We start from the raw sequence: 55,117 nt of genomic DNA, 5'->3' as shown, positions 1-55,117 counted from the left end.
CCTTCTCGCGCTACCGTTTTCTCGGCGACAAGCACCTGTTCTTCTGGCTGCTGACCAACCGCATGGCGCCGCCGGCGGTGTTCCTGCTGCCGTTCTTCCAGCTGTATTCGTCCATCGGCCTGTTCGACACCCATATCGCCGTGGCGCTGGCGCACTGCCTGTTCAACGTGCCGCTGGCGGTGTGGATTCTTGAGGGCTTCATGTCCAGCGTGCCGAAGGAAATCGACGAGACGGCCTATATCGACGGCTACAGCTTTCCGAAATTCTTCGTGAAGATCTTCATCCCGCTGATCCGCTCCGGCATCGGCGTCACCGCCTTCTTCTGCTTCATGTTCTCCTGGGTCGAGCTGCTGCTGGCGCGCACCCTGACCTCGGTGGACGCCAAGCCCATCGCCGCGGTGATGACCCGTACCGTGTCCGCCTCGGGCATCGACTGGGGCGTGCTGGCCGCCGCCGGCGTGCTGACCATCATCCCGGGGATGCTGGTGATCTGGTTCGTTCGCAACCATGTGGCCAAGGGCTTCGCCCTCGGTCGCGTGTAAGGGAGGTTCGTCATGAGCTGGATGGCCTGGACTCTACCGACCGCGCTGTTCTTCGCCGGCATCGCCGTGCTGCTGGCCGGCATGACGCTGGTCGAGCTGCGCTGGCCGTGCGTCGAGCGCAAGGGTTTTCTGCCGATCACCACCACCCGGGGTGATCGGTTGTTCATCGGTCTGCTCGGCAGCGCCTATCTGCACCTGCTGGTGATAGGCGTGACCGACTGGAGCGTGTGGATAGCCTCGCTGCTATCGCTGTTGTGGTTGTGCGCAGTCATGCGCTGGGGCTGAGCCGGGCTGCCGCCGGTATGCCTCTCCCCAAATCCTGAGATGGAGGTCTCTATGTTCGACAATAACAACAAGACCCGACATAGCATGGCGTTGGCCGCCTTGCTGGCGTTGTCCGGTTTGAGCGGTGCGGCCTGGGCGGATGCCTATGAAGAGGCCGCGAAGAAATGGATCGCCGAGGAGTTCAACCCCTCGACCCTGACGCCCGAACAGCAGCTCGAAGAGCTGAAATGGTTCATCAAGGCCGCCGAGCCGTTTCGCGGCATGAACATCAGCGTAGTGTCGGAAACCATCACCACCCACGAGTACGAGTCCAAGGTGCTGGCCAAGGCGTTCAGCGAGATCACCGGGATCAAGCTCAAGCACGACCTGCTGCAGGAAGGCGACGTGGTCGAGAAGCTGCAGACGCAGATGCAGTCGGACAAGAACATCTACGACGGCTGGGTCAACGACTCCGACCTGATCGGCACCCACGCGCGTTACGGCAAGGCGGTGGCGATCAGCGACATGATCGAAGGCGAGGCCAAGGACTTCACTTCACCGACCCTGGATCTCGACGATTTCATCGGCATTTCCTTCACCACCGGCCCGGACAAGAAGATCTACCAGTTGCCTGACCAGCAGTTCGCCAACCTCTACTGGTTCCGTGCCGACTGGTTCGAGCGTCCGGAACTGAAGGCCAAGTTCAAGGAAATCTACGGCTACGAGCTGGGCGTGCCGGTCAACTGGTCGGCCTATGAGGACATCGCCGAGTTCTTCTCCAAGCACGTCAAGGAGATCGACGGTCAGCGCGTCTACGGCCACATGGACTACGGCAAGAAGGATCCGTCGCTGGGCTGGCGCTTCACCGACGCCTGGTTCTCCATGGCTGGCGGCGGCGACAAGGGCCTGCCCAACGGTCTGCCGGTGGACGAATGGGGCATTCGCGTCGACGGCTGCCGTCCGGTGGGCTCCAGCGTCGCTCGTGGCGGCGACACCAATGGCCCGGCGGCGGTGTTCGCCACGCAGAAGTACGTCGACTGGATGCGCCAGTACGCGCCGCCGGAAGCGCAGGGCATGACCTTCTCCGAGGCAGGTCCGGTGCCGGCGCAGGGCGCCATCGCCCAGCAGATCTTCTGGTACACCGCCTTTACCGCCGACATGACCAAACCGGGCCTGCCGGTGGTCAACGAGGACGGCACGCCGAAGTGGCGCATGGCGCCGTCGCCCAAGGGGCCTTACTGGGAGGAGGGCATGAAGCTCGGCTATCAGGACACCGGCTCCTGGACCTTCCTCAAGTCCACCCCGGAGAAGCAGCGCCTGGCCGCCTGGCTCTACGCCCAGTTCGTCACCTCCAAGACCGTGTCGTTGAAGAAGACCCTGGTCGGCCTGACGCCGATCCGCGAGTCGGACATCAACTCGCAGGCCATGACAGATGTCGCGCCCAAGCTTGGTGGTCTGGTGGAGTTCTACCGCAGCCCGGCGCGCGTGCAGTGGACGCCGACCGGCACCAACGTGCCGGATTATCCGCGTCTGGCGCAGCTGTGGTGGCAGTTCATCGCCGAAGCAGCCAGTGGCGACAAGACACCGCAACAGGCGCTCGATGGCCTGGCCGCGGCGCAGGACACCATGCTCGGTCGTCTGGAGCGTTCCGGTGTGCTGGGCGAGTGCGGACCGAAGCTGAACGAACCGCGTGATCCGCAGTACTGGTTCGATCAGCCGGGTGCGCCCAAGCCCAAGCTGGCCAACGAGAAACCCAAGGGCGAAACCATCGCTTACGATGAGCTGCTCAAATCCTGGGAGCAGGCGCGCAACTGATCGCTACGGCAGAAACGACAACGGCACCCGAGGGTGCCGTTGTTCGTTGCGCAGCGCTGCTTATTTATGCAGATGCTCGGCTGCGTGCAGGGTATTTTCCAGCAGGCCTGCGCGAGTCATCGGGCCGACGCCGCCCGGCACCGGGGTGATCCAGCTGGCGCGGGGCAGGGCGGTCTCGTAGACCACGTCGCCGACCAGCTTGCCGTCGTCCTGACGGCTGATGCCGACATCGATGACGATGGCGCCTGGCTTGATCCACTCACCCCTGACCAGGCCCGGCTTGCCGACGGCTACCACGACGATGTCGGCCTGGCCGACGTGGCTCTCCAGATCCTTGGTGAAACGATGGGTGACGGTCACGGTGCAACCGGCCAGCAACAGCTCCAGGGCCATCGGCCGGCCGACGATGTTCGAGGCGCCCACTACCACGGCGTGCAGACCGTAGAGATCGACACCGGTGCTCTGCAGCAGGGTCATGATGCCTTTCGGCGTGCAGGGGCGTAGCAGCGGCATGCGCTGGGCCAGGCGGCCGATGTTGTAAGGGTGGAAGCCGTCGACGTCCTTGTCCGGGCGGATGCGCTCGAGCAGCGGGGCGCTGTCCAGGTGCTCCGGCAGTGGCAGCTGTACCAGGATGCCGTCGATGGTCGGGTCTTCGTTGAGCTCGTCGATCAGAGCGAGCAGATCGGCCTGGCTGGTCTCGGCCGGCAGATCATAGGCGCGGGAAAGAAAGCCGACTTCTTCGCAATCCTTGCGTTTATGTGACACATAGACCTGGGAGGCGGGATCGGTACCAACCAGGATCACGGCCAGGCCTGGCGCGCGAAGGCCTTGCTGGCGGCGTTCGGCGACACGTTGGGCAATCTGCTGGCGGAGGCTGGCGGCGATCGCCTTGCCGTCGATCAGTTGTGCGGTCATTGCGCTGGTTAACCATTAATAAGGATGAAAAAAGGACGCGCATTCTCGCATGGGCGCTCAGCGGGGCAAAGGCGCCTGCGGTCGATTTCGCGTAACTCCTTTATATCGCTGAACTTTTTTGAAAATTTATGTTGACGGGGTTCGGGGGCGTCTATAACATTCGCCCCGCTTCTCAGGAACAGCCACTCGCTGGGTGAGACGGCAAAAGCCAAGCCCTGGTGGCGTGGTCGGAGCCGAAAGCTTCTAAGTCTGCTTTTGCGGATGGATAAGCGCCCGTAGCTCAGCTGGATAGAGCATCCGCCTTCTAAGCGGATGGTCGCAGGTTCGAGTCCTGCCGGGTGCGCCATTTGGCGGTCAGGCAATTTGAGTAAGCAACGTAATATGGTGGGCGTAGCTCAGTTGGTAGAGCACAGGATTGTGGCTCCTGGTGTCGTGGGTTCGATTCCCATCGTCCACCCCATATTCCAAAGCGCCAGGCCCAAAGCCTGGCGTTTTTGTTTTAAGCTTCAAACCACGCGGACGTGGTGAAATTGGTAGACACACCAGATTTAGGTTCTGGCGCCGCAAGGTGTGAGAGTTCGAGTCTCTCCGTCCGCACCATCTTACAAATCCCCCCGCATTGCCGCCTGCTTCTAGGGTGACTTCTTAATATTGACCCTCTAGAATGCTTGGCCTTGAATTCGGGGCCGGTTCGAGCCGGCTTTTGTCTGTGCAACGAGGAATATCCATGCAAGTTTCTGTTGAAAGCACTTCTGCTCTTGAGCGCCGCATGACCGTCGGCGTCCCCGTCGAGCGCATCGAGACCGAAGTCAACAAGCGTCTGCAGCAGACTGCCCGTCGTGCCAAGGTTCCTGGCTTCCGTCCTGGCAAGGTGCCGATGAGCGTCATTCGTCAGCGTTACGAAGACGCCGCTCGTCAGGAAGCGCTGGGCGACCTGATCCAGGCGACCTTCTACGAAGCCGTGGTCGAGCAGAAGCTGAACCCGGCTGGCGCTCCGGCTGTCGAGCCGAAGTCCTTCGAGAAGGGCAAGGACCTGGAATACGTCGCCACTTTCGAAGTGTTTCCCGAGTTCGAGGTTTCCGGTTTCGACTCCATCGCCATCGAGCGTCTGCAGGCTGACGTGGCTGACAGCGATGTCGACAACATGCTGGATATCCTGCGCAAGCAGAACACCCGTTTCGAAGCTGTCGAGCGTGCTGCCGAGAATGGCGATCAGCTGAACATCGACTTCGTCGGCAAGATCGACGACGAGGCCTTCGCTGGCGGCAGTGCCAAGGGCACTCAGCTGGTGCTGGGCTCCGGCCGCATGATTCCGGGCTTCGAAGATGCCCTGGTCGGTGCCAAGGCCGGTGAAGAGCGCGTGGTCAACCCGACCTTCCCCGAGGATTATCAGAACCTCGACCTGGCTGGCAAAACCGCCGAGTTCACCGTGACCGTGAACAGCGTTTCCGCGCCGCAGCTGCCTGAGCTGAACGACGAGTTCTTCGCCCTGTTCGGTATCAAGGAAGGCGGCCTGGAAGGCTTCCGTGCCGAAGTTCGCAAGAATATGGAGCGCGAGCTGCGTCAGGCCATCAAGTCCAAGGTCAAGAATCAGGTAATGGACGGCCTGCTGGCCGCCAACCCGGTCGAAGTGCCGAAGGCGCTGATCGGCAACGAAGTCAACCGTCTGCGCGTGCAGGCCGTTCAGCAGTTCGGCGGCAACATCAAGCCTGACCAGCTGCCGGCCGAGCTGTTCGAAGAGCAGGCCAAGCGCCGCGTCGTACTGGGTCTGATCGTCGCCGAGGTGGTCAAGCAGTTCGACCTGAAGCCTGACGAAGCCCGCGTTCGCGAGCTGATCGAGGAGATGGCTTCGGCTTACCAGGAGCCTGAGCAGGTCGTGGCCTGGTACTACAAGAACGATCAGCAGATGAACGAAGTACGTTCGGTTGTACTGGAAGAGCAAGTTGTAGATACTGTCTTGCAGAAGGCCAACGTGACCGATAAAGCGGTTTCCTACGAAGACGCAGTCAAGCCGGCGGAAGCTCCTAAAGCCGACTGATCTGGTAACCTCGTTCGAGTACACCACCATAAGCCAGCCTCCGTGCTGGCTTATGCGTATTTGAGACATGACTATTAGGGAGTGAGCGCAAGACATGTCCCGCAATCCTTTTATGCAAAACATGCCTGAAATCCAGGCCGCTGGCGGCCTGGTGCCGATGGTCATCGAGCAGTCCGCTCGTGGCGAGCGTGCCTATGACATTTACTCGCGCCTGCTCAAGGAGCGTGTGATCTTCGTGGTCGGCCAGGTCGAGGACTACATGGCCAACCTGATCTGCGCCCAGTTGCTGTTCCTGGAAGCAGAGAACCCGGACAAGGATATTCACCTTTATATCAATTCGCCGGGTGGCTCGGTCACCGCTGGCATGGCGATCTACGACACCATGCAGTTCATCAAGGCGGACGTGTCCACCACCTGCATCGGTCAAGCCTGCAGCATGGGCGCTTTCCTGCTGGCCGGCGGCGCCAAGGGCAAGCGTTTCTGCCTGCCTAACTCGCGTGTGATGATTCACCAGCCGCTGGGCGGCTTCCAGGGTCAGGCTTCGGATATCGAAATCCATGCCAAGGAAATTCTGTTCATTCGTGAGCGTCTGAACGAACTGCTGGCTCATCACACTGGTCAGAGCCTGGAAACCATCGAGCGCGACACCAACCGCGACAATTTCATGAGCGCTTCGCGCGCGGTGGAATACGGTCTGGTCGATGCCGTGCACGAAAAGCGTCACATGCCGGTCTAGATGAGGCATCGGCAGCGGGCTTCCTTCACTGACGCGAGCTGCGCCCTTGAAAATGCCCGCATTTGCCTTCATCTTGTGTTTCAAGCCTACCGTATTGGATTGATCGAATGACTGACACCCGTAACGGTGAGGACAACGGCAAACTGCTTTATTGCTCCTTCTGCGGCAAAAGCCAGCATGAAGTGCGCAAGTTGATCGCCGGTCCTTCCGTCTTCATCTGCGACGAATGCGTCGACCTGTGCAACGACATCATCCGCGAGGAGGTGCAGGAAGCCCAGGCCGAGAGCAACGCGCACAAACTCCCGGCACCCAAGGAAATCAGTGCCATCCTCGATCAGTACGTGATCGGGCAGGAGCGCGCCAAGAAGGTGCTGTCGGTAGCGGTGTACAACCACTACAAGCGTCTGAACCAGCGCGACAAGAAAGACGATGTCGAACTGGGCAAGAGCAACATCCTGCTGATCGGTCCGACCGGTTCGGGCAAGACGCTGCTGGCCGAAACGCTGGCGCGCCTGCTCAACGTGCCGTTCACCATTGCCGATGCCACCACCCTGACCGAGGCTGGTTACGTGGGTGAGGACGTCGAAAACATCATTCAGAAGCTGCTGCAGAAGTGCGATTACGATGTCGAGAAGGCCCAGATGGGTATCGTCTACATCGACGAAATCGACAAGATCTCGCGCAAATCCGACAACCCTTCGATCACCCGTGACGTCTCTGGCGAAGGCGTGCAGCAGGCGCTGCTGAAGCTGATCGAGGGCACTGTTGCCTCGGTTCCGCCGCAAGGTGGGCGCAAGCATCCGCAGCAGGAGTTCCTGCAGGTCGACACGCGCAACATCCTGTTCATCTGCGGCGGTGCCTTTGCAGGCCTGGAAAAAGTCATCCAGGCGCGTTCGACCAAGGGCGGCATCGGTTTTGGTGCTGAAGTACGTAGCAAGCAGGAAGGCAAGAAGATCGGCGAGTCTCTGCGTGAGGTCGAGCCGGACGATCTGGTCAAATTCGGTCTGATTCCCGAGTTCGTCGGTCGCCTGCCGGTGATCGCGACGCTGGAGGAACTGGACGAGGCGGCTCTGGTACAGATTCTCACAGAGCCTAAGAACGCGCTGACCAAGCAATACGCCAAGCTGTTCGAGATGGAAGGCGTGGATCTGGAGTTCCGCTCCGATGCGCTGAAGTCCGTGGCGCAGAAGGCGCTGGAGCGTAAGACCGGTGCACGTGGTTTGCGTTCGATTCTCGAGGGCATTCTGCTCGATACCATGTACGAGATCCCGTCCCAGCAGGACGTGAGCAAGGTGGTGATCGACGAGAGCGTCATCGAGGGTTCGTCCAAGCCGCTGCTGATCTATGAGAACAGCGAGCCGCCAGCGAAGGCCGCGCCAGACGCCTGAAGGCTGTTACACGATGCAAAGAAGGGGCCCTTTGGGCCCCTTCGCTTTTCGGGACTTTACGCTTGTTTTTTGCAGGAGCTACCCCCATCTTAAAAGCCAAGGGTAATCCCGCCTGTTTACGGCCTTATGGCCGCCGCTGCTGAGCCGAAATCATGAAAACAACCATCGAATTGCCTCTCCTGCCATTGCGCGATGTAGTGGTCTATCCGCATATGGTCATCCCGCTTTTCGTCGGGCGTGAGAAATCCATCGAGGCCCTCGAGGCAGCGATGACGGGCGACAAGCAGATTCTGCTGGTGGCCCAGAAGAACCCGGCCGTCGATGACCCGGATGATCAGGATCTGTATCGCGTGGGCACCGTTGCCACTGTCCTGCAGCTGCTCAAGCTGCCCGACGGTACCGTCAAGGTATTGGTCGAGGGTGAGCAGCGCGGCTCCATCGAGCGTTTCATCGAGCTCGACGATCATTGCCGTGCCGAGGTGCAGCTGATCGAGGAGGGCGAGACTGCCGAGCGCGAGTCGGAAGTCTTTACGCGCAGCCTGCTCAGCCAGTTCGAGCAGTACGTGCAACTGGGCAAGAAGGTACCGGCCGAAGTGCTGTCTTCGCTCAACAGCATCGATGAGCCCAGTCGTCTGGTCGACACCATGGCCGCGCACATGGCGCTGAAGATTGAGCAAAAGCAGGAAATTCTCGAAATCACCTCGCTGTCTGCTCGCGTCGAGCACGTACTGGCGTTGCTGGATGCCGAGATCGACCTGTTGCAGGTGGAGAAGCGTATCCGCGGCCGGGTGAAGAAACAGATGGAGCGCAGTCAGCGCGAGTACTACCTGAATGAGCAGATGAAGGCCATTCAGAAGGAACTGGGCGACATCGACGAAGGCCACAACGAGATCGACGAGCTGAAGAAGCGCATCGACAATGCCGGCCTGACCAAGGAGGCGCTGACCAAGGCCAATGCCGAGCTGAACAAGCTCAAGCAGATGTCGCCAATGTCCGCCGAAGCCACCGTGGTGCGTTCCTACATCGATTGGCTGGTCAACGTGCCGTGGAAGGCGGAGAGCAAGGTGCGCCTGGATCTGGCGCGCGCCGAGAGCATCCTCGATGCCGACCATTACGGTCTGGAAGAGGTCAAGGAGCGCATTCTCGAGTATCTCGCCGTGCAGAAGCGGGTGAAGAAGCTCAAGGGGCCTGTGCTGTGCCTGGTCGGCCCGCCCGGTGTGGGCAAGACCTCGCTGGCCGAATCCATCGCCACTGCCACCAACCGCAAGTTCGTGCGTATGGCGCTGGGGGGCGTGCGTGACGAGGCCGAGATTCGTGGCCACCGTCGCACCTATATCGGCTCGATGCCGGGCCGTCTGATCCAGAAGATGACCAAGGTCGGCGTGCGCAACCCGCTGTTCTTGCTCGACGAGATCGACAAGATGGGCCAGGACATGCGCGGCGATCCTGCGTCCGCGCTGCTGGAAGTCCTCGATCCGGAGCAGAACCACAACTTCAACGATCACTACCTGGAGGTCGATTACGACCTGTCGGACGTGATGTTCCTCTGCACCGCCAACTCGATGAACATTCCCGGCCCGCTGCTGGACCGCATGGAGGTCATCCGTCTGCCTGGCTACACCGAGGACGAGAAGGTCAACATCGCCATCAAGTACCTGGCGCCGAAGCAGACGCAGGCCAACGGTCTGAAGAAGGGTGAGCTGGAGTTCGATGAAGCGGCCATCCGCGACATCATCCGTTACTACACGCGCGAGGCGGGTGTGCGCAGCCTGGAGCGGCAGATCGCCAAGGTTTGCCGCAAGGCGGTTAAGGAGCATGTGCGCGAGAAGCGTTTCCAGGTCACGGTCACTGCCGATTCGCTGGAGCACTTCCTGGGTGTGCGCAAACATCGCTACGGGCTCGCCGAACAGCAGGACCAGATCGGTCAGGTGACCGGCTTGGCCTGGACTCAGGTAGGCGGCGAACTGCTGACTATCGAGACGGCCGTGGTGCCCGGTAAGGGCGTGCTGATCAAGACCGGCTCGCTGGGTGATGTAATGGCGGAGTCGATGACCGCCGCCATGACGGTGGTGCGCAGTCGTGCCAAGAGTTTGGGAATTCCCGCCGATTTCAACGAGAAACGCGACGTTCACATCCATATGCCTGAAGGTGCCACGCCGAAGGATGGCCCGAGTGCGGGTATCGGTCTGTGCACGGCGCTGGTCTCGGCGCTGACGCAGATTCCAGTGCGTGCCGACGTAGCCATGACCGGTGAAATCACTCTGCGGGGTCAGGTGTTGGCCATCGGCGGTCTCAAGGAAAAACTTCTGGCGGCTCATCGGGGGGGTATCAAGACAGTGATCATTCCCGAAGAAAATGTCCGCGACCTGAAAGAAATTCCTGAAAATATTAAGCAGGACTTGCAGATTAAACCGGTTAAATGGATTGACGAGGTCCTGCAAATTGCGCTGCAATACGCCCCGGAGCCCTTGCCCGATGCGGCTCCCGAGATGGTTGCAACGGATGACAAGCGCGAGTCTGATTCCAAGGAGCGAATCAGCACGCATTAGCCGGGGGGCTTCCTTGACACAATTTTTGAGCCCTTGTTATAAAGCGGCTTTTATTGTGTCGGCAGGCCATCCAGCACCCGCTTTGCTTACACTAAAAATCAAGAAACAAACTAAACAGAAATAAGGGGACTTAGAGTGAACAAGTCGGAACTGATCGATGCCATCGCTGCATCTGCTGATATCCCGAAAGCTGTTGCTGGCCGCGCGCTGGATGCAGTGATCGAATCCGTCACTGGCGCCCTGAAGGCTGGTGATTCCGTCGTACTGGTTGGCTTCGGCACCTTCGCTGTCAAAGAGCGTGCTGCTCGCACTGGCCGCAACCCGCAGACCGGCAAGCCGATCAGCATCGCTGCTGCCAAGATCCCGGGCTTCAAAGCTGGCAAGGCCCTGAAAGACGCCGTCAACTAAGCGTCTTCCGGGTTTGCCTCGCCGTCAGGCTCAGTCTGGCGGCTGTTAGGAGGCAGGGCAGGAAGTCGGAGATTTTCTGCGCTGACCGCTTAACGCGTTACGAGAAGGCGCATCCAAGGATGCGCCTTTCTTCTATCTGGACATATTTACCCACACTGCGCGGCTGGTGACTCTGTACAGTCGTTCTGGGGGAAGCATGCTGCAAAACATCAGGGACAATTCACGCGGTTGGATTGCCAAAATCATTATCGGCCTCATCGTCATGCTGATGGCCTTTACCGGTTTCGAAGCCATCGTCACGGGGACCAGCAACCGCAACAATGCGGCTGACGTCAACGGTGACACCATTACCCTCAACGAGCTCAATCAGGCCGTTGAAATGCAGCGTCGTCAGCTTCTGCAGCAACTGGGCCGCGATTTCGACGCCTCGCTGCTCGATGAGAAGCTGCTGCGTGAGGCTTCGCTCAAGGGTTTGATCGAGCGCAAGCTGCTGCTGCAGGCAGCTGATGACGCCGGCTTTGCCTTCTCGCAAGGCTCGCTGGATCAGGTGATCCTGCAGACTCCCGAATTTCAGGTTGATGGCCGCTTCGATGCCGCGCGCTTCGATCAGGTCATCCGCCAGATGGGCTACACGCGCCTGCAGTTCCGCCAGATGCTGGAAGAGGAGATGCTGATCGGCCAGCTGCGTGCCGGTATCGGAGCCAGCAGCTTCGTCACCGAGCAGCAAGCGCGTGCCTTCGCCAACCTCGAGCGTCAGACCCGCGATTTCGCCAGCCTCACCCTCAAGGCCGACCCAGCCGCGATCGAGCTGAGTGACAGCGATGTTCAGGCCTATTACGACGAGCACGCCAGCGAGTTCATGAGCCCCGAGCAGGTGGTGCTGGAGTATGTCCAACTGGAAAAGGACAGCTTCTTCGATCAGGTCGAGGTCAGCGATGAAGACCTGAAGCCTCTGTACGAGAGCGAAATCGCCAATCTGGCCGAGCAGCGTCAGGCTGCCCACATCCTTATCGAAGGCGATGACGAAGCCGCACGCAGCAAGATCGAGGAGATCAAGAAGCGTGTCGATGCGGGCGAAGATTTCGCCGCGCTGGCCAAGGAGTTCTCGCAGGATCCGGGCTCTGCCGCCGATGGTGGTGATCTTGGCTACGCCGGTCCTGGCGTTTACGACCCGGCCTTCGAGGAGGCGCTGTATGCGCTGCAGCAGGGCCAGGTTTCCGAGCCGGTGAAAAGCGAGTTCGGTTGGCACCTGATCAAGCTGCTGGGTGTCCAGGCGCCGGAAGTACCAAGCTTTGACAGCCTCAAGGACAAGCTGGCGCGTGACTTCAAGGCGCAACAGGTCGAACAGCGTTTCGTCGAGGCGACCAAGCAGCTGGAAGACGCCGCGTTCGAAGCATCTGACCTGGCTCAGCCGGCTCAGGAACTGGGACTTGAGATCAAGATCAGCGAGGCTTTCGGTCGTGAAGGCGGAGCTACCGGCATCACCGCCAATCGTCAGGTGCTGCAGGCTGCCTTCAGCCCCGAGGTGCTGGAAGACGGCACCAACAGCTCGACCATCGAACTGGACCCGAGCAACGTGGTAGTCGTGCGCGTGAAAGAGCACAACAAGCCGGAGCAGTTGCCACTGGAGCAGGTTGCCGAGAGCATTCGCGGTCATCTGCAGCAGGAGCGCGCCGCTGCTGCCGCCAAGGCTGAAGGTGAGAAGCAACTGGCCGCTGCCCAGGCAGGTGAAAGTGCAGGAGCCGACTGGCAGGTGCACGAAGCCGCTACTCGCAGCCAGGACGGCCTCGAGCCGAAGGTGCTGCAGGCACTGTTCCGCATGCCCAAGCCAGCCAAGGCCGGTGAGCCGACCTTCGCCGGTGTGACGCTGAACAATGGCGACTACGTCGTGCTGCGTCTCGATGGCGTGAACGTGCCGGAAGAAGCGCTGGCTGAAGAGGAACTCGCCATGTACCGCAACTTCCTGGCTTCGCGCGCCGGCCAGCAGGACTTTGCGGCGCTGCGTAAGCAGCTTGAAGCCAAGGCCGACATCGAGCGTTTCTGATCGCTGATCGCTAGCCGAGAGCCCCGCCAAGTGCGGGGCTTTCTCGTTCCGGGGTCATAATAGCCATTCGATGGGCAGCCACGAGAGCAGGTGAATGCCCAGGCGTTTGAGTAGGCCCGTGCCGGGCTCGCTATCGAATCGCCGTTGCTCGCCATCAACGCGCTGCAGCCAGTAGATTCGGTCGTGTTCGTCCAGGCCCAGTTCATAGGCATTGGCCGGGATATCGGTTTCGAATGCCTGGCCAATGGCAGCAGCCAGTTTTGGGCTTTCGATTAGAAAGCCCAGCTCCGTATTTAGGCGAGCGGAGCGTGGATCGAAATTGAATGAGCCGATGAATACGCGCTGGCCATCGAGGGCGAAGGTCTTCGCATGCAGGCTGGAGCCGGAGCTGCCGAACGGCCCTGCGGTTTCTCGGTGTCCTTCGTCGTCCGCACCCAGGCGCATTTCATAGAGTCTGACGCCACCTTCGAGCAGCGCGCGGCGGCGTTTGGCGTAGCCGGCATGTACAGGCGTCACGTCAGTCGCTTCCAGGGCATTGGTCAGGATGCGCACTTCAACACCGCGCTTCACCAGTGCGGTGAAGATATCGACACCGGTTTGCGTTGGGACGAAGTAGGGTGAGACAAGATCGACCCGTGCTTCAGGGATATCGAGCATCTCGCCCAGGTGGCCGATCAGCAGCTCGCCGTCACTGGCATGACCCAGACCCTTGGCCGGATCATCGCTGACCAGCGTTGTCTCGCTCCATTCGAAGCTCAATTGATTGTTCAGCAAACCCTGGATGAATTCGCTTTCCTGCAGGGTCTTTACATAACCGCTGGCTGCGGGCGAACTGGAAAGGTCGGCAGCGAGGTCGTGGAGCGGCTGTGGGGCGTTGCGGCTGCGGGGCACGATCAGCTCCAGCGGGTAGCTGGAATCGCTGGCCCAGTAGCGATCGAAGTCTGCCGAGGTATCGGCCACCACCGGGCCGATGGCCAATACATCCAGGTCGGCGAAGAGCACGCCCTCACTGGCTTCGAAGTACTCGTCGCCAATATTGCGCCCGCCGATGATGGTGGCCTGGTTGTCCACGGTGAACGATTTGTTGTGCATGCGCCGGTTGGCACGGGGAAAGTGTGTCAGATACCCCAGCACCTTGGCCTGGCGCAGGGAGAAGGGATTGAACAGCCGGACTTCGATGTTGGGGTGGCGGTCGAGTGTGCTAAGTGTCTGGTCGAGGCCGGCGATGCCGTTGTCGTCCAGTAGCAGGCGGACGCGGACGCCTCGTTCAGCAGCCCTGAGCAGTGCATCGAGCAGCAGGGTACCGGTAATGTCATTACGCCAGATGTAGTACTGAACGTCGAGGCTGCGCTCGGCTGCCTCGACCAGGAGCATGCGCGCGGCAAAGGCATCGCGTGCCGCTGCCAGCGTGAGGATGCCGGATAGGCCGGGGTGGGCATCGCGTTCGCTGCCCAGGGCTTGCCCCAGCGTGGTATCGGCCGTTTCGGCCTGGGTGAAGGCCTGGCTCTCGGTACGGCCATCCAACGGTGGCAGGGCGCAGCCGACCACGAGGCTGCATAGCGCGCAGATCAGGCAGGCTCGCCATTTGTTTGTCGGGATCATTGACCCATCTCGGTTCCAGGCTTCCAAGCTAGGACAACGCCAACCTTGAAGCGTGCCGAGTAGTGGTGGCGTTTCGGTTCGGTCGAAGGCCGACAAGCCCCAGAAACGACAACGCCGCACCTGAGGAAGGTGCGGCGTTGTGGATTCAGCCACGATCAAGCCGTGCTGAAGGTATCGGGCATCGCCTGCTGTTCTGCCTGCGAGGCCCTGGTGAGTTCAACTCAGTCTTCCATGGCGCCCATGGCGGTGGTGTTGAAGCCGCCGTCGACGTACATGATCTCGCCGCTGATGCCCGAGGCCAGGTCGGAGCAGAGGAAGGCGCCGGCATTGCCGACTTCCTCGATGGTGACGTTACGGCGCAGCGGCGTCTGTTTCTCGTTGGCCGCCAGCATCTTGCGGAAGCTGGCGATGCCGCTGGCAGCCAGGGTGCGGATCGGGCCGGCGGAGATGGCGTTGACGCGGGTACCTTCCGGGCCGAGGCTGCCGGCCAGGTAGCGCACCCCGGCTTCCAGGCTGGCCTTGGCCATGCCCATCACGTTGTAGTTGGGCATGGTGCGCTCGGCGCCCAGGTAGGAGAGGGTGAGCAGGCTGCCGTTGCGGCCCTTCATCATCTCGCGACCGGCCTTGGCCAGGGCGACGAAGCTGTAGGCGCTGATGTCATGGGCGATCTTGAAGCCTTCACGGGTGGTCACTTCGGTGAAGTCGCCATTGAGCTGGTCGCCCGGGGCGAAGCCGACCGAGTGGACGATGCAGTCCAGGCCGTCCCACTTCTTGCTCAGCGCTTCGAATACAGCGGCGATTTCCTCGTCGCTGGCCACATCGCAAGGGAAGCACAGGTCGGCGCTGGAGCCCCAGCCCGCGGCGAACTCTTCGACGCGGCCCTTGAGCTTCTCGTTCTGGTAGGTGAAAGCCAGCTCGGCACCTTCGCGGTGCATGGCGGCGGCGATACCCGAGGCGATGGACAGTTTGCTGGCGACGCCAACGATGAGTACGCGCTTACCGGTTAGAAAACCCATTGTGCTATTCCTCTTCCTGTTTCAAGGATCAGTGAGCCGTTGCCGGGGCCAGAAAAGCGGCTTCCAGCAACTGCTGCGTATAAGGGTGTTGCGGGGCGCTGAAGATCGACTCGGCAGACCCCTGTTCGACCACCTGGCCCTGCTTGACCACCATCAGCTGGTGGCTCAGCGCTCTGACTACCGCCAGGTCATGGCTGATAAACAGATAGGTCAGGTTGTACTTGGCCTGCAAGCCGCGCAACAACTCCACCACCTGACGCTGAACCGTGCGGTCGAGCGCCGAGGTGGGCTCGTCCAGCAGAATCAGCGCCGGTTTCAACACCAGTGCCCGGGCAATGGCAATCCGCTGCCGTTGCCCGCCGGAAAACTCGTGGGGGTAGCGATGCCGCGTCTGCGGATCCAGCCCTACCTCCAAAAGCGCGTCGATGATCGCCTGTTCCTGCTCCGCCTCGTTGCCCATGCCGTGTATGCGCAGACCTTCACCGACGATCTGGCTCACCGACATGCGTGGGCTCAGGCTGCCGAAGGGATCCTGAAACACCACCTGCATCTGCCTGCGCAGCGGACGTACTTCCTGCTGGCTCAGGCCCTGCAGCTGCTGGCCCTGGAAGCGGATATCACCGCGACTGGCAAGCAGTCGCAGAATGGCCATGCCCAGGGTGGACTTGCCGGAACCACTTTCACCGACGATGCCCAGGGTCTGGCCCTGAGGCAGGCTGAAGTTGATGCCGTCCACCGCTTTGACATGATCCACCGTCCGGCGCAGCAGACCCTTCTTGATCGGGAACCACACGCGCAGGTCGTCCACTTCCAGCAACGGCTGGCCTGCAGGGTTGGCCGCAGGTTCGCCGCTGGGCTCGGCGCCGAGCAGTTCCTGGGTATAGGGATGCTCTGGCGCCTGGAACAATTGTTCACACGACGCCTGTTCGACGATGCGACCGCGCTGCATGACACATACGCGATGGGCAATTCTGCGAACCAAGTTGAGATCGTGACTGATCAGCAGCAGCGACATGCCCAGGCGTGCCTGCAGATCCTTGAGCAATTCGAGGATTTTCAGCTGAACCGTGACATCCAGTGCGGTGGTCGGCTCGTCGGCAATCAGCAGTTGCGGTTCGTTGGCCAGGGCCATGGCGATCATCACGCGCTGCCGTTGGCCGCCGGAAAGTTCGTGCGGGTAGGCCTTCAGGCGCTTCTTCGGCTCCGGAATGCCGACCAGTTCCAGCAACTCCAGGGTACGCGTGCTGGCAGCCTTGCCGCGCAACCCCTTGTGCAGGGCGAGCACCTCGTTGATCTGCTTCTCGATGGTATGCAGCGGGTTGAGCGAGGTCATCGGCTCCTGAAAGACCATGGCGATGCGGTTGCCACGAATGCCGCGCAGACGGCCCTCGCCGAGCTTGAGCAGGTTTTCGCCAGCGTACTCGATACTGCCATGCGGATGACGTGCCAGCGGGTAGGGCAGAAGGCGCAGGATCGAGTGCGCGGTGACCGATTTGCCTGAGCCGCTTTCGCCGACCAGGGCCAATGTCTCGCCTTTGCGGATGTCGAAGCTGACCCCTTCGACCACGCGCTGGCAGTTCTCGCCCGTGACGAACTCGACGGCCAGGTCGCGAACTTGCAGCAGGGTTTCGTTCTGGCTCATGTCATTTCCTCGGATCGAAGGCATCGCGGGCGGCTTCGCCGATGAACACCAGCAGGCTCAGCATGATCGCCAGTACGGCGAAGGCGCTGATGCCCAGCCAGGGCGCCTGCAGGTTGCTCTTGCCCTGGGCGACCAGCTCGCCGAGCGAGGGGGCGCCGGGTGGCAGGCCGAAGCCGAGGAAGTCCAGGGCGGTCAGGGTGCCGATGGCGCCGGTGAGGATGAAGGGCATGAAGGTCATGGTCGAGACCATGGCATTGGGTAGGATATGGCGGAACATGATCGCGCCGTTGCCCATGCCCAGCGCCCGCGCCGCACGTACGTATTCGAGGTTGCGGCCGCGGAGGAATTCGGCGCGCACCACGTCCACCAGACTCATCCACGAGAACAGCAGCATGATGCCCAGCAGCCACCAGAAGTTCGGTTGCACGAAGCTGGCGAGGATGATCAGCAGGTAGAGCACCGGCAGGCCCGACCAGATTTCCAGGAAGCGCTGGCCGAGCAGGTCGACCCAGCCGCCATAGAAACCTTGTAGCGCGCCGGCGATCACGCCGATCACCGAACTGGCCAGAGTCAGGGTCAGGGCGAACAGCACCGAGATGCGAAAGCCGTAGATCACCCGTGCCAGCACGTCGCGACCCTGATCGTCGGTTCCCAGCCAGTTTTGCGCCGAAGGCGGCGCTGGAGCGGGCACCTCCAGGTCGTAGTTGATGCTCGAATAACTGAAGGGAATCGGCGGCCAGATCATTCGGCCGTCCTTCGCCGCGATCAGGTCCTGTATGTAGGGGCTCTTGTAGTTGGCCTGCAGCGGGAATTCACCGCCGAACACCGTTTCCGGGTAGCGCTTGAGCACCGGGAAATACCACTGGCCGTCGTAACGCACGGCCAGCGGCTTGTCGTTGGCGATCAGTTCGGCACCTAGGCTCAGGCCGAACAGGATGAGGAACAGCCACAGCGACCACCAGCCGCGTTTGTGCGCCTTGAAGCGATCGAGGCGGCGTCGGTTGAGCGGGGAGAGTTTCATGCTCAACCCTCCCGACTTTCGAAGTCGATGCGCGGATCGACCAGGGTGTAGGTAATGTCACCGATCAATTTCACGACCAGTCCCAGCAAGGTGAAGATGAAGAGGGTGCCGAACACCACCGGATAGTCACGGTTGATCGCCGCCTCGAAGCTCATCAGGCCCAGGCCGTCGAGGGAGAAGATCACTTCGATCAGCAGGGAGCCGGTGAAGAAGATGCCGATGAAGGCGGCCGGGAAGCCGGCGATGATCAGCAGCATGGCGTTGCGAAACACATGGCCGTAGAGCACGCGGTGGTTGGTCAGGCCCTTGGCCCGGGCGGTGACCACGTACTGTTTGTTGATCTCGTCGAGGAAGCTGTTCTTGGTCAGCAGGGTCAGGGTGGCGAAGTTGCCGATGACCAGCGCCGTGACCGGCAGCACCAGGTGCCAGAGGTAGTCGAGAATCTTGCCGCCGAGGCTGAGCTCCTCGAAGTTGTTCGAGGTAAGCCCGCGCAAGGGGAACCAGTCCCAGTAGCTGCCGCCGGCGAACAGCACGATCAGCAGGATGGCAAACAGGAAGGCCGGGATGGCGTAGCCGATGATGATCGCCGAGCTGGTCCAGACGTCGAAGGCGCTGCCGTGGCGCGTGGCCTTGGCGATGCCCAACGGGATGGAGACCAGATACATGATCAGGGTGCTCCACAGGCCGAGCGAGATCGATACCGGCATCTTCTCGATGATCAGATCGATCACCTGGGCATCGCGAAAGAAGCTGGAGCCGAAATCCAGCTGGGCATAGTTCTTCAGCATGATCCAGAAGCGTTCCGGCGCCGACTTGTCGAAGCCGTACATCTTCTCGATTTCCTCGATCAGCTTGGGGTCGAGGCCCTGCGCGCCGCGATAGTTGGAGCCGGCCACCGAAACCTCGGCGCCGCCACCGGCGATACGGCTGGTGGCGCCATCGAAGCCTTCGAGCTTGGCGATCATCTGCTCCACCGGGCCGCCGGGGGCAGCCTGAATGATGACGAAGTTGATGACCAGGATGCCGAACAGGGTCGGAATGATCAGCAGCAAACGACGAAGAATATAGGCCAGCATTATTGCGTTGCCTCTTCGGTCGCCTGTTGCTGGGCTTCGCTTGGCTCTTCGAGGCCCGGGCGCACCCACCAGGTGTGCAGGCCGATATCGTAGAGCGGCGTCACTTTCGGATGCTCGAAACGGTTCCAGTAGGCGACGCGCCAGGTCTTGATATGCCAGTTGGGGATCACGTAGTAACCCCACAGCAATACGCGGTCCAGCGCGCGGGTATGGGCGATCAGGTCCTGTCGCGAGTCGGCGTTGATCAGTTCTTCGACGATCTGGTCGATGGCCGGGTCCTTGAGGCCGATGTAGTTGCGGCTGCCGGGGTTGTCGGCGCTGGAGGAGTGCCAATACTCACGCTGCTCGTTGCCGGGCGAGTTGGACTGGCCGAAGCCACCGACGATCATGTCGAAATCACGCGAGCGCAGCCGGTTGATGTATTGCGAAACGTCGACGCGGCGAATCACCATCTCGATGCCGAGGTCGGCCAGATTGCGCTTGAAGGGCAGCAGAACGCGTTCGAACTCGGTCTGTGCCAGCAGGAACTCGAAGCTCACCGGTTGGCCATTGGCGTCGAGCATGCGATCGCCTTCGATGCGCCAGCCCGCCTGTTGCAGCAACTGATAGGCACGGCGCTGCTGTTCGCGAATGATGCCGCTGCCGTCGGTGACCGGTACGCGGAATTCCTCGCTGAACACCTCGGCCGGGATCTTGCCGCGCAGCGGCTCGAGAATCGCCAGCTCGTCTTCACCGGGAAGACCGCGCGAACCCAGCTCGGAGTTGTCGAAGTAGCTGCGGGTGCGGAAGTAGGCGCCGTTGAACAGGCGCTTGTTGGCCCATTCGAAGTCGTACAGCAGGCCCAGCGCCTCACGTACGCGGCGATCCTGAAACTGTGGCCGGCGGGTGTTGAAGATGAAACCCTGCATGCCGGTCGGGTTGCGGTTCTGAATCTCTTCCTTGATCAACTGGCCGTTGGCGACTGCCGGGGTGTTGTAGGCGGTGGCCCAGTTCTTCGCGCTGGTTTCCAGCCAGTAGTCGAACTGGCCGGCCTTTAGCGCCTCCAGTGCTACGGTGTTGTCGCGGTAGTAGTCGATCTGGATGGTGTCGAAGTTGTAGAAGCCACGACTTACCGGCAGGTCCTTGGCCCACCAGTCCTTGACCCGCTCGTAGCGGATGCTGCGTCCGGCCTGGACGCGGCCGACCCTGTAAGGGCCGCTGCCCAGAGGCGCTTCGAGATTGCCCTTGGCGAAGTCGCGTTCGGCCCACCAGTGCTTGGGCAGCACCGGTAACTGGCCGACGATCAGGGGCAGTTCGCGGTTGCCGGCATGCTTGAACACGAAGCGCACGCTGTGCGGCGACTCCACTTCCACCTGCTCGACGTCGGCGTAATAGCCGCGATACATCGGCGCGCCTTTCTCCATCAGGGTGTCGAAGGTGAATTTGACGTCCTCGGCGGTGATCGGCGTGCCGTCGTGAAAACGCGCTTCCTTGCGTAACAGGAAACGCACCCAGGCGTTGTCAGGCGCCTTTTCGATCTTCTCTGCCACCAGGCCATAGGCGCTGAACGGCTCGTCCATGCTCTGCACGGTCAGGGTGTCATAGATCAGACCGATCTGGTCGGCGGCCACCCCTTTGCTGATAAAGGGGTTCAGGCTGTCGAAACCGCCGAAACCCGCTTCGCGGAATGTGCCGCCCTTGGGCGCGTCGGGGTTGGTGTATTCGAAGTGGGTGAAGTCGGCGGGATACTTGGGCGGCTCATTGTAGAGGGTGGCGGCGTGCTTGGGGGCGGCGAGGGCGAGGCCGGCAAGGCCGAGCAGGATGAGGCTGCTACCATGAAGCAGGAAACTGCGCAGCGGGTGGGTCATCGAGCGTTCTCCGTGGGCTTCAGCCACCAGGTACGCAAGCCCAGGGTATAGGGCGGCGTGGTGACGAAGGCGAACCGGTTGCGGTACGCCAGGCGGTGATAATTGATATACCAGTTGGGAATGCTGTAGTGCTGCCAGAGCAGAACCCGATCCAGGGCGCGGGTGGCGGCGATCTGTTCGTCGCGGGTCTGCGCCGAGAGCAGCTTGTTGATCATCTCATCGACCACAGGGTCGTTGACGCCGGCGTAATTCTTGCCGCCCTTGACGTTCACCTGGCTGGAGTGGAAGTACAGTGACTGCTCCAGGCCTGGGCTGAGGGTTTGCGGCAGGGTCAGCAGAATCATGTCGTAGTCGAACTGATCGAGGCGTTGCTTGTATTGCGCGCGGTCGACAGTGCGCAGGTTGGCGCTTATGCCGAGGCTGGCGAGGTTGGCGACGTAAGGCTGGAGGATGCGTTCAAGGCTGGGGTTGACCAGCATGATCTCGAACTCCAGGCGCTGACCGCGCGCATTGCGCAGCTCCTGGCCGGAGGGCTTCCAGCCGGCGTCGGCCAATAGACCGAGGGCGCGGCGCAAGGTTTCCCGGGGGATACCGCGACCATCGGTTACCGGTTGTGTCGGTGCCTCGGTGAACAGGCGTGCCGGCAGCTTGTCGCGGTGTGGCGAAAGCAGCAGCCATTCGGCGCCTTCGGGCTTGCCGGTGGCCGAGAATTCGCTGTTGGGGTAGTAGCTGGCCGCGCGCACGTAGGCGTTGTTGAACAGGGTGCGGTTGGTCCACTCGAAATCGAACATCAGCCCCAGCGCCTCGCGCACACGGCGGTCGCTGAACAGGGCGCGGCGGGTGTTCATGAACAGCGCCTGGGTCTGCGTCGGGATCTGGTGTGGTATTTCGGCGCGGACCACATCGCCGCGGGTCACGGCCGGGAAGCGATAGCCGTTGCTCCAGTTCTTCGCCTGATTCTCTATATAGAAGTCGAATTCGCCGGCCTTGAAGGCCTCGAAGGCGACATGGTTGTCGCGGTAGAACTCCACTTCGACGCGGTCGAAGTTGTACTTGCCACGATTGACCGGCAGGTCCTTGCCCCACCAGTCCTTGACCCGCTCGAACACCAGGCGTCGGCCCGGTACCACCTGGACGATGCGATAGGGACCGCTGCCCAGCGGGGCCTCGAAGGTGGTGCTCTTGAAGTCGCGATCCTTCCAGTAGTGCTGCGGCAGCACCGGCAGTTCGCCCAGACGGAGGATCAGCAGTGGATTGCCGGCGCGCTTGAAAACGAAACGGATGCGGTGACGACCGAGGATGTCGACGCGCTTCACTTCCTGCAGATGGGTGCGGTACTGCGGATGGCCGTCATTGCGCAGCAGGCGATAGGAGAAAGCCACATCGTAGGCCGTGATCGGCTTGCCATCGTGAAAGCGCGCTTCCGGACGCAGGTTGAACACCACCCAGCTGCGATCCTCGCTGTACTCGACGCTCCTGGCGATCAGGCCATAGCTGGAGGCGGGCTCGTCGCCTGACGGGTCGTAGGCGCCGGTGCCGACCATCAGGGGTTCGTTCAGCTCGTTGGCACCGTATTGCAGAAAGTGCGCGGTCGAGATCGGGCTGCTGCCCTTGAGCGTGTAGGGGTTGAGCGTATCGAAAGTGCCGGACGCCATGATGCGCAACGTGCCGCCTTTGGGCGCGTCGGGGTTGACCCAGTCGAAATGACTGAAGCTGGCAGGGTACTTGAGTGTCCCGAACTGGGCGTAGCCGTGGCTCTCGCTGATAGTCGCAGAGGCGGGAAAGCTCAAGGCCAGGCTGAGGAACAGCAGGAGGAGGGGACGCATCGGGCGTGAGATCCGATCCTTGGCGGCGTTTGGGCTTCTGGGGCCGTACAGTAACAGCTTGTCTGGGCAGGAAAAAGAGCGCGGTGGCGGGTGAGCAGTAGCGGCACATTGGCATACACTTCACAGACACGCCATGAGGGTACGAAATTGTCGGAACGAAGCCATGGTCTGCAGTCATGGATCGATCGCCTGAACCAAGCAGAACTGCCCGCACTGGCTGCCGTGGTGCAGGATCTGCAGCGCCTTGCGCAGCAGGATTCTGCCTCGGTGCAGCAACTCGCCGATGTGTTGCTGCGTGATGCAGCGCTGACCAGCAAGGTGCTGCGGGTCGGCAACAGCGTCTACTACAACCCGTCCCAGGAAACCATCAAGACCATCTCGCGCGCCATCGTGTTGATCGGCTTCGATAACGTGCGTCTGATCGGGCTGTCGGTCAGCCTGATCGACGGACTGCTCACCCGCGCTCCGCGTGAGCAGTTGCAGGAGTTGCTCGCACGCTCCTTCCACGCGGCCGTGCAGGCGCGCAACATCGCCGGGTACGTGCTTTCCAGGCATGCCGAGGAAGTGTTCATCGCCGCCTTGCTGCATCATCTGGGCGAGCTGGCGTTCTGGGGTTGCGGTGGCGAGCAGGCGGACGAGCTGGCCGCTGCTCTGGCGCAGCCCGGAATAGAAGTCGAGGAGGCGGTACGCGAGGTGCTGGGCACCAGCTTCCGTCAATTGACCCAAGGGCTGGTGAAGAGCTGGAACCTCGGCGAGACGGTCAGCCTCGCCCATACCGGTACCAACCAGCATGATCCGGCGGCGTATGCCGTGCAGCTGGGCGTGCGTATCAGCGAGGCCGCGTTGCAGGGCTGGGAGTCGCCAGAGATGGAAGCCGTGCTGGCGAAGATGGCGGCATTCGTCGACCTCAGCGCCGAGGACGCGCTGCAGCAGGTTCTGGCCAGTGCCGAGGAGGCGGTCAAAGTGGCCTCCACCTTCGGCGCCAGCAAGCTGTGCCGGCTGATTCCCAATACCGATCCGGAGCAGATTCGCCTGCAGCAGGAAGAGCGCAAGGCGCGTCTGTTGCAGCCTGACTTGCTGGTGATGCAGCAGGCGCTGCAGGACCTCGGTCTGATGATCAGCGCGCGGGCCGATGTCGGCCTGGTGCTCGATACCCTGCTCAAGGGCTTGCACCGGGGCGCTGGTCTGGAGCGGGTGATGCTCACGGTGCTGGCCGATGGGCAAAGTCGCTTTCGCGCCAAGCGTGTGATTGGCGACAAGAGCGAGCAGTGGCTGCAGGATTTCGTCTTGCCGGCCGAGCAGGCGGAGCAGCCGCACATCTTCAGCTATGCGCTGCGCCATCGTGAAGCGATCTGGATGGGCGTGCCTGCCAGCTACAATCTCGCCGAGCTGGTGACCCAGCCGATCCGCCGTAGTCTGGGCAATGGCATGTTCTTCATCGCGCCGATCATCGCCGGCACGCGGGAGATCGGCGTGCTGTACGCCGACAGCCGACTGTCCGGGCGGGCGCTACGGCATGAGCAATTCGTTGCTTTTCAGCGCTTCACCCAGCTGACGGGGCGCTGCTTGGAAGCCATCAGCAAGCGCTGATCAGGGCAGATAGAGAGTCAGCATCTGCCCGGGGCGCAGCGTGCTGCTGCGCGGGTTCCAGGCCTGCAGGCGTTTGAGATCGATCTTGAAGCGTTTGGCGATCTCGTACAGCGAGTCGCCGCTCTGTACGCGATAGTAGGTGGCCTTGTCCCGCGACTTGGTGCTGCTGCGCGTTGTGGCGGCAACCTGAGGGGCGCTGTCAGCTACTGCCAGAGTCAGTACCTGGCCGACTTTCAGCTGATTGCCTTGTAGCTTGTTCCAGCGTTTCAGGTCATGCACGGCAACTTGGTGGGCACGCGCGATCTGCCAGAGATTGTCGCCATTCTTCACCCGGTAGGTGCGGTTGGCGGTGCTCTGCGCAGTGCTGCGCTGCTGATATAGCGGCTCGCTCGGCACCGTGCCTGGCTTGGCCGGTATGGTCAGCACCTGGCCGATGCGCAAGTTGTTGCTGCTCAGGCGATTGACGTCCTTGAGCATGTTGACCGACAGGTGATGACGGTTGGCGATGGCATGCAGGCTGTCGCCGGAGCGCACGGTGTAGCTCTGCCAGTCGACCAGTTCCTGCGGTTTCATCAGGGCCAGGTTGGCGCTCAGCAGCTCGGCTTTCTCGGTCGGCACCAGCAGGTGCTGCGGGCCGTCGAGGGTGATGCCGCGCTTGTAGGCGGGATTGAGCTGCAGCAGTTCCTGTTCATCCAGATCGGCCAGTTTGGCGACGCGGGCCAGGTCCATGTGCTGCTTGATCGCGATCTGCTCGAAATAGGGCTCGTTGGCGATGGGTGAAAGGCTGACGCCGTAGGCCTCCGGCGTCAGTATCACCTGCGAAAGGGCGAGCAGCTTGGGCACGTAGTCCTCGGTTTCCTTGGGCAGCGACAGGTTCCAGTAGTCGCTGGGCAGGCCAAGCTTCTCGTTGCGCTCGATGGCGCGGCTGACACGACCCTCGCCGGCATTGTAGGCGGCTAGGGCCAGCAGCCAGTCGCCGTTGAACATTTCGTGCAGGCGACTCAGGTAGTTGAGCGCAGCCTCGGTCGAGGCGGTGACATCGCGGCGGCCGTCATACCAGTTGGTCTGACGCAGGTTGAAGTGACGACCGGTGGAGGGAATGAATTGCCAGAGGCCGACTGCATGGGCAGGCGAGTAGGCCTGCGGATCGTAGGCGCTCTCGATCACCGGCAGCAGAGCGAGCTCCATCGGCATGTCGCGCTCTGCCAGACGTTCGACGATGTAGTGAATATAAGGCGCGCTGCGCTCGCTGACGGTGTCGACGTGTTTCGGGTTGCTGGCGTACCACAGGCGTACGCGTTCGATGCGCGGGTTGATACCGATTTCATCCTGCAACTTGAAGCCGTCGCGCATGCGTTCCCAGATATCACCGTACTCACGCGGCTTGATCTGGCTGCTGAGCCACTCCGGCTCACGCTCCAGGCCCACGGCGCGGGACGTGTCGGTCGCGCGCTCCGGGGTATCGCTGGGCAGGCTCTGACAACCGGCCAGGGTTACGCTACACATCACCGCGAGCGCTCGAGCGCTTCGCACCAATGCCTTTATATTCAATGGCTTGCGTGATGGTAAAGGCATTGGGTGAGGTGGCTGTCCCGGCAAAAAGGTCGGGCGATTCTAGGAACCGAAGCGGGGGTGGTCAAGTTTTCGCCAGCCTTTTGTGACCTGCATCCCTATCACTCGGACGTGCGCTGGCGAGGTTCAAAAAAAGGGCTCAGAAGCTGTCTTTCCAAGCCCGCAGGCAGGCGAAGACCGCGCTCGGTTCGCCAGGCAGTCCGTTTTCGCGTCCTTTTGCCGCAGCGATGATCGAAGGCTCGCTCACCCGCAAAAAGGGGTTGGTCGCCAGTTCCAGCCCGATGTTCGACGGTAGGCTGATGCGGCCTTCTTCGCGCCAGCTGGTCACTTCGGCCAGGCGTTCGCTCAGGCGTACATTGCCTGGTTCGACGGCATGGGCGAAACGCAGGTTGCTCAGGGTGTATTCGTGGGTGCAGTACACTTGCGTGCTGGTGGGCAGCGCCGCCAGGCGGCTCAGTGACTGGTGCATCTGCTGCGGTGTGCCTTCGAACAGGCGACCGCAGCCGCCTGCGAACAGGGTGTCGCCGCAGAACAGCAGATTCTGCTCGCCATGGTAGTAGGCGATATGGCCGAGGGTATGGCCTGGCACCGCCATGATCTGGAAGCGCAGACCGAGCACCTCGATCTCGTCGTTGTCGTTCAGGTCGAGGTCGCGCGCCGGAATCTTTTCCGCGGCCGGGCCGGCGACACGTGCGCCAGTGGCGTTCTTCAGCGTCTCGACGCCGCCGACATGATCGAAGTGATGATGGGTGATCAGGATATCGCTGAGCTGCCACTGCGGGTGAGCCTGCAGCCAGGCCTGTACCGGCGCCGCATCACCGGGGTCGACCACGGCGCAACGCTTGCTGCCGGGATCCTGCAGCAGCCAGATATAGTTGTCATTGAAGGCGGGCAGCGCGTCGATCTGAATCATTACGGGTCGCTAAGCTGGTGATAAAGGTGCATCTTAGACAGGACATGCAGAACCTGTCATGTGGAGGCAGCGATGACTGATCAGGCATTCGCCCAGGCCGACCCGGAGTGGCTCAAGCTTATCGGCGAGGCACGCGACTGGCTTGCCGGGCCACTCGGGCAGCTGTTGCTCGAGCAGGAGCGACGCTTGCTGGAGGAGGAGCTGGCACGTTTCTTCGGTGGTTATCTGGTGAGCTTCGGGCCTGGCGCCGAAGGCCCGCCCGCGGCCGGACAGATCCAGCACAACGTTCGCCTCGGCGCGCCGATGCCGGGTGTGCAGATCGTCTGCGAGGAACAATCCTGGCCTCTGGGCGAGCACGCTGCCGATGTGGTGGTACTGCAGCACGGCCTGGATTTCAGCCTGTCGCCCCATGGCCTGCTGCGCGAGGCTGCCCGCAGCGTCAGGCCGGGCGGGCATCTGTTGATCCTGGGTATACACCCTTGGAGCGCCTGGGGCGTACGTCGACTGTTTGCGCAAGATGGCCTGGCCAGGGCGCGCTGCATCGCGCCGAGCCGCGTCGGTGACTGGCTGAGCTTGCTGGGCTTCGCGTTGGAGAAACGTCGCTTCGGGTGCTATCGTCCGCCGCTCGCTTCGCTGGCCTGGCAAATGCGCCTGCGGCGAATGGAGAGTTGGGGCGATGCCTGGCAGTTGCCGGGTGCCGGCTTCTACCTGTTGGTAGCGCGCAAACTGGTGGTCGGCCTGCGCCCCTTGCGGCAATCGCGGCGAGAGCCAATGGGCAAGCTGCTGCCGATGCCGGTGGCCAAGATCAGCCGGCGTGATGCCGACAACTGAAGGCCACGCCCCGGCCCGTCAATTCTGTACAGAGTTTATGAATGTCCGAAACCGATGAAGTGGTGATCTACACCGACGGCGCCTGCAAGGGCAATCCTGGCCCCGGAGGCTGGGGGGCGCTGCTGGTTTATAAAGGTGTGGAAAAGGAGCTGTGGGGCGGTGATCCCAGTACCACCAACAACCGCATGGAGCTGATGGCGGCGATCGCCGGCCTGATCGCACTGACCAGACCCTGCTCGGTCAAGCTGGTTACCGACTCGCAGTACGTGATGAAGGGCATCCAGGAATGGTTGCCGAACTGGAAGAAGCGTGGCTGGAAAACGGCTTCGAAAGAGCCGGTAAAAAATGCCGACCTCTGGCAGAAGCTGGATGAAGAAGTCAATCGTCATCAGGTGAGTTGGCAATGGGTGCGTGGCCATACCGGCCACCCCGGCAACGAGCGAGCGGACCAGTTGGCCAACCGTGGGGTCGATGAAGTGCGTTCGACTCGCTGAGCCGTAACCGGCCAGCTGAGTTAATATGCCGCGCTTGAATGTGCGACAACCCGAATAGTTGAGAGAGGCAAGGCGTGACAACCGAGAATACCGTCAAGCGCTATGTGGTGCTGGATACCGAAACCACGGGTATGCCGGTCACCGACGGGCACCGCATCATCGAGATCGGTTGTGTCGAGTTGTTGGGGCGTCGCCTGACCGGGCGTCATTTCCACGTCTATCTCAACCCTGATCGCGAGATCGATGAAGGCGCCATCGCGGTTCACGGCATCACCAACGAGTTCGTGGCCGACAAGCCGCGCTTCAGAGACGTGGCGGATGAATTCTACGAGTTCATCAATGGCGCCCAGCTGATCATCCACAACGCGGCGTTCGACGTTGGCTTCATCAACAACGAGTTCGCCCTGCTGGGGCAAAGCGAGCGTGCCGACGTCAGCGATTACTGCTCGGTGCTCGATACCCTGATGATGGCGCGCGAGCGCCATCCGGGGCAGCGCAACAGCCTCGATGCACTGTGCAAGCGTTACGGCGTCGACAACTCCAACCGCGAACTGCACGGCGCCTTGCTCGACTCGGAGATTCTCGCCGACGTCTACCTGGCGATGACCGGTGGGCAGACCAATCTGTCCCTGGCTGGTGATGGTGCTGATGGCGATGGCAGCGGGCGTCAGCAGGCCACGCCGATTCGCCGTCTGGATCCTTCGCGCCCACGTACCCGCGTCATTCGTGCCAGCGAGGAGGAGCTCGCGGCGCATCTGGCGCGTCTGGCGGTGATCGAGAAGGCCGCTGGCGGCCCATCGCTGTGGGCACAGTTGGAAAATGCGCCGGAATAACCGAACAGCGCAATTGCGACCTTTTGTTATAGCGTGATGCACAGGGGGTTCCGCCGATCAGGGCGAGCCTCTAACCTGAAGTGATGGGCAGGCCAGGCCTGCCAACCTTCAGGACGTCACAATGTATAAAGATCTCAAATTCCCCGTCCTAATCGTGCACCGTGACATCAAGGCCGACACCGTGGCCGGTGATCGCGTGCGCGCCATCGCCCAGGAACTCACTCAGGACGGTTTCAGCATTCTGCCCACGGCCAGTGCCGCGGAGGGGCGCATCGTCGCCTCCACCCATCACGGCCTGGCCTGCATCCTGGTGGCGGCAGAGGGGGCGGGGGAGAACAGCCGACTGTTGCAGGACATGGTCGAGCTGATTCGCGTGGCCCGGGTGCGAGCACCACAATTGCCGATCTTCGCCCTGGGCGAGCAGGTCACCATCGAGAATGCGCCGGCCGAGGCCATGGCCGACCTCAACCACCTGCGCGGCATTCTCTATCTCTACGAAGACACCGTGTCCTTCCTCGCCAGACAGGTGGCGCGCGCGGCGCACAACTACCTCGACGGTCTGTTGCCGCCATTTTTCAAGGCGCTGGTGCAGCACACCGCGCAGTCCAACTACTCCTGGCACACGCCCGGCCATGGTGGCGGCGTGGCCTACCGCAAGAGCCCGGTGGGCCAGGCTTTCCACCAGTTCTTTGGCGAAAACACCCTGCGTTCCGACCTGTCCGTGTCGGTGCCGGAGCTGGGCTCGCTGCTCGATCACACCGGCCCGCTGGCCGAAGCCGAGGCTCGCGCAGCGCGCAACTTCGGCGCCGACCATACCTTTTTCGTGATCAACGGCACTTCGACGGCGAACAAGATCGTCTGGCACTCCATGGTCGGTCGTGATGATCTCGTGCTGGTGGATCGCAACTGCCACAAGTCAATCCTGCACTCGATCATCATGACCGGCGCGATTCCTCTGTACCTGTGCCCCGAGCGCAACGAGCTGGGCATCATCGGGCCGATTCCGCTCTCCGAGTTCAGCCGCGAATCGATCCAGGCCAAGATCGACGCCAGCCCGCTGGCCCGTGGTCGAGCGCCCAAGGTCAAGCTGGCGGTAGTGACCAACTCCACCTACGACGGGCTCTGCTACAACGCCGAGATGGTCAAGCAGGCCCTTGGCGACTCGGTCGAGGTGTTGCACTTCGATGAGGCCTGGTACGCCTACGCCGCCTTCCATGAGTTCTATGCCGGCCGCTATGGTATGGGCACCCAGTGCGACGAGCATTCGCCGCTGGTATTCACCACCCACTCCACGCACAAGCTGCTGGCTGCGTTCAGCCAGGCCTCGATGATCCACGTGCAGGATGGCGGCCAGCGCCAACTGGACCGAGATCGCTTCAACGAAGCCTTCATGATGCATATTTCCACCTCGCCACAGTACGGCATCATCGCCTCGCTGGATGTGGCCTCGGCGATGATGGAGGGGCCGGCCGGGCGCTCGCTGATCCAGGAAACCTTCGACGAGGCCCTGAGCTTCCGACGCGCTCTGGCCAACGTACGGCGCAACCTCGATGCCGAGGACTGGTGGTTCAGTGTCTGGCAGCCGGGCGAGGCTGACGGCGCCGACAGTCTGTCGACCGGCGACTGGGTGCTGCAGCCGGACGCCGACTGGCACGGTTTCGGTGAAGTGGCCGGTGATTACGTATTGCTCGATCCGATCAAGGTCACGCTGGTGATGCCCGGCCTCAATGCCGCCGGCAAGCTGGAAGAGCGCGGGATCCCGGCGGCGGTTGTCAGCAAGTTCCTCTGGGAACGCGGTCTGGTGGTGGAAAAGACCGGCCTTTACTCCTTTCTGGTGCTGTTCTCCATGGGCATCACCAAGGGCAAGTGGAGCACGCTGCTGACCGAGCTGCTGGAATTCAAGCGCAGCTACGACGCCAACCTGCCTCTGATCGATGTGCTGCCCTCCATCGCCCACGCGGGCGGCGGACGTTATCAGGGTATGGGTCTGCGTGATCTGTGCGACGCGCTGCATGGCTGCTATCGCGATAACGCCACGGCCAAGGCGTTGAAAAGCATGTACACGGCGTTGCCCGAGCTGGCGATAAAGCCGGCCGATGCCTATGACCGGCTGGTGCGGGGCGAAGTGGAGGCGGTGCCCATCGACCAGTTGCAGGGGCGTATCGCGGCCGTGATGTTGGTGCCGTACCCGCCGGGCATTCCGCTGATCATGCCGGGCGAGCGCTTCACTGCCGCCACGCGCTCGATTCTCGACTACCTGGCGTTCGCCAGAACCTTCGACCAGGCTTTCCCGGGTTTCGACATCGACGTGCACGGCCTGCAAACCGAAGCGGGCGAGTACTGCGTGGACTGCCTGGTCGAATAGATGCTGAGGAATCTGTCGAGGCGTAAGACCCTCGACAGATCAGTCTCTTATCTCTGACATTCAAAGCGCTTGCTAACGTGCCGGGGCGTGCCCTGTGTCACAGTGGCAAGCATCGACTTTTATGGCGCGCTTGTTATAGTTGCCCGGTTATTAATCACAAAATAATTACTGCGCTGCCGTGCCACGGCTGAGGATGCCTGCCATGTCCGACTATCAAGCCTTCCGCGTCGAGCTGGTGGACAAGATCGCCCACGTGCAGATCAACCGTCCCGACAAGATCAACGCCATGAATGCCGACTTCTGGCGCGAGATCATCGAGATCTTCCAGTGGATCGACGACAACGACGCGGTGCGCGTGGTTGTGCTCTCCGGTGCGGGCAAACACTTCTCCTCGGGTATCGACCTGATGCTGCTGGCCTCGGTCGGCGCGCAGCTGGGCAAGGACGTCGGCCGCAATGCCACAGCGCTGCGACGCAAGATTCTCGAGCTGCAAGCCTCCTTCAACGCCGTCGACAACTGCCGCAAACCAGTGCTGGCGGCCATTCAGGGGTATTGCATCGGCGGCGCCATCGACCTGATCAGCGCGTGCGACATGCGCTATTGCACTGTCGATGCGCAGTTCTCCATCAAGGAAATCGATATGGGCATGGCGGCCGACGTCGGCACCCTGCAGCGCCTGCCACGCATCATCGGCGACGGCATGATGCGCGAGCTGGCCTATACCGGGCGCAGTATCGACGGGCACGAGGCGGCCCGTATCGGCCTGGTCAACCGCACCTACGAAGATCAGCAAGCCTTGCTGGCCGGGGTAATGGAGCTGGCTGCGCAGATCGCCGCCAAATCGCCGATTGCCGTGCGCGGCACCAAGGAAATGATTCGCTACATGCGTGACCACAGCGTCGACGATGGCCTGGAATACATCGCCACCTGGAACGCTGCCATGCTGCAGTCCGAAGACCTGCGCCTGGCCATGGCGGCGCATATGACCAAGCAGAAGCCGGAGTTCGCCGATTGATGCCGTATTCGCTGATGTTCGTTGCGAGGCCTAGAGCATGGTAAGTGGAGCTACATCGCTGAACCTGGTGCGCGACGAGCTGTTCGTCACCATGGAGGAAGCCGAGCAGAGCCTGGAGCACTTCATCGCCGAGCGGCATAACGGCAGCCTGCTGCAACAGGCGGTGGAAAGCCTTCATCAGGTACGCGGTACGCTCAACCTGATCGAGCTGGCCGGCGCCGAGCTGCTGGCCCAGGAGGTACTCGACCAGGCGACCGATATCCCGGCCGGTGCTGGCGAGGAACGCGATGTGCAGCTGGGCGCGCTGAGCAATGCGCTGCATGTGCTGCGCCGCTATCTGGAGAACGTCGACGCCCATCGCCAGGAAATGCCCGAGCTGCTGCTGCCAGCCATCAACGATCTGCGTCAGGCCGGCGCGCAGCAGCCGTTGCCGGAAAGTTTCTTCTTCAGCGTGCGCCTGGATCATGCCCGGCCGCACAGCCCGACGCAGCCGCTCGACGGGGCTGCAAAGCTCGTCGAAGGCAAACGCCTTCGGCATATGTACCAAGTGGGTTTGCTCGGCTTCATCCGTGAGCAGAATCCGCAAGCCAGTCTCAAGCTGATGGCGCGCGCCATGGCGCGTCTGGACAGCCTCTTTGCCAACGAGGCGCGCGGCCGCATGTGCTGGATAGGCGCGGCCGCCATCGAAGCGCAGTGCGATGGCCAGCTGTTGCCACGCAAGGCGCGCAAGCAGCTGTTCTCGCGTCTGGATCGCGAACTCAAGCTGATGCTCGGCAATTCGCAGTACGAAGCGCCACGCAGCCTGCTCAAGGAGTTGCTGTACCTGGTCGCGCTGGCCGACAGTCACGGGCCGCTGGCCACTGCCATCCGTGACGTGTTCGGCCTGACGCCGCTGCCGTTCACCGACCACCTGCTCGAAGAGGAATACCAGCGTCTGGCGGGGCCGGGTCAGGCGGTGATGCGCTCGCTGTCCACGGCGATCCGCGAAGAGCTGGCCAGCGTCAAGGACATGCTCGATCTGCTCGAGCGCGGCACCTTGCAGGGTGAAACCCTGGGTACCCTGCATGCGCTGCTGGGCAAGTTGGCCAAGACCCTGGGCATGGTTGGTCTGAACTCTGCGGGCAATTCGCTGAGCGCGCAGTTGCCGCAGGTCGTTGCCTGGAGCGAAGACGTGCCACCGCAGCCGGAACAATTGCACAAGCTGGCCGATGCGGTGCTCTATGTCGAAGGCATGGTCGCCAGTCTGGAGCGAGGCGAAGGTCGCGATTCGCGGCCGTCAGCCGTCGAGCCTGGCAATGAAGCCGACTCCTTCGCCAGCCACCAGCTCAACGAAGCCCGTATCGTCGTGGTCGATGAGGCGCAGGCCGGTCTTGCTCTGGCCAAGCGTGCCATCACGGCTTATCTGGAATCGGGGGGCGACAAAATGCACCTGTCCAACGTGCCGTTCAGTCTGCAGGCGGTACGTGGCGGTCTGTGGTTCCTCGAACAGCGCCGCGCCGCGACGCTGGTTGGCGCCTGCGCCGATTACATCCAGACGCGCATGCTGGAATCCGGGCAGATGCCCTCGGAGCAGATGCTGGAAACCCTGGCCGATGCCCTCAGCAGCCTGGAGTACTACCTGGAAGCGGGTGCGGTGATGCGTCCGGAAACCCGCCCCAGCGTGCTCGACCTGGCGGAAGAGAGTGTCAAGGCGCTGGGTATGCCGGTGGCGGCTTGATGGTCTGGCGCAACAGCTTTCTCGATCCGCTCCAGCCTGGCGGCTGGGCACTGCTTTACAGCCAGCAGCATTTTCTGGCCGACAGCAATGGCGTGTTGTTCCCGCGTGACTGGATCAAGCGCCAGGATTTGCCGATCATCGGTGAGCAGGGCATCGGTCATTTCGGTGAGGACGCCGTTTACCTTCTGCAGCTAAAGCCCTCGGCCACGCTGGAGGGCTGCACCTGGCAAAGCCTGCGTCAGTTCATGCTGCAGGGCGAGGCGGAGACCTTCCGTATGCTCGCCTACGCCGCGCAGATCGGTACCTGGTTTGCCGAGCATCGTTTCTGTGGCAGCTGTGGCGCGCCGACGCGTCAGCTTCCCGGTGAGCGGGCGATGCGTTGCGACAGCTGCGAGTCGCAACACTATCCACGTATTTCACCGAGCATGATCGTGCTGGTCACGCGTGGCGAGGAGATCCTCCTGGCCCGTTCGCCGCGCTTCGTCACGGGCGTTTACAGCACCCTGGCCGGCTTCGTCGAGCCGGGAGAGTCGGTGGAGCATTGCGTGGCGCGCGAGGTACGCGAGGAAGTCGGCCTCGAGGTGAAGAACCTGCATTACATCGGTAGCCAGGGTTGGCCGTTCCCGCATTCGCTGATGCTTGGCTTTCATGCCGAATATGCCGGTGGCGATATCGTCATGCAGGAAGACGAAATCGAGGACGCACGTTGGTTTCGCGTCGATGACCTGCCGCCCCTGCCGGCATCGCGCTCCATCGCCCGCCATCTGATCGACCTCTACGTCGCGCGCCGTCTTGGTCTGCCCGAGCCGACGCTGGCGGTGTAAAGCCCCTTGTCTAGGAGCGGCTTCAGCCGCGAATCTCACCGAGCGTTTCGCGGCTGAAGCCGCTCCTACAGGATCTCGGATCGTTCGCCGGATTCAGCCAAACCAGTGCTGCCAGACCAGGCGTGCGGTCAGTGCCAGCACCACCGTGATGAACACCGGACGGATGAATTTCGAGCCGCCCCTGATTGCGGTGCGCGCGCCAAGAAAGGCGCCGACCATCAGCGCCGCACCCATGCTCAGACCGAGCACCCAGGCCACCTGGCCGAAAGCGATGAACACCGCCAGCGCCGCGGCGTTGCTGACGAAGTTCATGGTGCGCGCCACGCCGCTGGCGCGCACCAGATCGAGCGGATACATCAGCAGGCTGCTGACTGTCCAGAATGCGCCCGTGCCGGGGCCTGCCACGCCATCGTAGAGCCCTAGCCCCAGGCCTTGCGGCCACTGCCGGCCACGGGCAATCGGCAGGTCGTGCTCGGCTGGCGCTTCCGGCATGCGGCCGAACAGCAGATAGATGCCGCAGGCGAAGACGATCACCGGCAGCATCTGGTTGAGCCAGGCGGCCGGCATCCAGTGGGCGATGACTGCACCGAGCAAGGCGCCGGCCAGGGTCGCCAGCAACGCGTTGCGCCATTGGCCGGGGTTGAACAGCTTGCGCCGGTAGAAGGTCAGGGCGGCGGTACCCGAACCGAAGGTGGCGCACAGCTTGTTGGTGCCCAGCACCAGGTGCGGCGGCAGACCGGCAGTAAGCAGGGCAGGGATGGTCAGCAGACCGCCACCGCCGGCGATGGCGTCGATGAATCCTGCGGCGAAGGCAACCAGGGCGAGAATGGCTAAGGTACTGGGATCGATGGCGAGCTCGAGAGCGAAAGGCATATCAAAGTGTCGACTTGTGGGCGAATGCGCAGCCTGCTGGCTGTTCGTCGTGGAGAGAGCTGCGCATAATGCCGGGATTTCGTCAGAGAAGGAACGCAATCGATGCAATACGACGGGTTGGCCTGGGCCGTGGCGCTGTTGGCCGTATTGGCGCTGCTGGTGGCATTGCGCATTCTGCTCAATACGGGCTGGTTCCTCGGTTGGTTGCGCGGCACCTGTGGTCTGGCGTTTCTGGCTCTGGCCGGGTTGGTCGGCCTGGTCGCTTATGACCTGTATGCCTACGAGCCTCTGCAGGCCGGCAAGCCACTGGTGACGCTGAGCTTCAAGGCCGACGGTCCGCAGCGTTATCAGGTGACGCTTCTTGAAGGCAGCCGTGAGCGCACGGTTACGCTCGAGGGCGACATGTGGCAGCTCGATGGCCGTTTGATCCGCTGGAAGGGCCTGGCCGAACTGATTGGTCTCGAGCCGGGTTACCGACTGGAGCGCCTTTCCGGCCGCTTTCTCGCCATCGAGCAGCAGGCGCTGGCGCAGCATGGCCGTGTGCAATTGGCCGAAAGCCCCTATGGTGTCGACCTGTGGCGCTGGCTGCGCCTGAATCAGCGTGACCTGCTGCTGTTCGACCCGCAGGCGCTACGCGTGACCTACCTGCCGATCGCCGCCGACGCGGTGTACAGCGTCAGCCTCACACCAACCGGGTTGCTGGCCGAGCCGATGAACCCGGCGGCTGAAGCAGCGCTGAAACATTGGTAGCGGCCATCTGATGACTCTTCCCACTTGTGGGAAACGACTCGTGGATGCCGGAGATAGAGCGATGCAGGATACCAAAGCCGAGGATGCCCGAAGGGCGGGAGAGGGTACGCCCCTAAGGTTGGCTACGCCGTAGGACCCGCTCTACAAATGCAAAAAAGGCACCTGCAAGGTGCCTTTTTCGTCCAGGCGTCTGGCCTCAGGAGAGGAAGCCGCCGTCGACGTTCAGCGCCACGCCAGTGGTGTAGCTGGAGGCTTCGCTGGCCAGGTAGAGCACTGCGCCGGCCATCTCGCTCGGATCGGCCACGCGCTTGAGCGGGATGCGCTGCAGGGCGTGCTTGAGGATGGCGTCGTTCTTGGTCAGCGCCGAGGCGAACTTGGTGTCGGTCAGGCCCGGCAGCAGGGCATTGCAGCGAATGCCGAACTGCGCGCATTCCTTGGCGAACACCTTGGTCATGCTGATCACCGCGGCCTTGGTCACCGAGTAGATGCCCTGAAACTCGCCGGGGGATACGCCATTGATCGAGGCGACGTTGATGATCGAGCCGCCGCCGTTTTCCTTCATCAGCTTGCCGCCTTCGATGGACATGAAGTAGTAGCCGCGGATATTCACGTCCACGGTTTTCTGGAAGGCGCCCAGGTCGGTGTCCAGCACGTTGCAGAACTGCGGGTTGGTGGCGGCGTTGTTGACCAGGATGTCGAGGCGACCGAACTGTTCGCGGATCTGTGCGAAGACATTGGTGATCTGTTCCATCTCGCCGATGTGGCAGGCGATGGCGGTGGCCTTGCCACCCTCGGCAGTGATGGCATCGGCCACGGCCTGGCAGCCGTCGATCTTGCGGCTGGAGACGATCACGTGTGCGCCCTGCTGGGCCAGCAGCTTGGCGATGGCCTCGCCGATGCCGCGGCTGGCGCCGGAGACGAAGGCGATCTTGCCGTCGAGGTCGAACAGTTGGGTCTTGGACATTGTGATTACCCCGGGGTTAGAGAGTGGATTTGCCGATAACCTGCAGGCACATCTGCTCCAGCAGCTTGTTCATGTGAATGAACTGGGCGAAGCGCTTGTCCTGGGTCTGGCCGTGGTAGAAGCGGTAGTAGATCTGCTGGACGATGCCGGCCAGGCGGAACAGGCCATAGGTGTAGTAGAAGTCGAAGCTCTTGATCTCGATGCCGGCTTTTTCGGCGTAGTAGTCGACGAACTGCTGGCGGGTGAGCATGCCCGGCGCGTTGCTCGGCTGGCGACGCATCAGTTGTACCGGCGCCGGATCGCCGGCTTCGATCCAGTAGGCCAGGGTGTTGCCCAGGTCCATCAGCGGATCGCCGATGGTGGTCATCTCCCAGTCGAGCACGCCGATGATCTGCATCGGGTTGTTCGGATCGAGGATCACGTTGTCGAAGCGGTAGTCGTTGTGCACGATCCCCGGCTTGTGGTGGTCGGCCGGCATCTTGTCGTTCAGCCAGGCCTTGACCGGCTCCCAGGTCGGTGCGTCCGGCGTCAGAGCCTTCTCGTAGCGGTCGCTCCAGCCCCTGATCTGGCGCTCGACATAACCCTCGGGCTTGCCCAGATCGCCAAGGCCGCAGGCGTTGTAGTCGACGCTGTGCAGCTCCACCAGCTTGTCGATGAAGCTCTTGCACAGCGCGGTGGTCTGCTCGGCGCTGAAGTTCAGCTCGGCCGGCATGTCCGAACGCAGGATGATGCCCTTGACCCGCTCCATGACGTAGAACTCGGCGCCTATCACCGACTCGTCGGTGCAGTGCACATAGGCCTTGGGGCAGTAGGGGAAGCCGGCATTGAGCTGGTTGAGGATGCGGTACTCGCGGCCCATGTCGTGGGCGGACTTGGCCTTGTGGCCGAACGGCGGGCGACGCAGCACGAACTCCTGCTGCGGGTATTCGATCAGGTAGGTCAGGTTGGACGCGCCACCGGGGAACTGGCTGATCTTCGCTTCGCCGCTGAGGCCAGGGATATTCGCTTTGAGGTAGGCATCGATGACGGCGGCGTCGAGCTCTTCGCCCGAGCGGATACGGGTGGATTGGTCAGTGAGCGCCATGCTTATCCCTTCTAATTATGATGGGTGCCCTAGATAATTGGCTAATCTAATGCTGCACCCAGGCTGTCACAAGCAATACGCGCCGTTATAGGCGGGCGTGTTGCACCTCGATCAAACTGCCTGATCAGTCACCTTCTACCTGCGCCGTGCCGTACGCGAAACGGCAACAGGCCGCAGGAATGGCGGGCAATAAAAAACCGGAGTGCCAGGACTCCGGTTTTCGTGTCTTGCGATCAGTACACCGATCAGACCGGGAACAGTTCGCCCAGCTTCATCGCCAGCATCATGTCGCCTTCGGCGCGCAGCTTGCCGGCCATGAAGGCCTGCATGCCGTCAGTTTCGCCGCTGACGATGCCTTTGAGGGTTTCGCTGTCCATGATCAGGGTCACGTTGGCGTTCGGGTTGTCGCCTTGCTCGAGGGCGCAGGTGCCGTCCTTGACGATCAGCGCGTAGTTCTCGCCATCTTCGATGTTGAACTGGAACACCAGGTCCAGGCCTGCAGCGGCGCTGGCGTTGAACTTGGATTGCATGGTTTGGGCGATGTCAGCAACACTCATGGTCTTATCCTTTTTTCGGTTTTTTCGCGCAGCCTCGCGGCCGCATTGGGCTGGAGCTCATCGGTAGGTGATGAGCTCCGGCGCCTTCAGCAGCTGTAAATGCACATGGCTGTTGAAGGAAGCCAGACTCACCTCGCTGCCGCGGAACTTTAGCTGGCTGAGCGAGGTATTGACGATTTGCCAATTCAGTTCGAAGGCCTTTGCCGAAGGCACGCCGGTGATCAGGCGGAGCAGGGCGGTGATGGTGCCGCCGGAAGTGAACACGGCGATATTCTGTTTGCTGCCTGCCTGCTCGAGGATGCGCCGCAGGCCGCCTTCGACCTGCTCGACATAGGCTTGCCAGCTTTGCAGGCCGGGCTTGTCATGTTCGCCGGATATCCAGCGATGGATCAGCTTGGCGAACAGGCGCTGGAACTCGGCTCGGTTTTGCGCGCCATTGCGCAGGATGTGCAGCGCTTCGGGTTCTTCCGGCAGCATATCCGGCAGCAGGGTACGTATTACCGCGTCGGCATCGAATTCGTTGAAGGCTTCGTCGATATCCAGCGCAGGTGCGTTGCTCATGCGTTGCAGCGCGGCGTTGGCGGTGTGCTGCTGGCGGCGCAGGCTGCCGCTGACGCAGCGATCGAGGACGATGCCTAGCTGTTCGAGGTGTTCGCCCAACACTTCGGCCTGGCGCACCCCGACGGGAGACAGGACATCGTAGTCGTCTGCACCGAATGAGGCCTGGCCATGTCGAATCAGATAGATGCTGCCCACGTCCGTCTCGATCTCGGCACGTTGAATGTCTCGCGAGGTTATGAGGAAGCTCGGAGGCTGTCAACGAAAAAACATACGCTTGTTTGAATTGCTCGTATGGTCGTTCTGCAGCGCTGACGCGCTTGGCCGGCGAGGCGCTGCGCCGGTATGCTTGAGCCTTTGAGCGCGCAAGCGCCGCTGTATTGCCCAAGGGGGATCCGTGGAGTTTCTTAGCGAGTACGCCAGCTTTCTGGCGAAAACCCTGACCCTGGTGGTCGCCATCGTCGTGGTGCTGGTGGCCGTCGCAGCTACCCGTGGCCGCGGTCGGCGTACAGGTGGTCAGTTGCAGGTACAGAAGCTCAATGACTTCTACAAGGACCTGCGTGAGCGCCTGGAGCAGAGCGTGCTGTCCAAGGACCAGCTCAAGGCCACGCGCAAGGCAGAGGCCAAGGCCGCCAAGCAGGACAAGAAAGCCGCGCCGAGCAAGCCGCGCGTGTTCGTGCTGGACTTCGACGGCGACATCAAGGCTTCGGCCACCGACAACCTGCGCCATGAAGTGACTGCGCTGCTGTCCATGGCCAAGGCCGAAGATGAAGTGGTGCTGCGCCTGGAAAGCGGCGGCGGCATGGTGCACAGCTACGGTCTGGCGTCCTCGCAGTTGGTGCGCATCCGCGATGCCGGCATTCCGCTGACCGTGTGCGTGGACAAGGTGGCCGCCAGCGGCGGATACATGATGGCCTGCATCGGTCAGAAGATTCTCAGTGCGCCATTCGCCATTCTCGGCTCCATCGGTGTGGTGGCGCAGTTGCCCAACGTGCATCGTTTGCTCAAGAAGCACGAAATCGACTTCGAAGTGCTGACAGCCGGTGAATACAAGCGCACCCTGACCGTGTTCGGTGAGAACACCGAAAAGGGCCGGGAGAAATTCCAGGAAGACCTGGAAACCACTCACGAGCTGTTCAAGGGCTTCGTCGCCCGATACCGCCCGCAGCTGGATATCGACGCCATTGCCACTGGCGAGGTCTGGCTGGGCATGGCCGCGCAGGAGCGGCTGTTGGTGGACGAGCTCAAAACCAGCGACCAGTACCTGGCCGAACGCGCCGCCGAAGCTGAACTGTTCCACCTGCATTTCGCTCAGAAAAAGAGCCTGCAGGAACGCGTCGGGCTGGCCGCGAGCATGGCGCTGGATCGTTTCGTGCTGACCTGGTTGAGTCGGCTCAACCAACAGCGCTTCTGGTAACGCTTCGTTCAGGATGGGCTGCGCAACCGGCTCGCGTCGCCCAGCGAACCACGACAAGAGGAGAGGGTGATGACCGAGTTCAAGGCCTTGCTGGTCAGTGAAGGCACCGACGGCAGCTTCCAGCGTGAAGTCGTCCAGCGCAACGTCGAGCAACTGCCGCACGGCGAACTGCTGATCCGGGTGCGCTATTCCTCGCTGAACTACAAGGATGCGCTGTCCGCCAGCGGCAATCGCGGGGTGACCAAGGCCTATCCGCATACGCCTGGTATCGACGCGGCAGGTGTGGTCGAGGCCTCCAGCGTGTCCGAGTTCGCTGTTGGCGATGAGGTCATCGTCACCGGCTATGACCTGGGTATGAACACGGCCGGCGGCTTCGGCCAGTACATTCGCGTGCCGGCCGCCTGGGCGATCAAGCGCCCGCAAGGCCTGCCGCTGCGCGAGGCGATGGTCCTCGGCACTGCCGGCCTGACCGCCGCACTGTGCGTGGACAAGCTGGAGCAGGCGGGCGTCACCCCCGAGGCAGGAACCGTTTTGGTCACCGGCGCCACTGGCGGTGTCGGCAGCATTGCCGTGGTGCTGCTCAAGCAGCTGGGCTATCGCGTCGCCGCCGCCACCGGCAAGGCCGAACAGGCTGAGTTCCTGCGCGGCCTGGGTGCTGACGAAATCGTCAGCCGTGAAGAGCTGCAGCAGGGCAGCGAGCGACCGATGCTCAAGGAGCGTTGGGCGGCTGCGGTGGATACGGTGGGTGGCGACATTCTGTTCAACGTGGTCAAGTCGCTGCGCCATAGCGGCAGCGTGGCGTGCTGCGGGCTGACCGCTGGCGTCGGCTTCCAGGCCAGCGTGCTGCCGTTCATCCTGCGCGGGGTCAATCTCCTGGGTGTGGATTCGGTTGAGCTGCCGCTGGTGGTCAAGGCCTCGATGTGGGACAAGCTGTCGCTGCAGTGGAAAATCGATCTCACCGCGCTGTGCCGGGAGGTCGGGCTGGAGGAACTGCCCGAGGCCATCGAGCGCATCCTGGCCGGCGCGATGGTCGGCCGGATTCTGGTTCGGCTCGATTGAAGCGGTAAACGAGGCCCGTCGATGACGGGCCTCGTCATTTCAGGGCGGTATCCAGCATTTAGCCGAAACGATAGATGTCCATACCCAGCGCGCCGTAGGTGAAACCGCTGTGTGCGACAGAAAACACGCCACCCGCGCCACGAGCAAAGAATAGCGGCAGCAGATGCTCTTCACTGGGGTGATTGCGTGCGGCGTTCGGCGCCAGGCGGCGATACTGATGCAAGGTCTCCAGATCATCCGCCTCGAGCTTTTCTACCACCCAGTCGCGAAACGCCTTGGCCCAGGGGGTGATGGCGTCGGGGCCGGCGCGCCAGTCCAGTTCGCCCAGATTATGCGTGATGCTGCCTGAACCTATCAGCAGGATGCCTTGTTCACGCAAGCTGGCCAGAGCCCGGCCCACGCGGGTTTGCATTTCAGGGCCCTGGTGGCTGGGCAGCGACAACTGCAGCATGGGAACGTCGGCGTGCGGATACATCAACGACAACGGCGCCCAGGCACCATGGTCGAAAGGGCGCTGTGCGTCGAGCTCGGCTGACAAGCCTGCATCGTTCAAGCGCTGGGCAATCTCTTTGGCCAGTTCTGGCGCGCCCGGGGCAGGGTACTGCAACGCATAGAGCCGGGCCGGAAAACCACTGAAGTCGTGCCACGTCCGTGGTCGCTCGCCTGCTGTCAGCAGTAGATGTTGGCTTTCCCAGTGCGCCGACACGACCACGAGGGCCTTGGGTCTTGGCAGTTCGGTAGCCAGTTGAGTCAGGGCCGGACCACTGGCGCCCGGCTCCAAGGCCAGCATGGGCGAACCATGGGAAATGAACAGTGAGGGCAGCATGGCGATCAACTCCTGAAGTAGGATGACGCCATCTTCCTTGCTGAATCTATCGACATCCAGCATAAATACTTGGCCATTCCTATCGATTTCATGGAGGTTTTAGCGATGCATGAGGCGTTCTGGCAGGACAGATGGGCGCGCAGCCAAATCGGTTTTCATCAGGAAAAGGTCAACGGCTATCTGCGTCGCCACTGGTCCGCGCTCGGGCTGGCGAGCGGCTCGGCGGTGCTGGTGCCGCTGTGTGGCAAGAGCCTCGATCTGGCGTGGCTGGCGGAGCAGGGGCACAGAGTGATCGGCGTCGAACTGGCCGAGCGCGCCGTTCAGGATTTCTTTACCGAGCGTGACGTGCAGCCCCAGGTATCGCAACGCGGTGCATTCAAGGTCTATCAGGCGGGTGCGTTGCAGATTCTTTGTGGCGATTTTTTCGCCCTGAGCCGCGAAGACGTCGCTGGCTGCCAGGCCTTCTATGACCGTGCTGCGCTGATCGCCCTGCCGCCGGAAATGCGCGAACGTTATGTCGCGCATCTGCAGGCGATACTGCCGAGCACCTGTCAGGGGCTTCTGGTGACGCTGGTCTACGACCAGCGGCGCATGGACGGTCCGCCATTCTCGGTGGAGGACGCCGAAGTGGAAGGGCATTTCGCTGCCGGCTGGATGCTGCGCGTGGTCGAGGAAAAGGACGTGCTGGCGGGTAATCCGCGTTTCGCCGACAGCGGCCTTGCCGCGGTGGACGAGCGAGTTTTTCACCTGACGCGCCGCTAGCGGAAGCGGCGCAATGAAAAAGGCGACCCGAGGGTCGCCTTTTTCGTGTGTTGACGCTGGATCAGCCCAGGCGTCGCAGCGCCTCGATACGGTCTTCCAGCGGCGGGTGGGTCATCAGCAGGCCGGCCAGGCCGTTTTTCAGGCCGCCATTGATACCGAAGGCTGTCAGGCTGTCGGGCATCTGTACCGGCACGCCCTGTTCGGCACGCAGGCGCTGCAGCGCGGCGATCATCGCACCGGTGCCTGCCAGGCGGGCGCCGGCTTCGTCGGCCTTGAACTCACGTTTACGCGAGAACCACATGACGATGATGCTGGCCAGGATGCCCAGTACCAGTTCGGCGAAGATGGTCGCGATGAAGTAACCGATACCGTGGCCGTCTTCGTTCTTGAAGATCGCCTTGTCGACGAAGTTGCCGAAGATGCGCGCGAAGAACATCACGAAGGTATTCACCACGCCCTGGATCAGCGCCAGGGTGACCATGTCGCCGTTGGCCACGTGGCCGATCTCGTGGGCCAGTACCGCGCGCACTTCATCCGGCGAGAAGCGCTCGAGCAGGCCCTGGCTGACGGCCACCAATGCGTCGTTCTTGTTCCAGCCGGTGGCGAAGGCATTGGACTCGTAGGCCGGGAAGATGCCCACTTCCGGCATCTTGATACCGGCCTCGCGCGACAGCTCCTCGACGGTCTGCAGCAGCCATTGTTCATGGCGGGTACGCGGCTGGGTGATGATCTGGGTGCCGGTGCTCATCTTTGCCATCCACTTGGAGATGAACAGCGACACCAGCGAGCCGGCAAAACCGAACACGGCGCAGAAAATCAGCAGGCTGCCATGGTTCTGGCCGGTGAAGCGATCGACCCCCAGCAGTTTGAGGGTGATGCTGGCGATGACCAGCACCGCCAGGTTGGTGGCCAGGAACAACATAATGCGCATCATGGTGTGAACGGACTCCTCACGGGAAAGACGTACGAGTAATGCCGGCTATATAAGGGCGCCCCCCTGGGGCTTTCAACCGTCGACTATTTCAAACTATGTCGTTTGGCTGCGCCGTCTGGCTTTCGAACAGTAGACGGGTCAGGCGGGCGATGCGTTCCCCGTGCTGGCGGGCCAGCGCCTCGCGCAACTGGAAGGCCAGAGTAGCGTGTACGCGACGTACGCTGGGAGGCAATGGTTCGCCATCGGGGAGCACGTGCGGCACGCTGCGTGACAGGCGCAGAAAACCCTTTTCGCTGAGCACGGCCTGGTCCAGCGCGTCATAGGCGATGGTCGATTCGAAGCGCAGATAGCCTTCCTCGGCCAGCCACAGCAGCGCACCCAGGCAGGCCTGGTGGCGCTTGCTGGGCAGGCCGAATTCGTCAGGCTCCTCGCGGCCGATCAGGTCTTCCACGTACAGCGCCATCTTGCGCGGGAAGGCCTGGTACAGCATCAGCAGGCCGCTGGCCGCATCCTTGTAGAAGTCGTCGATCTGCAGGTCCATGTCAGCTTACTGGCTGTAACCTTTGAGGAAGTTGCCGATACGGCCGATGGCCTGCTCCAGGTCGTCGACGCGGGGTAGGGTGACCACGCGGAAGTGGTCTGGCCACGGCCAGTTGAAGGCGGTGCCCTGGACGATCAGCAATTTCTCCGACAGCAGCAGGTCGAGGACGAACTTCTCGTCGTTGTGGATCGGGCAAACCTTCGGGTCGATTTTCGGGAAGGCGTACAGCGCGCCCATGGGCTTGACGCAGCTGACCCCGGGGATGTCGTTGAGCAGTTCCCAGGCGCGGTTGCGCTGCTCCAGCAGGCGGCCGTTGGGCAGTACCAGGTCGTTGATGCTCTGGTAGCCGCCCAGCGCGGTCTGGATCGCATGCTGGCTCGGCACGTTGGCGCACAGGCGCATGTTGGCGAGGATGTCCAAGCCTTCGATGTAGCTCTGCGCCTTGTGCTTGGGCCCGGAAATGGCCACCCAGCCGGAACGGAAGCCGGCCACGCGGTAGCTCTTGGACAGGCCGTTGAAGGTCAGGCAGAGCACGTCCGGCGCCAGCGAGGCGGTGCTGATGTGCACGGCTTCGTCGTAGAGGATTTTGTCGTAGATCTCGTCGGAGAAGATCACCAGGTTGTGCTGGCGCGCCAGTTCGACGATGTCCTGCAGCACTTCCTTGGAATACACCGCCCCGGTGGGGTTGTTCGGGTTGATCAGCACCAGCGCCTTGGTGTTCGGCGTGATCTTGGCGCGCATGTCGGCGATGTCGGGGAACCAGCCGGCCTGCTCGTCGCACAGGTAGTGCACCGGCTTGCCGCCGGACAGCGCCACGGCAGCGGTCCACAGCGGATAGTCGGGCGCCGGGATGAGCACCTCGTCACCGTTGTTGAGCAGCGCCTGCATGGCCATGACGATCAGTTCGGACACGCCGTTGCCGAGGTAGATGTCCTCGATGGTGACGCCTTCGACCTGCTTCTGCTGGTAGTACTGCATCACCGCCTTGCGCGCGCTGAACAGGCCCTTGGAGTCGCTGTAGCCCTGCGCGGTGGGCAGGTTGCGGATGACGTCCTGAAGGATCTCTTCAGGGGCCTCGAAACCGAACGGCGCCGGATTGCCGATGTTCAACTTGAGGATGCGGTGGCCTTCCTCTTCCAGACGCTTGGCGTGCTTGAGCACCGGCCCGCGAATGTCGTAGCAGACGTTGGCGAGCTTGTTCGATTTGCTGACCTGCATGTAAGGAATCCCGAGCTAAGGAAAACCCACCGAAGCACGCTGCAAAATTCTCCCGGCGGGGAATCTTGGCAGCCCGCTGCGTGGGTGACAGACTGGGGTCGAATCATACGTGGCGACCTGGGCGCGGCAAAGGTGCCAGCCCTGCTTTTTTCTGGCCTACCACGCGCCGCACACTCATGTCGCGGCCCGGAAACTTCTCAACCGAGGCTTCCGCGGTCGAATCCCTCATGGGAGTGCTGGCGTCACGCGCGAACCCGTGCTGCCCATTACCGAGGAGGAAACCCGCTCGTGGATAAAGTCGACAAGTCGTTGGACACCTGGCGTGAAGAGCTGACCGACGAGCAGTTCCATGTCTGTCGTCTGGGAGGAACGGAGCGCCCCTTCACCGGTGCCTACCACGACAGCAAGACGCCCGGCATCTACCACTGCGCCTGCTGTGGCGAAGCCCTGTTCGATTCGGACGCCAAGTACGATTCCGGCAGCGGCTGGCCAAGCTATTTCCAGCCGATCAACGACGAGGTGATCGCCAGCCTCGACGATTACAGCCATGGCATGCATCGCATCGAGGTCAAATGCGCCAAGTGCGATGCTCATCTGGGGCACGTATTTCCGGATGGCCCGCGCCCGACCGGGCTGCGTTACTGCATCAATTCACTGTCGCTGAAACTGGTGCCGCGCGATTGATTACGGCGGCGCGCCAGGCACCTTGCGAGCCTGGCGCCCGAGGTTCAGCCCTGCTGGTGCGCGCTCTGGCGGCTTTCTTCCAGGGCGTTGCAGGCTTGCTGGATCATGTCTTCGGTAATGGGCACTTCGCGGCCCTGGCCATCGATGATAAAACCGCCCACCGGCATCTGCGAATGCTTGACCGGGGTGTTGGGGCATTGGGCGACATTGTCTTGCAAACTCATGGCCTGTCTCCTCATCAGTGATGCGCGCCAGTCTAGGACTGTTAGATGAACGCGCGGTGACAACTGCGACGGCGGAACTCCGTCACAAAACACATTGCGAAAGTCGTATTGCAGGCTGCGTGCCAGCCTGTGTGAAACGAGGAATACATGGCGCGTTTTCGTATCGGTCTGATCATCAATCCACTGGCCGGGCTGGGTGGCCCGGCCGCGCTCAAGGGCAGCGACGGCATGGCCGAGCAGGCGTTGGCCCTGGGCGTCGAGGCAAAAGCCGCACAGCGCACACGCACTGCCCTGGAGCAGCTGCTGGCCCTGCGCGAGCGCATCGAATTCGTCAGCTACCCGGGGGCGATGGGTGGCGAGCTATTGGCGCAGATGGGCTTCGAGCATCGTTTGCTGGGGGAGTTGGGTAAGGGCGCGACCACCGCCGAAGATACCCGCCGCGCGGTGCGGCAGCTTCAGGACGCCGGCGTGGCGCTGATTCTGTTCGCCGGCGGTGACGGTACTGCACGTGATGTCTGTGCGGTGGTGAACGCGTCGCAGCCTGTGCTGGGCATTCCGGCCGGGGTGAAGATTCAGTCCGGCGTCTATGCCATCAGCCCAAGGGCGGCGGGCGAGCTCACCGCTCGCCTGGTCGAGGGCGGCCTGGTGCGTCTGGCCAGCGGCGAGGTCCGCGATATCGACGAGGCTGCCCTGCGCGAAGGCCGCGTGACCGCGCGCTGGTACGGCGAGCTGTGCGTGCCGCAGGAGGGCGGTTATGTGCAGGCGGTCAAGCAGGGGGGGATGGAGTCCGAAGAGCTGGTGCTGGCCGATCTGGCCGCCTGGCTGGAGAGTGAATGGGAACCGGGTGTTCGCTATGTGTTCGGTCCCGGCTCGACGCTGCACGGCCTGGCGCAGAATCTGGGGCTGGAAACTACCTTGCTCGGTGTCGATGTGATCGAGGATGGCCAGGTGATCGCCCAAGACGTCAATGAAGCCCAGCTGTTCGCCCTGGTCGATGAGCACCCGGCTTATCTGTTGGTCACTGCAATCGGCGGTCAGGGGCATATCATCGGCCGCGGCAATCAGCAGATCAGCCCGCGAGTGCTGCGCGCCGTCGGCCTGGAGCGACTGCGCGTGGTCGCCACCAAGCGCAAGCTGGCGACGCTTGAGGGCCGGCCGCTGCTGGTCGATAGTGGCGAGGTGACGCTGGACGATGCCTTCCCCGATGCCGTGCGGGTCTGGGCAGGTTACAAGGAAGAGTTGCTCTACCCTCTGAGTCGATAGGAGATCGCAATGCGGATGCTGGTTGTACTGCTGGCCTGGGCGGTCGCCCTGGCTGCGCAGGCCATCGAGGCCGACAGGCTGGTGCTGGATGCGCGCAAGCAGGTCGGCGTGACCCTGAGCTATGACCCGGCCTACCGTCAGTTGAGCTATCCGGGCGGCGACGTGCCCATGGCCACCGGTGTGTGCACCGACGTGGTGATCCGCGCGCTGCGCCAGCAGGGGCTGGACCTGCAGGAGGCGGTGCATCGCGACATGCGCGGCAATTTTGCCCTCTACCCGAAAAACTGGGGGCTGAGCCGGCCGGACAGCAATATCGACCACCGTCGCGTGCCCAACCTGATGACCTGGTTCAAGCGTCAGGGCTGGTCGCTGCCGGTCAGTCAGGACCCTGCGGCTTACCTGGCTGGCGATATCGTCACCTGGGATCTGGGGCGCGGCCTGACTCATATCGGCATCGTCAGCGATCGTCAGGCGGCAAATGGTGCGCCGCTGATCCTGCACAACATCGGCCGCGGCACGCAGGAGGAAGATATCCTCTTCGCGTACCGCATCACTGGCCATTACCGCCCGCAGGCGCAACAGGCGAGTGCCCTGAGATGACGGAGCCATCGCTACCACCCGGCCTGTCGGCAGGCGAGCGCGTCGTGCTGTTCGACGGCGTCTGCAAGCTGTGCAACGGCTGGGCGAAGTTCCTTATCCGCCACGACCCCGCGCGGCAGTTTCGCCTGGCGTCCGTGCAGTCCGCCCAGGGCCAGGCGTTGCTGGCCTGGTACGGGCTGCCGACCGATCGTTTCGACACCATGGCCCTGATCGACGAGGCGGGGCTGCATGTGCGCTCCACAGCGCTGCTGCGTATTCTCTCGCGCTTGCCGCAACCCTGGCGTGCGCTGAGATTGCTGCGCCTGGTGCCCCGACCGCTGCGGGATTGGTGTTATGACCGCATTGCGCTGAATCGCTACCGCCTGTTCGGCCGGCATGCCGTCTGCCTGCTGCCCACGGCCGACCACGCCGGGCGCTTTCTGCATGACTGAACGGCGGCTGGCGCAGATCGCCTGGCTTGCGCGGCTGGCATTGGCGGCGGTATTCGTCTGGCATGGTCTGGCGCCGAAGATTCTCTGGCTGAGCCCTGACGAGGTGGCGATGATCGGTGCGCACGGCTTGCCCGATCACGCCTTGTTCGCGCCGGAGCTGATCGCTCGTATCGGAGGCATCGCCGAGGTATTGCTGGGCATCGCGCTGCTGACCATTCGCCGTCAGCGCTGGCCTTTGCTGGTGGCCGCTACCGTCCTGCTGGTGCTGCTGCTTGATGTTGCGCTGCTGAGCCCCCATCTGTTGATTCAGGCGTTCAATCCGCTGTCCACCAACCTGGCGGCGCTGGCTCTCTGCGCGGTGGCCTGGCTGGCCGAAGCGCCTGCTACCGCCGACTCCTGAGGCCCGTCATGACTTCTCTGCTTTCCTCCCGCCAGCGTGGTGCGATACGCCTGGCCTGGCGCTTTATCGCGCCTTATCGCGGCCGGGTGCTGGGTGCGCTGCTGGCCTTGCTGTTCACGGCGGCGATCACGCTGTCCATGGGGCAGGGCATCAAGCTGCTGGTGGATCAGGGCCTGGCCACGCAATCGCCGGCTGCACTGCGTCAGTCCCTGCTGTTGTTCTTCGTGCTGGTGCTGGCTTTGGCGTTTGGCACCTACACGCGCTTCTATCTGGTGTCGTGGATCGGCGAGCGGGTGGTGGCCGATATTCGCCGGCGGGTGTTCGATCACCTGATCGAGCTGCATCCCGGCTTCTACGAGAGCAATCGCAGCTCGGAGATCCAGTCACGGCTGACCGCCGATACGACGCTGCTGCAATCGGTGATCGGCTCGTCGCTGTCGATGGCGCTACGCAACCTGATCATGCTGATCGGCGGCAGCGTGTTGCTGGTGATCACCAACCCGAAACTCAGCGGTATCGTCCTGCTGGCTCTGCCGCTGGTGGTGGCACCAATCCTGCTGTTCGGCCGCCGTGTGCGCGCGCTGTCGCGGCAGAGCCAGGACCGCGTGGCCGACGTGGGCAGCTACGTCGGCGAGGTGCTGGGGCAGATCAAGACGGTGCAGGCCTACAACCACCAGAACGAGGACAAGCGACGCTTTGGCGAGTCCGCCGAGGCCGCTTTCGATGTCGCGCGTAAACGCATCGCTCAGCGTTCCTGGCTGATCACTGTAGTCATCGTGCTGGTGCTCGGGGCGGTGGGCGTCATGCTCTGGGTTGGCGGCATGGACGTGATCGCCGGACGCATTTCCGGCGGCGAGCTGGCGGCCTTCGTGTTCTACAGCCTGATCGTCGGCTCGTCCTTCGGCACCTTGAGCGAGGTGATCGGCGAGCTGCAGCGCGCGGCCGGAGCGGCGGAGCGTATTGGCGAACTGCTGCGCTCCAGCAATGCCATCGTCGCGCCGGAGCAGCCTCAGCATCTGCCGCAGCCGGTGCGTGGGCGTATCGAGTTGCAGGGCGTGCGTTTCGCCTATCCGTCGCGGCCCGGCAGCTACGCCATCGATGGCATCGCCCTGCAGGTGGCGGCTGGTGAAACGCTGGCGCTGGTCGGGCCGTCCGGAGCGGGCAAATCGACGCTGTTCGATCTGCTGCTGCGCTTTTTCGACCCGCAGGCCGGGCGCATCCTCATTGACGGTGTGCCGATCGATCAGCTCGATCCGCGCGAGCTGCGCGCCTGCTTCGCTCTGGTGTCGCAGAATCCGGCGCTGTTCTTCGGTTCGGTCGAGGACAATATTCGCTATGGCCGCCTCGATGCCACTCGGGCAGAGGTAGAAGCTGCCGCGCGGGCAGCGCATGCCCACGAGTTCATCGAGCGTCTGCCGCAGGGGTATCGGACCCACCTGGGTGAAGCCGGGCTCGGGCTGTCGGGCGGGCAGCGCCAGCGTCTGGCGATTGCCCGGGCATTGCTGGCCGATGCGCCGATCCTGCTGCTCGACGAGGCCACCAGCGCCCTGGATGCCGAGAGCGAACACCTGATCCAGCAGGCACTGCCGTCGCTGATGGCCGGGCGCACCACCCTGGTGATCGCCCATCGCCTGGCCACGGTGAAACAGGCGGACCGCATCGCCGTGGTCGAACAGGGGCGCCTGGCGGCCATTGGCAGCCATGCCGAGCTGATCGAAAGCAGTTCGCTTTATGCGCGCCTGGCGGAGCTGCAGTTCGGCAACTAGCGCTTGGGTCTGATGGTGGCGGCTGCGCCGGCCGAGGCGACGATGATCGCGCCGACGGCCAGCCACTGGCCCCAGAGCAGCTTCTCGCCGAGAAAAGCCAGGCCGCACATGGCCGCGATTGCCGGCTCCAGGCTCATCAGAACGCTGAAGGTGCGCGCTGGCAGGCGCGTCAGAGCCACCATCTCCAGGCTGTAGGGCAGGGCTGAGGACAGCACTGCGACGCCTAAGGCAATGGGCAGCAGGTCGAGGCTGAGCAGATCGCTGCCTGCGTGCCAGGCGCCGATGGGCAGCACCAGCAACGCGGCGACCCAGGTGCCCAGCGCGACAGTATGGCGGCCATGCTGGGCGCCGGCTTTCTGCCCGAAGATGATGTATAGTGCCCAGCAAACGCCTGCGCCAAGGGCCAGAGCCGCGCCGAGTGGATCGATGGCGCTCTGCGTGGCGCCAGTTGGCAGGAGCATCCACAGGCCGATGACGGCCAGGATCACCCAGACGAAATCCAGCAGGCGGCGCGAGGAAAACAGCGCCAGGGCCAGCGGGCCAGTGAATTCCAGTGCTACGGCGATACCCAGCGGGATGCTCTGCAATGACATGTAGAACAGCAGATTCATGCCGCCCAGCGCCAGGCCGTAGGCAAGCAATGAATGGCACTTGCGCAGGTCCAGCCTGGCGCGCCAGGGCTGCATCACCAGCGACAGAATGATTGCCCCTAGCACCAGGCGCAGGGTGGTCGTGCCTTCGGCGCCGACTATCGGGAACAGGTTCTTGGCCAGCGACGCGCCGCTCTGGATCGAAACCATGGCCACCACGAGCAGCGCGATGGGGGCGAGAAGGGCGGAGCGGGGCATGGGCTGGTGTCCTGATGGTGATCAAAGAAAAAACCGGCCGCTGGGGCCGGTTCTTGAAACGCTTTGCGGCTGCCAGGCCTTTGAAAAAACGTAGGCGAGGCAGGCAAGACAAGGCAAAAACGACCGAAAAAGCGGAGTTTACGAGCTGTAAATGAGCATTTTGAGGTCGTTTTTAACGCGGGATTGCCAACGCAGGTAGTTTTTTAAACGGCCTGTTAGCGGTATTCGCAGAGGTAGGCGGTATCTACGGCCACCTTGAGCTGGAACTTGCTGTTGGCCTCGACGGTGAACTGGCTGCCGGCCTCATAGGTGTTCCAGCTGTCGCTGCCCGGCAGTTTCACGGTCAGGGCACCGGCCACTACATGCATGACTTCCAGCTGGCTGGTGCCGAACTCATATTCGCCCGGGGCCATCACACCGATGGTGGCGGGACCTTCGGCCATGGCGAAGCCGATGGATTTGACGGTGCCGTCGAAGTACTCGTTGACCTTGAACATCTGCGATTCCTCAGAGGGGAGTGAATAGATTGCCGGGGAGCCGTTCGTAACACCGCCTTGCGACGGGACGAAGAGTGGCTGCCATACGTGGCGGACCATAAAAGGGTCGCCAGTATGCCCAAGCGGCTTTTCTTCGTCATCAGTCTTTGAGCGGCAGCACCAGCGGCAGCAGGCGCGCGGTATTACGGGCGTCCTCGAGGGCTCGGTGCTGTTGCCCCTGAAACTGCATGCCGGCCAGCTGCAGTGCGCTGTGCAGGCCGACCGGGCGTTGCAGTTGGCGGGCCTTGGCGAATGCCTGTTTCAGATTCAGATGGGGCACGTCAGCCAGCAGGCTGTGCACCTGATGCCGGCGCCATTCCTGCTCCAGCTGGCGGCGGTCGTAGTCGCCCCAACTGCTCCAGCCGACCAGGCGCGATGCGTGCTGCGTCAGCCAGCGCTCGAACTGGGCCCAGACCTGTGGCATTGGCGCGGCGCTGTCGATATCGGCCTGGGTGATGTGGGTGAGCTCGCGGCAGAAGTCGGTCAGGCATGGGCGCCGCTGTGGTTTGACGAAGCGCTGAAAGTGATCGCGCTCGTGGCCGTCAGCGCCGACCAGGCTGGCACCGATCTCTATGATTTCCATTTCTTCCATCGGCCAGCCACCTTCGTCGGTCGTGGCTTCCAGGTCGATGACCAACCAATGTCCCATTGGCGCTCCTAATCGTTCGCAAGGCCTCGCTCGGGGCCGATTGGCAGGCAGTATGGAAGGCCTTTCCGGCCAGGGCAAACGTCGTGTTAGGCTCTGCGGCCTATGTCCGCAGGAGGTTGTTATGGCAAAGGTCGCATTTATCGGCTTGGGCGTTATGGGATATCCGATGGCCGGGCATCTTGCCCGTAATGGGCATCAGGTGACGGTCTACAACCGTTCGCCGGGCAAGGCCGAGCAGTGGGTGGCGGAATATGCCGGCAGCAGCGCGCCGACCCCGCGCGAGGCGGCGGCAGGTGCCGAGCTGGTGATGTGTTGCGTCGGCAACGATGACGACCTGCGCAGCGTGATTCTGGGTGAGCAGGGCGCCTTTGCCGGTATGGCCCCGGGCGCCATTCTGGTCGATCACACCACCGCTTCGGCCGATGTGGCGCGCGAGCTGGCGGCGGTCGCGGTCGAGCGTGGTCTGGGGGCTCTCGATGCGCCTGTGTCCGGTGGCCAGGCTGGTGCGGTCAATGGCGCGCTGACCGTGATGGTCGGTGGCGAGCAGCAAGCCTATGCAGTGGCAGAGCCGGTGATCCAGTGCTATGCACGGATGATGCGGCTGATGGGGCCGGCTGGCAGCGGCCAGCTGAGCAAGATGGTCAACCAGATCTGCATCGCCGGCCTGGTGCAGGGGCTGGCCGAGGCCTTGAACTTCGCCCAGTGCGCGGGCCTCGATGGCCATGCGGTCGTCGATGTGATCAGCAAGGGTGCTGCGCAGTCGTGGCAGATGGAGAACCGCTACAAGACCATGCTGGCTGGCGAGTTCGACTTCGGCTTCGCAGTCGACTGGATGCGCAAGGACCTTTCCATCGTGCTCGAGGAATCGCGTCGCAATGGCGCGCAGCTGCCGGTGACAGCGCTGGTCGATCAGTTCTATGCCGACGTTCAGGGCATGGGTGGCGGCCGCTGGGATACCTCCAGCCTGGTGGCGCGTCTGCAGCGTAACCGCTGATCGCAAAAGGCCTCGACGGACGGCGCGCGCCTCATTAGGATCGCCGCCGTTCGTTTGTAGTCGAGGTCGTTTCATGGAGTGTCGTGCCGGTTGCGGTGCCTGCTGCATCGCGCCTTCCATCAGCTCGCCGATCCCTGGCATGCCCAATGGCAAGCCGGCTGGCGTGCGCTGCATTCACCTCAATGCCGAGTTTCTCTGCGCCATTTTCGGTCGCCCGGAGCGTCCCGCGGTCTGCGCCGGGTTCAAGGCCGAGGCTGAGCTGTGTGCCGACGGACGTGAAAGCGCCATTCGCCTGC

At 62.5% G+C, this 55,117-nt stretch carries 52 protein-coding genes and 3 tRNA genes (2 of these 55 only partly in view); 32 read left to right on the top strand and 23 right to left on the bottom strand.

The window, feature by feature from the left end; genetic code table 11:
* The 3 genes in view from DXK50_RS21130 to DXK50_RS21120 are tightly spaced (at most 51 nt apart) and all read left to right on the top strand, a layout consistent with a single transcriptional unit that may run on beyond the window.
* Positions 1 to 542, top strand: partial view of a carbohydrate ABC transporter permease gene (locus DXK50_RS21130; protein ID WP_003239933.1) — the 3' portion only. The gene continues 259 nt to the left of window position 1, outside the view; only the last 542 of its 801 coding nucleotides appear in the window; its start codon lies off the left edge, out of view; the stop codon is at positions 540 to 542.
* Positions 543 to 554: 12 nt separating this feature from the next.
* A complete protein-coding gene (locus DXK50_RS21125; RefSeq protein ID WP_003459912.1) occupies positions 555 to 827 on the top strand; it encodes a DUF2160 domain-containing protein in 273 nt (90 codons plus the stop codon).
* Positions 828 to 878: 51 nt separating this feature from the next.
* Positions 879 to 2,621 carry an ABC transporter substrate-binding protein gene (locus tag DXK50_RS21120; protein WP_161865419.1) on the top strand — a complete coding sequence of 581 codons (1,743 nt, stop codon included), beginning with the start codon at positions 879 to 881 and terminating at the stop codon, positions 2,619 to 2,621.
* A 60-nt stretch (positions 2,622 to 2,681) separates the two neighbouring features.
* On the opposite strand, the gene folD is transcribed toward DXK50_RS21120, so the two are convergent.
* Positions 2,682 to 3,536 (bottom strand): bifunctional methylenetetrahydrofolate dehydrogenase/methenyltetrahydrofolate cyclohydrolase FolD, encoded by an 855-nt coding sequence (gene folD / locus DXK50_RS21115; RefSeq protein ID WP_212631635.1) that lies wholly within the window; start codon positions 3,534 to 3,536, stop codon positions 2,682 to 2,684.
* Between the two features lie 269 nt (positions 3,537 to 3,805).
* On the opposite strand from folD, the gene DXK50_RS21110 reads away from it, so the two are divergent.
* The 9 genes from DXK50_RS21110 (at position 3,806) to DXK50_RS21070 (ending at position 12,699) form a co-directional block, all read left to right on the top strand.
* Positions 3,806 to 3,882, top strand: a tRNA-Arg gene (locus DXK50_RS21110).
* A gap of 38 nt (positions 3,883 to 3,920) precedes the next feature.
* Positions 3,921 to 3,996 (top strand) — tRNA-His (locus DXK50_RS21105).
* 55 nt (positions 3,997 to 4,051) lie between these two features.
* Positions 4,052 to 4,136 (top strand) — tRNA-Leu (locus DXK50_RS21100).
* A 127-nt stretch (positions 4,137 to 4,263) separates the two neighbouring features.
* On the top strand, positions 4,264 to 5,574 hold the full coding sequence (gene tig / locus DXK50_RS21095; protein ID WP_212631634.1) for a trigger factor: 1,311 nt from the start codon (positions 4,264 to 4,266) through the stop codon (positions 5,572 to 5,574).
* A 94-nt stretch (positions 5,575 to 5,668) separates the two neighbouring features.
* Positions 5,669 to 6,310: an ATP-dependent Clp endopeptidase proteolytic subunit ClpP gene (gene clpP / locus DXK50_RS21090; RefSeq protein WP_161865422.1), complete on the top strand. Its 642-nt coding sequence runs from the start codon at positions 5,669 to 5,671 to the stop codon at positions 6,308 to 6,310.
* Between the two features lie 107 nt (positions 6,311 to 6,417).
* Complete coding sequence (clpX, locus tag DXK50_RS21085; protein WP_090428603.1) at positions 6,418 to 7,698, top strand: ATP-dependent Clp protease ATP-binding subunit ClpX; 1,281 nt, start codon at positions 6,418 to 6,420, stop codon at positions 7,696 to 7,698.
* 152 nt (positions 7,699 to 7,850) lie between these two features.
* Entirely contained in the window at positions 7,851 to 10,247 is a 2,397-nt protein-coding gene (lon, locus tag DXK50_RS21080; RefSeq protein WP_161865423.1) for an endopeptidase La, read from the top strand.
* Between the two features lie 135 nt (positions 10,248 to 10,382).
* Entirely contained in the window at positions 10,383 to 10,655 is a 273-nt protein-coding gene (hupB, locus tag DXK50_RS21075) for a nucleoid-associated protein HU-beta (protein ID WP_003239952.1), read from the top strand.
* 196 nt (positions 10,656 to 10,851) lie between these two features.
* Positions 10,852 to 12,699, top strand: a complete 1,848-nt coding sequence (locus tag DXK50_RS21070; RefSeq protein ID WP_212631633.1) for a SurA N-terminal domain-containing protein — start codon at positions 10,852 to 10,854, stop codon at positions 12,697 to 12,699.
* Between the two features lie 54 nt (positions 12,700 to 12,753).
* Here DXK50_RS21070 and DXK50_RS21065 read toward each other — a convergent pair whose 3' ends face one another.
* The 7 genes from DXK50_RS21065 to DXK50_RS21035 form a co-directional block, all read right to left on the bottom strand.
* Positions 12,754 to 14,301, bottom strand: a complete 1,548-nt coding sequence (locus DXK50_RS21065; protein ID WP_212631632.1) for a phospholipase D family protein — start codon at positions 14,299 to 14,301, stop codon at positions 12,754 to 12,756.
* A 221-nt stretch (positions 14,302 to 14,522) separates the two neighbouring features.
* Positions 14,523 to 15,317 (bottom strand): enoyl-ACP reductase FabI, encoded by a 795-nt coding sequence (fabI, locus tag DXK50_RS21060; RefSeq protein ID WP_024308006.1) that lies wholly within the window; start codon positions 15,315 to 15,317, stop codon positions 14,523 to 14,525.
* A 28-nt stretch (positions 15,318 to 15,345) separates the two neighbouring features.
* A complete protein-coding gene (locus tag DXK50_RS21055) occupies positions 15,346 to 16,959 on the bottom strand; it encodes an ABC transporter ATP-binding protein (RefSeq protein ID WP_161865426.1) in 1,614 nt (537 codons plus the stop codon).
* 1 nt (position 16,960) lies between these two features.
* Positions 16,961 to 17,980, bottom strand: a complete 1,020-nt coding sequence (locus tag DXK50_RS21050; RefSeq protein WP_161865427.1) for an ABC transporter permease — start codon at positions 17,978 to 17,980, stop codon at positions 16,961 to 16,963.
* A gap of 2 nt (positions 17,981 to 17,982) precedes the next feature.
* Positions 17,983 to 19,056, bottom strand: a complete 1,074-nt coding sequence (locus tag DXK50_RS21045; RefSeq protein WP_161865428.1) for a microcin C ABC transporter permease YejB — start codon at positions 19,054 to 19,056, stop codon at positions 17,983 to 17,985.
* Positions 19,056 to 20,903 carry an extracellular solute-binding protein gene (locus tag DXK50_RS21040; protein ID WP_212631631.1) on the bottom strand — a complete coding sequence of 616 codons (1,848 nt, stop codon included), beginning with the start codon at positions 20,901 to 20,903 and terminating at the stop codon, positions 19,056 to 19,058. The genes DXK50_RS21045 and DXK50_RS21040 overlap by 1 nt, the downstream gene beginning before the upstream one ends.
* Entirely contained in the window at positions 20,900 to 22,729 is a 1,830-nt protein-coding gene (locus tag DXK50_RS21035; protein ID WP_161865430.1) for an extracellular solute-binding protein, read from the bottom strand. The genes DXK50_RS21040 and DXK50_RS21035 overlap by 4 nt, the downstream gene beginning before the upstream one ends.
* Positions 22,730 to 22,897: 168 nt before the next feature.
* Between DXK50_RS21035 and DXK50_RS21030 the strand changes: the two genes are divergently transcribed.
* A complete protein-coding gene (locus DXK50_RS21030) occupies positions 22,898 to 24,319 on the top strand; it encodes an HDOD domain-containing protein (RefSeq protein ID WP_438810709.1) in 1,422 nt (473 codons plus the stop codon).
* Here the strand turns inward: DXK50_RS21030 and DXK50_RS21025 are convergent, their stop codons facing one another.
* Positions 24,320 to 25,894 (bottom strand): LysM peptidoglycan-binding domain-containing protein, encoded by a 1,575-nt coding sequence (locus DXK50_RS21025; RefSeq protein ID WP_161865432.1) that lies wholly within the window; start codon positions 25,892 to 25,894, stop codon positions 24,320 to 24,322. It abuts the gene before it with no gap.
* Between the two features lie 136 nt (positions 25,895 to 26,030).
* Positions 26,031 to 26,804, bottom strand: coding sequence for a hydroxyacylglutathione hydrolase (gene gloB, locus DXK50_RS21020; RefSeq protein ID WP_212631630.1), 774 nt, complete (start codon positions 26,802 to 26,804; stop codon positions 26,031 to 26,033).
* A 72-nt stretch (positions 26,805 to 26,876) separates the two neighbouring features.
* Between gloB and DXK50_RS21015 the strand changes: the two genes are divergently transcribed.
* The 7 genes from DXK50_RS21015 to nudC all read left to right on the top strand — a co-directional run bounded on the left by DXK50_RS21015 (position 26,877) and on the right by nudC (position 34,883).
* On the top strand, positions 26,877 to 27,635 hold the full coding sequence (locus DXK50_RS21015; protein ID WP_212631629.1) for a class I SAM-dependent methyltransferase: 759 nt from the start codon (positions 26,877 to 26,879) through the stop codon (positions 27,633 to 27,635).
* Between the two features lie 41 nt (positions 27,636 to 27,676).
* Positions 27,677 to 28,129 carry a ribonuclease HI gene (gene rnhA, locus DXK50_RS21010; RefSeq protein WP_161865435.1) on the top strand — a complete coding sequence of 151 codons (453 nt, stop codon included), beginning with the start codon at positions 27,677 to 27,679 and terminating at the stop codon, positions 28,127 to 28,129.
* 74 nt (positions 28,130 to 28,203) lie between these two features.
* Positions 28,204 to 28,962 (top strand): DNA polymerase III subunit epsilon, encoded by a 759-nt coding sequence (dnaQ, locus tag DXK50_RS21005; protein WP_161865436.1) that lies wholly within the window; start codon positions 28,204 to 28,206, stop codon positions 28,960 to 28,962.
* Positions 28,963 to 29,083: 121 nt separating this feature from the next.
* Positions 29,084 to 31,327, top strand: coding sequence for an Orn/Lys/Arg family decarboxylase (locus tag DXK50_RS21000; protein ID WP_212631628.1), 2,244 nt, complete (start codon positions 29,084 to 29,086; stop codon positions 31,325 to 31,327).
* Between the two features lie 202 nt (positions 31,328 to 31,529).
* Positions 31,530 to 32,342, top strand: a complete 813-nt coding sequence (locus tag DXK50_RS20995; RefSeq protein ID WP_212631627.1) for a crotonase/enoyl-CoA hydratase family protein — start codon at positions 31,530 to 31,532, stop codon at positions 32,340 to 32,342.
* Positions 32,343 to 32,379: 37 nt separating this feature from the next.
* Complete coding sequence (locus DXK50_RS20990) at positions 32,380 to 34,059, top strand: ferrous iron transporter B (protein ID WP_161865439.1); 1,680 nt, start codon at positions 32,380 to 32,382, stop codon at positions 34,057 to 34,059.
* Positions 34,059 to 34,883: an NAD(+) diphosphatase gene (gene nudC / locus DXK50_RS20985; protein WP_161865440.1), complete on the top strand. Its 825-nt coding sequence runs from the start codon at positions 34,059 to 34,061 to the stop codon at positions 34,881 to 34,883. The genes DXK50_RS20990 and nudC overlap by 1 nt, the downstream gene beginning before the upstream one ends.
* 93 nt (positions 34,884 to 34,976) lie before the next feature.
* On the opposite strand, the gene DXK50_RS20980 is transcribed toward nudC, so the two are convergent.
* Complete coding sequence (locus tag DXK50_RS20980; protein ID WP_212631626.1) at positions 34,977 to 35,756, bottom strand: TSUP family transporter; 780 nt, start codon at positions 35,754 to 35,756, stop codon at positions 34,977 to 34,979.
* A 102-nt stretch (positions 35,757 to 35,858) separates the two neighbouring features.
* Between DXK50_RS20980 and DXK50_RS20975 the strand changes: the two genes are divergently transcribed.
* On the top strand, positions 35,859 to 36,506 hold the full coding sequence (locus tag DXK50_RS20975; RefSeq protein WP_161865442.1) for a hypothetical protein: 648 nt from the start codon (positions 35,859 to 35,861) through the stop codon (positions 36,504 to 36,506).
* 196 nt (positions 36,507 to 36,702) lie between these two features.
* On the opposite strand, the gene DXK50_RS20970 is transcribed toward DXK50_RS20975, so the two are convergent.
* From DXK50_RS20970 to DXK50_RS20955, 4 genes are all read right to left on the bottom strand, one after another.
* The gene (locus tag DXK50_RS20970) at positions 36,703 to 37,470 is read right to left on the bottom strand and encodes an SDR family oxidoreductase (RefSeq protein WP_212631625.1); all 768 of its coding nucleotides are present in this window, start codon (positions 37,468 to 37,470) and stop codon (positions 36,703 to 36,705) included.
* 16 nt (positions 37,471 to 37,486) lie between these two features.
* Positions 37,487 to 38,554 carry a phosphotransferase family protein gene (locus tag DXK50_RS20965; RefSeq protein ID WP_212631624.1) on the bottom strand — a complete coding sequence of 356 codons (1,068 nt, stop codon included), beginning with the start codon at positions 38,552 to 38,554 and terminating at the stop codon, positions 37,487 to 37,489.
* A gap of 245 nt (positions 38,555 to 38,799) precedes the next feature.
* On the bottom strand, positions 38,800 to 39,111 hold the full coding sequence (locus DXK50_RS20960) for an SCP2 sterol-binding domain-containing protein (RefSeq protein WP_003459932.1): 312 nt from the start codon (positions 39,109 to 39,111) through the stop codon (positions 38,800 to 38,802).
* A 57-nt stretch (positions 39,112 to 39,168) separates the two neighbouring features.
* A complete protein-coding gene (locus DXK50_RS20955; protein WP_212631623.1) occupies positions 39,169 to 39,867 on the bottom strand; it encodes a histidine phosphatase family protein in 699 nt (232 codons plus the stop codon).
* 199 nt (positions 39,868 to 40,066) lie between these two features.
* On the opposite strand from DXK50_RS20955, the gene sohB reads away from it, so the two are divergent.
* The gene (gene sohB / locus DXK50_RS20950) at positions 40,067 to 41,086 is read left to right on the top strand and encodes a protease SohB (protein WP_212631622.1); all 1,020 of its coding nucleotides are present in this window, start codon (positions 40,067 to 40,069) and stop codon (positions 41,084 to 41,086) included.
* 69 nt (positions 41,087 to 41,155) lie between these two features.
* Complete coding sequence (locus tag DXK50_RS20945; RefSeq protein WP_212631621.1) at positions 41,156 to 42,145, top strand: YhdH/YhfP family quinone oxidoreductase; 990 nt, start codon at positions 41,156 to 41,158, stop codon at positions 42,143 to 42,145.
* Between the two features lie 58 nt (positions 42,146 to 42,203).
* Here the strand turns inward: DXK50_RS20945 and DXK50_RS20940 are convergent, their stop codons facing one another.
* Complete coding sequence (locus tag DXK50_RS20940; protein WP_212631620.1) at positions 42,204 to 42,971, bottom strand: DODA-type extradiol aromatic ring-opening family dioxygenase; 768 nt, start codon at positions 42,969 to 42,971, stop codon at positions 42,204 to 42,206.
* Between the two features lie 105 nt (positions 42,972 to 43,076).
* Here DXK50_RS20940 and DXK50_RS20935 point away from each other — a divergent pair, with 105 nt between their 5' ends.
* A complete protein-coding gene (locus tag DXK50_RS20935) occupies positions 43,077 to 43,733 on the top strand; it encodes a thiopurine S-methyltransferase (RefSeq protein WP_212631619.1) in 657 nt (218 codons plus the stop codon).
* A gap of 61 nt (positions 43,734 to 43,794) precedes the next feature.
* Here DXK50_RS20935 and htpX read toward each other — a convergent pair whose 3' ends face one another.
* The 3 genes from htpX to DXK50_RS20920 form a co-directional block, all read right to left on the bottom strand.
* The gene (htpX, locus tag DXK50_RS20930) at positions 43,795 to 44,667 is read right to left on the bottom strand and encodes a protease HtpX (protein WP_212631618.1); all 873 of its coding nucleotides are present in this window, start codon (positions 44,665 to 44,667) and stop codon (positions 43,795 to 43,797) included.
* Between the two features lie 88 nt (positions 44,668 to 44,755).
* Positions 44,756 to 45,208 (bottom strand): hypothetical protein, encoded by a 453-nt coding sequence (locus DXK50_RS20925; protein ID WP_024308032.1) that lies wholly within the window; start codon positions 45,206 to 45,208, stop codon positions 44,756 to 44,758.
* Positions 45,209 to 45,214: 6 nt separating this feature from the next.
* Positions 45,215 to 46,426 (bottom strand): pyridoxal phosphate-dependent aminotransferase, encoded by a 1,212-nt coding sequence (locus tag DXK50_RS20920; protein ID WP_212631617.1) that lies wholly within the window; start codon positions 46,424 to 46,426, stop codon positions 45,215 to 45,217.
* Between the two features lie 288 nt (positions 46,427 to 46,714).
* Here DXK50_RS20920 and msrB point away from each other — a divergent pair, with 288 nt between their 5' ends.
* Positions 46,715 to 47,110, top strand: coding sequence for a peptide-methionine (R)-S-oxide reductase MsrB (msrB, locus tag DXK50_RS20915; protein ID WP_003240879.1), 396 nt, complete (start codon positions 46,715 to 46,717; stop codon positions 47,108 to 47,110).
* Positions 47,111 to 47,154: 44 nt separating this feature from the next.
* Here the strand turns inward: msrB and DXK50_RS20910 are convergent, their stop codons facing one another.
* Positions 47,155 to 47,334: a PA1571 family protein gene (locus DXK50_RS20910; protein ID WP_161865452.1), complete on the bottom strand. Its 180-nt coding sequence runs from the start codon at positions 47,332 to 47,334 to the stop codon at positions 47,155 to 47,157.
* Positions 47,335 to 47,481: 147 nt separating this feature from the next.
* On the opposite strand from DXK50_RS20910, the gene DXK50_RS20905 reads away from it, so the two are divergent.
* Genes DXK50_RS20905 through DXK50_RS20885 form a run of 5 tightly spaced genes read left to right on the top strand, consistent with a single transcriptional unit; the run spans position 47,482 to position 51,794 of the window.
* The gene (locus DXK50_RS20905; protein ID WP_212631616.1) at positions 47,482 to 48,597 is read left to right on the top strand and encodes an ATP-NAD kinase family protein; all 1,116 of its coding nucleotides are present in this window, start codon (positions 47,482 to 47,484) and stop codon (positions 48,595 to 48,597) included.
* Between the two features lie 9 nt (positions 48,598 to 48,606).
* A complete protein-coding gene (locus DXK50_RS20900; RefSeq protein WP_212631615.1) occupies positions 48,607 to 49,197 on the top strand; it encodes a DUF1287 domain-containing protein in 591 nt (196 codons plus the stop codon).
* Positions 49,194 to 49,628, top strand: coding sequence for a thiol-disulfide oxidoreductase DCC family protein (locus DXK50_RS20895; protein WP_212631614.1), 435 nt, complete (start codon positions 49,194 to 49,196; stop codon positions 49,626 to 49,628). The genes DXK50_RS20900 and DXK50_RS20895 overlap by 4 nt, the downstream gene beginning before the upstream one ends.
* Positions 49,621 to 50,028: a DoxX-like family protein gene (locus tag DXK50_RS20890; RefSeq protein ID WP_212631613.1), complete on the top strand. Its 408-nt coding sequence runs from the start codon at positions 49,621 to 49,623 to the stop codon at positions 50,026 to 50,028. The genes DXK50_RS20895 and DXK50_RS20890 overlap by 8 nt, the downstream gene beginning before the upstream one ends.
* Before the next feature lie 8 nt (positions 50,029 to 50,036).
* Entirely contained in the window at positions 50,037 to 51,794 is a 1,758-nt protein-coding gene (locus DXK50_RS20885) for an ABC transporter transmembrane domain-containing protein (RefSeq protein ID WP_212631612.1), read from the top strand.
* Here DXK50_RS20885 and rhtA read toward each other — a convergent pair.
* The 3 genes from rhtA to DXK50_RS20870 form a co-directional block, all read right to left on the bottom strand.
* Entirely contained in the window at positions 51,791 to 52,642 is an 852-nt protein-coding gene (gene rhtA, locus DXK50_RS20880) for a threonine/homoserine exporter RhtA (protein WP_212631611.1), read from the bottom strand. The genes DXK50_RS20885 and rhtA overlap by 4 nt on opposite strands.
* A gap of 215 nt (positions 52,643 to 52,857) precedes the next feature.
* Complete coding sequence (ppnP, locus tag DXK50_RS20875) at positions 52,858 to 53,139, bottom strand: pyrimidine/purine nucleoside phosphorylase (RefSeq protein ID WP_024308040.1); 282 nt, start codon at positions 53,137 to 53,139, stop codon at positions 52,858 to 52,860.
* Positions 53,140 to 53,278: 139 nt separating this feature from the next.
* Entirely contained in the window at positions 53,279 to 53,827 is a 549-nt protein-coding gene (locus DXK50_RS20870; RefSeq protein WP_212631610.1) for a 3'-5' exonuclease, read from the bottom strand.
* A gap of 121 nt (positions 53,828 to 53,948) precedes the next feature.
* On the opposite strand from DXK50_RS20870, the gene DXK50_RS20865 reads away from it, so the two are divergent.
* Both DXK50_RS20865 and DXK50_RS20860 read left to right on the top strand, forming a co-directional pair.
* Positions 53,949 to 54,821: an NAD(P)-dependent oxidoreductase gene (locus DXK50_RS20865; protein WP_212631609.1), complete on the top strand. Its 873-nt coding sequence runs from the start codon at positions 53,949 to 53,951 to the stop codon at positions 54,819 to 54,821.
* Positions 54,822 to 54,894: 73 nt separating this feature from the next.
* Positions 54,895 to 55,117, top strand: partial view of a YkgJ family cysteine cluster protein gene (locus DXK50_RS20860; RefSeq protein WP_212631608.1) — the 5' portion only. 29 nt of this gene lie beyond the right edge of the window; the window shows 223 of its 252 coding nt (coding positions 1-223); its start codon is at positions 54,895 to 54,897; its stop codon lies beyond the right edge, outside the window.

The sequence above is a fragment of the Pseudomonas sp. KB-10 genome, assembly GCF_018221585.1.
Taxonomy (GTDB): Bacteria; Pseudomonadota; Gammaproteobacteria; order Pseudomonadales; family Pseudomonadaceae; genus Aquipseudomonas; species Aquipseudomonas yangonensis.
The sequence above is the reverse complement of the archived record's forward strand: the minus strand, read 5'-3'. Positions and strand labels throughout refer to the sequence as shown.

What these genes read in the sequence shown, in the direction of transcription:
- DXK50_RS21125 (WP_003459912.1), top strand. Translation starts at nt 555, where the DNA reads ATGAGCTGGATGGCCTGGACTCTACCGACCGCGCTGTTCTTCGCCGGC.
- DXK50_RS21120 (WP_161865419.1), top strand. Translation starts at nt 879, where the DNA reads ATGTTCGACAATAACAACAAGACCCGACATAGCATGGCGTTGGCCGCC.
- folD (WP_212631635.1), bottom strand. Translation starts at nt 3,536, where the DNA reads ATGACCGCACAACTGATCGACGGCAAGGCGATCGCCGCCAGCCTCCGC.
- tig (WP_212631634.1), top strand. Translation starts at nt 4,264, where the DNA reads ATGCAAGTTTCTGTTGAAAGCACTTCTGCTCTTGAGCGCCGCATGACC.
- clpP (WP_161865422.1), top strand. Translation starts at nt 5,669, where the DNA reads ATGTCCCGCAATCCTTTTATGCAAAACATGCCTGAAATCCAGGCCGCT.
- clpX (WP_090428603.1), top strand. Translation starts at nt 6,418, where the DNA reads ATGACTGACACCCGTAACGGTGAGGACAACGGCAAACTGCTTTATTGC.
- lon (WP_161865423.1), top strand. Translation starts at nt 7,851, where the DNA reads ATGAAAACAACCATCGAATTGCCTCTCCTGCCATTGCGCGATGTAGTG.
- DXK50_RS21070 (WP_212631633.1), top strand. Translation starts at nt 10,852, where the DNA reads ATGCTGCAAAACATCAGGGACAATTCACGCGGTTGGATTGCCAAAATC.
- DXK50_RS21065 (WP_212631632.1), bottom strand. Translation starts at nt 14,301, where the DNA reads ATGATCCCGACAAACAAATGGCGAGCCTGCCTGATCTGCGCGCTATGC.
- fabI (WP_024308006.1), bottom strand. Translation starts at nt 15,317, where the DNA reads ATGGGTTTTCTAACCGGTAAGCGCGTACTCATCGTTGGCGTCGCCAGC.
- DXK50_RS21055 (WP_161865426.1), bottom strand. Translation starts at nt 16,959, where the DNA reads ATGAGCCAGAACGAAACCCTGCTGCAAGTTCGCGACCTGGCCGTCGAG.
- DXK50_RS21050 (WP_161865427.1), bottom strand. Translation starts at nt 17,980, where the DNA reads ATGAAACTCTCCCCGCTCAACCGACGCCGCCTCGATCGCTTCAAGGCG.
- DXK50_RS21045 (WP_161865428.1), bottom strand. Translation starts at nt 19,056, where the DNA reads ATGCTGGCCTATATTCTTCGTCGTTTGCTGCTGATCATTCCGACCCTG.
- DXK50_RS21040 (WP_212631631.1), bottom strand. Translation starts at nt 20,903, where the DNA reads ATGACCCACCCGCTGCGCAGTTTCCTGCTTCATGGTAGCAGCCTCATC.
- DXK50_RS21035 (WP_161865430.1), bottom strand. Translation starts at nt 22,729, where the DNA reads ATGCGTCCCCTCCTCCTGCTGTTCCTCAGCCTGGCCTTGAGCTTTCCC.
- DXK50_RS21025 (WP_161865432.1), bottom strand. Translation starts at nt 25,894, where the DNA reads ATGCCTTTACCATCACGCAAGCCATTGAATATAAAGGCATTGGTGCGA.
- gloB (WP_212631630.1), bottom strand. Translation starts at nt 26,804, where the DNA reads ATGATTCAGATCGACGCGCTGCCCGCCTTCAATGACAACTATATCTGG.
- DXK50_RS21015 (WP_212631629.1), top strand. Translation starts at nt 26,877, where the DNA reads ATGACTGATCAGGCATTCGCCCAGGCCGACCCGGAGTGGCTCAAGCTT.
- rnhA (WP_161865435.1), top strand. Translation starts at nt 27,677, where the DNA reads ATGTCCGAAACCGATGAAGTGGTGATCTACACCGACGGCGCCTGCAAG.
- DXK50_RS21000 (WP_212631628.1), top strand. Translation starts at nt 29,084, where the DNA reads ATGTATAAAGATCTCAAATTCCCCGTCCTAATCGTGCACCGTGACATC.
- DXK50_RS20995 (WP_212631627.1), top strand. Translation starts at nt 31,530, where the DNA reads ATGTCCGACTATCAAGCCTTCCGCGTCGAGCTGGTGGACAAGATCGCC.
- DXK50_RS20990 (WP_161865439.1), top strand. Translation starts at nt 32,380, where the DNA reads ATGGTAAGTGGAGCTACATCGCTGAACCTGGTGCGCGACGAGCTGTTC.
- nudC (WP_161865440.1), top strand. Translation starts at nt 34,059, where the DNA reads ATGGTCTGGCGCAACAGCTTTCTCGATCCGCTCCAGCCTGGCGGCTGG.
- DXK50_RS20980 (WP_212631626.1), bottom strand. Translation starts at nt 35,756, where the DNA reads ATGCCTTTCGCTCTCGAGCTCGCCATCGATCCCAGTACCTTAGCCATT.
- DXK50_RS20975 (WP_161865442.1), top strand. Translation starts at nt 35,859, where the DNA reads ATGCAATACGACGGGTTGGCCTGGGCCGTGGCGCTGTTGGCCGTATTG.
- DXK50_RS20970 (WP_212631625.1), bottom strand. Translation starts at nt 37,470, where the DNA reads ATGTCCAAGACCCAACTGTTCGACCTCGACGGCAAGATCGCCTTCGTC.
- DXK50_RS20965 (WP_212631624.1), bottom strand. Translation starts at nt 38,554, where the DNA reads ATGGCGCTCACTGACCAATCCACCCGTATCCGCTCGGGCGAAGAGCTC.
- DXK50_RS20960 (WP_003459932.1), bottom strand. Translation starts at nt 39,111, where the DNA reads ATGAGTGTTGCTGACATCGCCCAAACCATGCAATCCAAGTTCAACGCC.
- DXK50_RS20945 (WP_212631621.1), top strand. Translation starts at nt 41,156, where the DNA reads ATGACCGAGTTCAAGGCCTTGCTGGTCAGTGAAGGCACCGACGGCAGC.
- DXK50_RS20940 (WP_212631620.1), bottom strand. Translation starts at nt 42,971, where the DNA reads ATGCTGCCCTCACTGTTCATTTCCCATGGTTCGCCCATGCTGGCCTTG.
- DXK50_RS20935 (WP_212631619.1), top strand. Translation starts at nt 43,077, where the DNA reads ATGCATGAGGCGTTCTGGCAGGACAGATGGGCGCGCAGCCAAATCGGT.
- htpX (WP_212631618.1), bottom strand. Translation starts at nt 44,667, where the DNA reads ATGATGCGCATTATGTTGTTCCTGGCCACCAACCTGGCGGTGCTGGTC.
- DXK50_RS20925 (WP_024308032.1), bottom strand. Translation starts at nt 45,208, where the DNA reads ATGGACCTGCAGATCGACGACTTCTACAAGGATGCGGCCAGCGGCCTG.
- DXK50_RS20920 (WP_212631617.1), bottom strand. Translation starts at nt 46,426, where the DNA reads ATGCAGGTCAGCAAATCGAACAAGCTCGCCAACGTCTGCTACGACATT.
- DXK50_RS20910 (WP_161865452.1), bottom strand. Translation starts at nt 47,334, where the DNA reads ATGAGTTTGCAAGACAATGTCGCCCAATGCCCCAACACCCCGGTCAAG.
- DXK50_RS20905 (WP_212631616.1), top strand. Translation starts at nt 47,482, where the DNA reads ATGGCGCGTTTTCGTATCGGTCTGATCATCAATCCACTGGCCGGGCTG.
- DXK50_RS20900 (WP_212631615.1), top strand. Translation starts at nt 48,607, where the DNA reads ATGCGGATGCTGGTTGTACTGCTGGCCTGGGCGGTCGCCCTGGCTGCG.
- DXK50_RS20895 (WP_212631614.1), top strand. Translation starts at nt 49,194, where the DNA reads ATGACGGAGCCATCGCTACCACCCGGCCTGTCGGCAGGCGAGCGCGTC.
- DXK50_RS20890 (WP_212631613.1), top strand. Translation starts at nt 49,621, where the DNA reads ATGACTGAACGGCGGCTGGCGCAGATCGCCTGGCTTGCGCGGCTGGCA.
- DXK50_RS20885 (WP_212631612.1), top strand. Translation starts at nt 50,037, where the DNA reads ATGACTTCTCTGCTTTCCTCCCGCCAGCGTGGTGCGATACGCCTGGCC.
- rhtA (WP_212631611.1), bottom strand. Translation starts at nt 52,642, where the DNA reads ATGCCCCGCTCCGCCCTTCTCGCCCCCATCGCGCTGCTCGTGGTGGCC.
- ppnP (WP_024308040.1), bottom strand. Translation starts at nt 53,139, where the DNA reads ATGTTCAAGGTCAACGAGTACTTCGACGGCACCGTCAAATCCATCGGC.
- DXK50_RS20870 (WP_212631610.1), bottom strand. Translation starts at nt 53,827, where the DNA reads ATGGGACATTGGTTGGTCATCGACCTGGAAGCCACGACCGACGAAGGT.
- DXK50_RS20865 (WP_212631609.1), top strand. Translation starts at nt 53,949, where the DNA reads ATGGCAAAGGTCGCATTTATCGGCTTGGGCGTTATGGGATATCCGATG.